Origin of the sequence: Streptomyces sp. NPDC060064, from assembly GCF_042736455.1 — a bacterium.
In the GTDB taxonomy this organism is placed as follows: domain Bacteria; phylum Actinomycetota; class Actinomycetes; order Streptomycetales; family Streptomycetaceae; genus Streptomyces.
Map to the genome: position 1 here is coordinate 1 of NZ_JBHWWF010000016.1, position 56166 is coordinate 56166.

General features: G+C 69.0%; 54 protein-coding genes (1 of these 54 only partly in view). 29 read left to right on the plus strand and 25 right to left on the minus strand.

Translation table 11 applies throughout. The features are described 5' to 3' along the window. The first annotated feature begins 109 nt into the window (after positions 1-109). Positions 110-685: a hypothetical protein gene (locus ACFWDI_RS19890; RefSeq protein WP_385305598.1), complete on the plus strand. Its 576-nt coding sequence runs from the start codon at positions 110-112 to the stop codon at positions 683-685. 126 nt (positions 686-811) lie between these two features. On the opposite strand, the gene trxA is transcribed toward ACFWDI_RS19890, so the two are convergent. The 4 genes from trxA to ACFWDI_RS19910 form a co-directional block, all read right to left on the minus strand. After that, positions 812-1144 (minus strand): thioredoxin, encoded by a 333-nt coding sequence (trxA, locus tag ACFWDI_RS19895; RefSeq protein WP_385305600.1) that lies wholly within the window; start codon positions 1142-1144, stop codon positions 812-814. Then, positions 1141-1560, minus strand: a complete 420-nt coding sequence (locus ACFWDI_RS19900; protein WP_385305602.1) for a MerR family transcriptional regulator — start codon at positions 1558-1560, stop codon at positions 1141-1143. The genes trxA and ACFWDI_RS19900 overlap by 4 nt, the downstream gene beginning before the upstream one ends. A gap of 56 nt (positions 1561-1616) precedes the next feature. After that, positions 1617-2525: an NAD(P)-dependent oxidoreductase gene (locus tag ACFWDI_RS19905; RefSeq protein ID WP_385305604.1), complete on the minus strand. Its 909-nt coding sequence runs from the start codon at positions 2523-2525 to the stop codon at positions 1617-1619. A 147-nt stretch (positions 2526-2672) separates the two neighbouring features. Then, positions 2673-3191 (minus strand): Lrp/AsnC family transcriptional regulator, encoded by a 519-nt coding sequence (locus tag ACFWDI_RS19910; RefSeq protein WP_385305605.1) that lies wholly within the window; start codon positions 3189-3191, stop codon positions 2673-2675. Positions 3192-3255: 64 nt separating this feature from the next. On the opposite strand from ACFWDI_RS19910, the gene ACFWDI_RS19915 reads away from it, so the two are divergent. The 6 genes from ACFWDI_RS19915 to ACFWDI_RS19940 all read left to right on the plus strand — a co-directional run bounded on the left by ACFWDI_RS19915 (position 3256) and on the right by ACFWDI_RS19940 (position 8443). Beyond that, the gene (locus ACFWDI_RS19915) at positions 3256-4164 is read left to right on the plus strand and encodes an NAD-dependent epimerase/dehydratase family protein (protein ID WP_385305607.1); all 909 of its coding nucleotides are present in this window, start codon (positions 3256-3258) and stop codon (positions 4162-4164) included. After that, a complete protein-coding gene (locus tag ACFWDI_RS19920) occupies positions 4164-5120 on the plus strand; it encodes an aldo/keto reductase (RefSeq protein WP_385305609.1) in 957 nt (318 codons plus the stop codon). Before ACFWDI_RS19915 ends, ACFWDI_RS19920 begins: the two co-directional genes overlap by 1 nt. Positions 5121-5308: 188 nt before the next feature. Further along, positions 5309-6736, plus strand: a complete 1428-nt coding sequence (locus ACFWDI_RS19925) for a glycoside hydrolase family 16 protein (RefSeq protein ID WP_385305835.1) — start codon at positions 5309-5311, stop codon at positions 6734-6736. Between the two features lie 34 nt (positions 6737-6770). Continuing rightward, entirely contained in the window at positions 6771-7742 is a 972-nt protein-coding gene (locus ACFWDI_RS19930; protein ID WP_385305611.1) for a DUF1996 domain-containing protein, read from the plus strand. Positions 7743-8004: 262 nt separating this feature from the next. Then, on the plus strand, positions 8005-8127 hold the full coding sequence (locus tag ACFWDI_RS19935) for a hypothetical protein (protein WP_385305613.1): 123 nt from the start codon (positions 8005-8007) through the stop codon (positions 8125-8127). Between the two features lie 10 nt (positions 8128-8137). Then, positions 8138-8443: an ArsR/SmtB family transcription factor gene (locus ACFWDI_RS19940; RefSeq protein ID WP_385305615.1), complete on the plus strand. Its 306-nt coding sequence runs from the start codon at positions 8138-8140 to the stop codon at positions 8441-8443. Between the two features lie 100 nt (positions 8444-8543). On the opposite strand, the gene ACFWDI_RS19945 is transcribed toward ACFWDI_RS19940, so the two are convergent. Continuing rightward, positions 8544-9911 carry a cation:dicarboxylate symporter family transporter gene (locus tag ACFWDI_RS19945; RefSeq protein WP_385305617.1) on the minus strand — a complete coding sequence of 456 codons (1368 nt, stop codon included), beginning with the start codon at positions 9909-9911 and terminating at the stop codon, positions 8544-8546. 123 nt (positions 9912-10034) lie between these two features. On the opposite strand from ACFWDI_RS19945, the gene ACFWDI_RS19950 reads away from it, so the two are divergent. The 6 genes from ACFWDI_RS19950 to ACFWDI_RS19975 all read left to right on the plus strand — a co-directional run bounded on the left by ACFWDI_RS19950 (position 10035) and on the right by ACFWDI_RS19975 (position 16729). Next, positions 10035-11753, plus strand: a complete 1719-nt coding sequence (locus ACFWDI_RS19950) for an ATP-binding protein (RefSeq protein WP_385305619.1) — start codon at positions 10035-10037, stop codon at positions 11751-11753. Positions 11754-11997: 244 nt separating this feature from the next. Then, entirely contained in the window at positions 11998-12699 is a 702-nt protein-coding gene (locus ACFWDI_RS19955) for a response regulator (protein ID WP_385305620.1), read from the plus strand. Between the two features lie 189 nt (positions 12700-12888). Then, a complete protein-coding gene (locus tag ACFWDI_RS19960; RefSeq protein ID WP_385305622.1) occupies positions 12889-14250 on the plus strand; it encodes an extracellular solute-binding protein in 1362 nt (453 codons plus the stop codon). Next, positions 14247-15113 (plus strand): carbohydrate ABC transporter permease, encoded by an 867-nt coding sequence (locus ACFWDI_RS19965; RefSeq protein WP_385305623.1) that lies wholly within the window; start codon positions 14247-14249, stop codon positions 15111-15113. The genes ACFWDI_RS19960 and ACFWDI_RS19965 overlap by 4 nt, the downstream gene beginning before the upstream one ends. After that, entirely contained in the window at positions 15113-15937 is an 825-nt protein-coding gene (locus ACFWDI_RS19970) for a carbohydrate ABC transporter permease (RefSeq protein WP_385305624.1), read from the plus strand. The genes ACFWDI_RS19965 and ACFWDI_RS19970 overlap by 1 nt, the downstream gene beginning before the upstream one ends. A gap of 114 nt (positions 15938-16051) precedes the next feature. Continuing rightward, complete coding sequence (locus ACFWDI_RS19975; protein ID WP_385305626.1) at positions 16052-16729, plus strand: helix-turn-helix domain-containing protein; 678 nt, start codon at positions 16052-16054, stop codon at positions 16727-16729. Here the strand turns inward: ACFWDI_RS19975 and ACFWDI_RS19980 are convergent, their stop codons facing one another. Beyond that, on the minus strand, positions 16730-17701 hold the full coding sequence (locus tag ACFWDI_RS19980; RefSeq protein ID WP_385305628.1) for a helix-turn-helix domain-containing protein: 972 nt from the start codon (positions 17699-17701) through the stop codon (positions 16730-16732). A gap of 240 nt (positions 17702-17941) precedes the next feature. Next, on the minus strand, positions 17942-18967 hold the full coding sequence (locus ACFWDI_RS19985) for an ATP-dependent 6-phosphofructokinase (protein WP_385305629.1): 1026 nt from the start codon (positions 18965-18967) through the stop codon (positions 17942-17944). A 279-nt stretch (positions 18968-19246) separates the two neighbouring features. On the opposite strand from ACFWDI_RS19985, the gene pta reads away from it, so the two are divergent. From pta to pyk, 3 genes are all read left to right on the plus strand, one after another. Further along, on the plus strand, positions 19247-21328 hold the full coding sequence (pta, locus tag ACFWDI_RS19990; RefSeq protein ID WP_385305631.1) for a phosphate acetyltransferase: 2082 nt from the start codon (positions 19247-19249) through the stop codon (positions 21326-21328). Beyond that, positions 21325-22545, plus strand: coding sequence for an acetate kinase (locus tag ACFWDI_RS19995; protein WP_385305633.1), 1221 nt, complete (start codon positions 21325-21327; stop codon positions 22543-22545). Before pta ends, ACFWDI_RS19995 begins: the two co-directional genes overlap by 4 nt. A 108-nt stretch (positions 22546-22653) precedes the next feature. Next, positions 22654-24084, plus strand: a complete 1431-nt coding sequence (pyk, locus tag ACFWDI_RS20000; RefSeq protein ID WP_385305635.1) for a pyruvate kinase — start codon at positions 22654-22656, stop codon at positions 24082-24084. Between the two features lie 181 nt (positions 24085-24265). Here pyk and ACFWDI_RS20005 read toward each other — a convergent pair whose 3' ends face one another. The 3 genes from ACFWDI_RS20005 to ACFWDI_RS20015 form a co-directional block, all read right to left on the minus strand. Continuing rightward, positions 24266-24925: a hypothetical protein gene (locus ACFWDI_RS20005; RefSeq protein ID WP_385305637.1), complete on the minus strand. Its 660-nt coding sequence runs from the start codon at positions 24923-24925 to the stop codon at positions 24266-24268. Between the two features lie 15 nt (positions 24926-24940). After that, on the minus strand, positions 24941-29911 hold the full coding sequence (locus ACFWDI_RS20010; RefSeq protein WP_385305639.1) for an RICIN domain-containing protein: 4971 nt from the start codon (positions 29909-29911) through the stop codon (positions 24941-24943). A 681-nt stretch (positions 29912-30592) separates the two neighbouring features. Beyond that, positions 30593-30976: an ATP-binding protein gene (locus tag ACFWDI_RS20015; protein WP_385305837.1), complete on the minus strand. Its 384-nt coding sequence runs from the start codon at positions 30974-30976 to the stop codon at positions 30593-30595. A 243-nt stretch (positions 30977-31219) separates the two neighbouring features. On the opposite strand from ACFWDI_RS20015, the gene ACFWDI_RS20020 reads away from it, so the two are divergent. Both ACFWDI_RS20020 and ACFWDI_RS20025 read left to right on the plus strand, forming a co-directional pair. After that, entirely contained in the window at positions 31220-32458 is a 1239-nt protein-coding gene (locus tag ACFWDI_RS20020) for a helix-turn-helix domain-containing protein (RefSeq protein ID WP_385305641.1), read from the plus strand. Positions 32459-32462: 4 nt separating this feature from the next. Then, positions 32463-33017, plus strand: a complete 555-nt coding sequence (locus ACFWDI_RS20025; RefSeq protein ID WP_385305643.1) for a GNAT family N-acetyltransferase — start codon at positions 32463-32465, stop codon at positions 33015-33017. A 103-nt stretch (positions 33018-33120) separates the two neighbouring features. Here ACFWDI_RS20025 and ACFWDI_RS20030 read toward each other — a convergent pair whose 3' ends face one another. Beyond that, entirely contained in the window at positions 33121-33615 is a 495-nt protein-coding gene (locus ACFWDI_RS20030; protein WP_385305645.1) for a hypothetical protein, read from the minus strand. A gap of 108 nt (positions 33616-33723) precedes the next feature. Here ACFWDI_RS20030 and ACFWDI_RS20035 point away from each other — a divergent pair, with 108 nt between their 5' ends. Further along, a complete protein-coding gene (locus tag ACFWDI_RS20035) occupies positions 33724-34221 on the plus strand; it encodes a hypothetical protein (protein WP_385305647.1) in 498 nt (165 codons plus the stop codon). 67 nt (positions 34222-34288) lie between these two features. Here the strand turns inward: ACFWDI_RS20035 and ACFWDI_RS20040 are convergent, their stop codons facing one another. The 4 genes from ACFWDI_RS20040 to ACFWDI_RS20055 form a co-directional block, all read right to left on the minus strand. Beyond that, positions 34289-35572, minus strand: a complete 1284-nt coding sequence (locus ACFWDI_RS20040; RefSeq protein ID WP_385305649.1) for a hypothetical protein — start codon at positions 35570-35572, stop codon at positions 34289-34291. Next, positions 35562-36113, minus strand: coding sequence for a DUF6114 domain-containing protein (locus tag ACFWDI_RS20045; protein WP_385305651.1), 552 nt, complete (start codon positions 36111-36113; stop codon positions 35562-35564). Before ACFWDI_RS20045 ends, ACFWDI_RS20040 begins: the two co-directional genes overlap by 11 nt. Positions 36114-36210: 97 nt before the next feature. After that, positions 36211-36870, minus strand: coding sequence for a DUF6230 family protein (locus ACFWDI_RS20050; protein WP_385305653.1), 660 nt, complete (start codon positions 36868-36870; stop codon positions 36211-36213). A 654-nt stretch (positions 36871-37524) separates the two neighbouring features. Next, on the minus strand, positions 37525-38502 hold the full coding sequence (locus ACFWDI_RS20055) for a tetratricopeptide repeat protein (RefSeq protein ID WP_385305655.1): 978 nt from the start codon (positions 38500-38502) through the stop codon (positions 37525-37527). Positions 38503-38731: 229 nt separating this feature from the next. Here ACFWDI_RS20055 and ACFWDI_RS20060 point away from each other — a divergent pair, with 229 nt between their 5' ends. Further along, the gene (locus ACFWDI_RS20060) at positions 38732-39379 is read left to right on the plus strand and encodes a TetR/AcrR family transcriptional regulator (RefSeq protein ID WP_385305839.1); all 648 of its coding nucleotides are present in this window, start codon (positions 38732-38734) and stop codon (positions 39377-39379) included. A gap of 87 nt (positions 39380-39466) precedes the next feature. Here the strand turns inward: ACFWDI_RS20060 and ACFWDI_RS20065 are convergent, their stop codons facing one another. Both ACFWDI_RS20065 and ACFWDI_RS20070 read right to left on the minus strand, forming a co-directional pair. Then, positions 39467-40462 carry a GDP-mannose 4,6-dehydratase gene (locus ACFWDI_RS20065; RefSeq protein ID WP_385305657.1) on the minus strand — a complete coding sequence of 332 codons (996 nt, stop codon included), beginning with the start codon at positions 40460-40462 and terminating at the stop codon, positions 39467-39469. Continuing rightward, positions 40459-41628, minus strand: a complete 1170-nt coding sequence (locus ACFWDI_RS20070) for a glycosyltransferase (RefSeq protein WP_385305658.1) — start codon at positions 41626-41628, stop codon at positions 40459-40461. Before ACFWDI_RS20070 ends, ACFWDI_RS20065 begins: the two co-directional genes overlap by 4 nt. 63 nt (positions 41629-41691) lie before the next feature. On the opposite strand from ACFWDI_RS20070, the gene ACFWDI_RS20075 reads away from it, so the two are divergent. Together ACFWDI_RS20075 and ACFWDI_RS20080 are read left to right on the plus strand one after the other, a co-directional pair. Next, the gene (locus ACFWDI_RS20075; protein ID WP_385305660.1) at positions 41692-42369 is read left to right on the plus strand and encodes a response regulator transcription factor; all 678 of its coding nucleotides are present in this window, start codon (positions 41692-41694) and stop codon (positions 42367-42369) included. Next, on the plus strand, positions 42369-43751 hold the full coding sequence (locus tag ACFWDI_RS20080) for a sensor histidine kinase (protein WP_385305662.1): 1383 nt from the start codon (positions 42369-42371) through the stop codon (positions 43749-43751). The genes ACFWDI_RS20075 and ACFWDI_RS20080 overlap by 1 nt, the downstream gene beginning before the upstream one ends. Before the next feature lie 144 nt (positions 43752-43895). Here ACFWDI_RS20080 and ACFWDI_RS20085 read toward each other — a convergent pair whose 3' ends face one another. The 4 genes from ACFWDI_RS20085 to ACFWDI_RS20100 all read right to left on the minus strand — a co-directional run bounded on the left by ACFWDI_RS20085 (position 43896) and on the right by ACFWDI_RS20100 (position 48054). Further along, positions 43896-45596, minus strand: coding sequence for a methylmalonyl-CoA mutase family protein (locus tag ACFWDI_RS20085; protein ID WP_327326143.1), 1701 nt, complete (start codon positions 45594-45596; stop codon positions 43896-43898). 74 nt (positions 45597-45670) lie between these two features. Further along, positions 45671-45997 (minus strand): DUF3817 domain-containing protein, encoded by a 327-nt coding sequence (locus tag ACFWDI_RS20090; protein WP_362680141.1) that lies wholly within the window; start codon positions 45995-45997, stop codon positions 45671-45673. A gap of 52 nt (positions 45998-46049) precedes the next feature. After that, a complete protein-coding gene (locus tag ACFWDI_RS20095) occupies positions 46050-46559 on the minus strand; it encodes a MarR family winged helix-turn-helix transcriptional regulator (RefSeq protein WP_385305665.1) in 510 nt (169 codons plus the stop codon). Between the two features lie 10 nt (positions 46560-46569). Continuing rightward, positions 46570-48054, minus strand: coding sequence for an MFS transporter (locus ACFWDI_RS20100; protein ID WP_385305667.1), 1485 nt, complete (start codon positions 48052-48054; stop codon positions 46570-46572). A 72-nt stretch (positions 48055-48126) separates the two neighbouring features. Between ACFWDI_RS20100 and ACFWDI_RS20105 the strand changes: the two genes are divergently transcribed. Continuing rightward, positions 48127-49119 (plus strand): DUF5937 family protein, encoded by a 993-nt coding sequence (locus ACFWDI_RS20105; RefSeq protein ID WP_385305840.1) that lies wholly within the window; start codon positions 48127-48129, stop codon positions 49117-49119. A gap of 50 nt (positions 49120-49169) precedes the next feature. On the opposite strand, the gene ACFWDI_RS20110 is transcribed toward ACFWDI_RS20105, so the two are convergent. Then, positions 49170-49463: an MTH1187 family thiamine-binding protein gene (locus ACFWDI_RS20110; protein ID WP_327326139.1), complete on the minus strand. Its 294-nt coding sequence runs from the start codon at positions 49461-49463 to the stop codon at positions 49170-49172. Further along, on the minus strand, positions 49460-49804 hold the full coding sequence (locus tag ACFWDI_RS20115) for a DUF3817 domain-containing protein (RefSeq protein ID WP_327326138.1): 345 nt from the start codon (positions 49802-49804) through the stop codon (positions 49460-49462). The genes ACFWDI_RS20110 and ACFWDI_RS20115 overlap by 4 nt, the downstream gene beginning before the upstream one ends. 248 nt (positions 49805-50052) lie before the next feature. On the opposite strand from ACFWDI_RS20115, the gene ACFWDI_RS20120 reads away from it, so the two are divergent. The 4 genes from ACFWDI_RS20120 (at position 50053) to ACFWDI_RS20135 (ending at position 52751) form a co-directional block, all read left to right on the plus strand. After that, a complete protein-coding gene (locus tag ACFWDI_RS20120) occupies positions 50053-50685 on the plus strand; it encodes an AIM24 family protein (RefSeq protein WP_327328500.1) in 633 nt (210 codons plus the stop codon). After that, the gene (locus ACFWDI_RS20125; protein WP_385305668.1) at positions 50685-51368 is read left to right on the plus strand and encodes an AIM24 family protein; all 684 of its coding nucleotides are present in this window, start codon (positions 50685-50687) and stop codon (positions 51366-51368) included. Before ACFWDI_RS20120 ends, ACFWDI_RS20125 begins: the two co-directional genes overlap by 1 nt. After that, entirely contained in the window at positions 51365-52147 is a 783-nt protein-coding gene (locus ACFWDI_RS20130; protein ID WP_362680123.1) for an AIM24 family protein, read from the plus strand. Before ACFWDI_RS20125 ends, ACFWDI_RS20130 begins: the two co-directional genes overlap by 4 nt. Positions 52148-52274: 127 nt before the next feature. Beyond that, the gene (locus tag ACFWDI_RS20135; RefSeq protein WP_385305670.1) at positions 52275-52751 is read left to right on the plus strand and encodes a MarR family winged helix-turn-helix transcriptional regulator; all 477 of its coding nucleotides are present in this window, start codon (positions 52275-52277) and stop codon (positions 52749-52751) included. Between the two features lie 81 nt (positions 52752-52832). Here the strand turns inward: ACFWDI_RS20135 and meaB are convergent, their stop codons facing one another. Continuing rightward, complete coding sequence (gene meaB, locus ACFWDI_RS20140) at positions 52833-53789, minus strand: methylmalonyl Co-A mutase-associated GTPase MeaB (RefSeq protein ID WP_327326134.1); 957 nt, start codon at positions 53787-53789, stop codon at positions 52833-52835. A 32-nt stretch (positions 53790-53821) separates the two neighbouring features. Next, complete coding sequence (locus ACFWDI_RS20145) at positions 53822-55024, minus strand: acetyl-CoA C-acetyltransferase (protein WP_385305672.1); 1203 nt, start codon at positions 55022-55024, stop codon at positions 53822-53824. A gap of 136 nt (positions 55025-55160) precedes the next feature. Between ACFWDI_RS20145 and mce the strand changes: the two genes are divergently transcribed. Then, complete coding sequence (mce, locus tag ACFWDI_RS20150) at positions 55161-55589, plus strand: methylmalonyl-CoA epimerase (RefSeq protein ID WP_327326132.1); 429 nt, start codon at positions 55161-55163, stop codon at positions 55587-55589. A 166-nt stretch (positions 55590-55755) separates the two neighbouring features. Then, positions 55756-56166, plus strand: the start of a protein-coding gene (gene scy / locus ACFWDI_RS20155) for a polarized growth protein Scy (protein ID WP_385305674.1). 3546 nt of this gene lie beyond the right edge of the window; only the first 411 of its 3957 coding nucleotides appear in the window; the start codon lies at positions 55756-55758; its stop codon lies off the right edge, out of view.

Below are 56166 nucleotides of genomic sequence, written 5' to 3' on the forward strand. Positions count from 1 at the left end.
CCTCCGGGCGGTGAAGATTCGACACCTCCACCACACACGGAGGCCTTCGCCATGATCAAGACCCGTGCGTGTCAACAACGCTCGTGATCAATACAACTAGGACGCCATCGTGGCCACATGCTCGGTACGCAGCATCCCCCGCTCCTGGCTGTGGCAACTCCGCGAAGGTGGCACCATCACCACAACCATCAGCGGATGGATGCTCGCATCCGGCCTGATTCGCCTCACCATGGGCGAAGACGGCACCGCGACCGGCCGGTTCACCGGCGACACCATCGGCTACATGCTCGCCCGCCCCCACGAACGACCACCCAGGCCGTCCCTCATCCAGCACCCCGGCAGCACCCGCACCACCCTCGTCGACCCGGCCCTCATCGAGACCTGGACCGGGCACTTCCTGGCCCAGCTCGCCGCCCCGTCCGCCGAACTCGCCTCCACCAGTGACAGCGTGATCCTCGTGGACGTGGCTACCGGTTCTCAGGCATGGACCGAACCGGCGGACAACGGCTGGACCGTTCACCAACACGGGCCTCTGCCCCTGTGGGACCAGGTGGAAGGCGCACTGACGACATGGAAGGAGGCAGGTGCACCAGATCAATCCGCGTTCGGAATGACCGTCACTGACGACACACAAACCGTCTGGCTCGGCGAGCCGGACGGACCGTCCTGGCAACTCCCCACCTGACGCTGAGAGGGAAGGCACCCATCGCCGGAGCGGTCTCGGGTGCGGAGCTCGGGCCCGACGAGCTGAGCGTGGCCTGACGGCTTCGCCCAGTACCACAACTGCGGTTGATGCAACGGCGTTGGAGGACTAGAGCACGTCCTCCAGCTCCTGGAGCAGCAGTCGCTTGGGCCGCGCACCGACCATCGACTTCACCGGCTCGCCCCCGCGGAACACCATCAGCGTCGGCATCGACAGCACGCCGTACCGCACCATGACCTCCGGATTGGTGTCCACATCGAGCTGTACGACCTTGAGCCGGTCGGCCTCCTCGGCGGCGAGAGCGCTCAGCACCGGCGCAAGCTGGCGGCACGGGCCGCACCAGTCGGCGGTGAACTCCACCAGGACCGGCAGTCCCGCCTTCAGCACCTCGTCGTCGAAGTCGTTGTCCGTCACCGCGGCGACGCCTTCTGCGTGGATCATTCGTCTTCCCCTCCGTACGTCAGTTCACAGCGTGGCTCCGGACCGCCCGGAACATCGGCCTGCGCCTCCAGCTCCGCCCGCGCGAGCTGCGCCCCGACCTGGGCGCGCACCGACTGGAGCTGGCCGATGAGCGTGTCCAGCTCACCGAGCTTGGCGCGGTAGACGGCGAGCGAGGCGGGGCAGGAGTCGCCCGCCGGGTGCCCGGCGCGCAGGCAGTCGACGAAGGGTCTGGTCTGCTCCAGATCGAACCCGAAGTCCTGCAGGGTCCGGATCTGCTGGAGCAGCCGCAGATCGTCCTCGTCGTACGTGCGGTAGCCGTTCACCGCGCGCCGGGCGGGCAGGAGCCCGCGGGACTCGTAGTAGCGCAGAGTGCGGGTGGTCGTCCCGGCCCGCTCCGCCAGCTCGCCGATTCGCATGTCCTCGACGGTAATCCTTGACGTCGGCGTCAAGGCAACAGGCTGATCCCCCCGGCTCAGGACTCCGCGGTGACGGCCTCGTACGTGCTCGCCCAGTCGTCGGCGCCGTGGCCCTTCGCGATCGCCCTGTCGGCGACGGACTTGATGGACTCCAGGTGGGAGACGTCGAGACCGCGGGTCTGCGCCGCGTGCAGGATGTGCTCGACGCCCGCCACCATCATGCCGAGGTTGGCCTGTGTTCCCGGATAGCTGCCCGCGTCGATGTTGGCCGCCGTGTACTCCGCGATGGGCGGCAGAATCTGGACGATGGTGCTCAGATACGGGGCGATGTCGACCGCCTTGACCCCGTCGGCCCTGGCCAGCGCATACGCGTGCACCAGGCCCGAGATGCTGCCGTAGAAGAAGTCGAGCAGCGACAGATCGTAGAGCGCGGCGAGCCCGGGATCCGTGCCGACGAACGCGGCCTTGCCGCCGAGGGCCTTCAGGGCGGACTCGTACCGCTCGAACGCCTCCTGCGAGCCGGAGTAGAAGAGCAGCGCGTCGGGGGAGCCGATGAGCGGGGTCGGCACCATGACGGCGCCGTCCAGGTAGGCGATGGACCGCTCGGCCGCCCAGGCCGCCGCCGCCCGCGAGCGCTCCGGCGTGTCCGAGGTGACATTGACCAGCGCCCGGCCGTGAAGCGCGTCGCCCAGGGGGTCGAGGATCGCCTGGGCGGCGTCGTAGTCGACCACGCAGACGACGGTCAACTCGCTTGCCCGTACGGCCTCTTCCGCACGGGCGGCGCGGACCGCGCCGCGGGCGGTGAGCTCGTCGCCCTTGCCGGGAGAGCGGTTCCAGACGGTGGTGGGGTGGCCCGCGTCGAGGAGGGCGCCGGCGAGGGCCTGGCCCATCGCGCCGAGCCCGAGGACGGTGACGGAGGTACGGACGGTGGCAGAGGCAAGAGGGCCGTTCTTGGTGGTGGACATGTCCGCCATGCTTCGTCGGCGCCCAACTCCCCCACAAGTACCTACAAATGAGTCAGCTACGCACCGCAAGGTAAACATCGAGGTCAGTGCGGTGCCGCCCGGTCAGTGCGTGGCAGGTGGGTACGGGGTAAGTCACCGCGGATCACGTCACCGCGGGGGCAGCAGCGGCTTGCGTTCCACCGGCGAGGTCAGCACAACCGATGTCGTCGTACGACCGAGAGCCGACGTCTGCTCCAGTACGTCCTCGAGATGGACCGTGTCGGTCACCGCGACCTTGATGATCCAGCAGTCCTCGCCGACGACATGGTGAACCTCGATCACCTCGGGGCGGGCGAGCAGCTCCAGAGTCCTGGGGTGCTTGAGGTTGTACCCGCCGTGCGGGTTGACGCGGATGAAGGCCTGAATGCCGTAGCCGAGGCGGGCCGGTGAGACATGCGCCCCGTAGCCGGTGATCGCGCCGCAGGCCTCCAGCCGGCGCACCCGTTCCGTGACCGCCGCCGGGCTCAGCCGCACCCGGCGCCCGAGTTCGCTGAGTTTGATGCGGCCGTCGGTCTGGAGGAGCTCCAGGATCTGGCGGTCGACGGCGTCGAAGGCGGTCGCCGACGTTTCGTTGGCGGCAGCTCGCAGATGCCGTGGTTCTTTCGGTCGTTCGGCCGGATCTCCCATGTCTCCCCCTTCAAGATGTGGCCCGTAAACGTAACACTTGACGTAAGACGAGAGGGAGTTGGAAATGCGCGAGATATGCGTCATCGGCGGCAACCGCTATTTCGGCAAGCGATTGACAGCTCGGCTGCTGGATTCGGGCGACCGGGTCACCGTCATCAATCGCGGGTCCTCCGCCCCGCCCGCCGGAGTCACCCATCTCATAGCGGACCGCGATGACGAGGATTCCCTGCGGGCCGCGATCGGTTCGCGTACATTCGATGTCGTCTTCGACCAGGTCTGCTATACGCCGCGCCAGGCGGAAATCGCCCGTCGGGTGTTCGCGGGCCGCACCGGACGCTATGTGATGACGTCCACCGTCGAGGTGTACGAGTACGAGCACTCCGCCACCCTCGTCCGCGAGGAGGCCGTCGACCCGCTGACGGTGAACGTGGACCTGACCGCTCCGTGGGACGACCCGGACTTCCGCGAGGAGCACTACGGAGAGGGAAAGCGGCAGGCCGAGGCGGTTCTGGCGCAGAATCCGGCCTTCCCGTACGTGTCGGTGCGCGTCGCCCATGTGCTCGGCGGGGACGACGACTTCACCGGCCGAGTGGACCACTACGCGACCCGGATCAGGGCGGGCGAACCCATCGCCGTACCCGCCGAGAACCACCCCGCCACCTATGTGCATGTAGCGGAGATCGCCGAATTCCTGGCGTGGACGGCGGGTCAGGACTTCACCGGTCCGGTGAATGCGAATGCGTACGGCGCGCTCTCCACAACCGATATCTGCGCGGTGATCGAGCACGAGACAGGCGGAAAGGCGGAATTCCTCCCTGTGGAGATCGGTGAGACCTCGCCGTTCTCCTTCGCCCGCTCGTACGGCATGGACAATTCGCGTGCGGCGGAGTTGGGTTACACCTTCAGCCGCGCCGCGGAATGGCTGCCACGGGCCATCGCCGAAACCCTCGGTTCCGGCAAGGAGGTCCGGTAATGCGGTACCGCACGCTGGGCAGCCTCCAGGTGAGCGCGATCGGGTTCGGCGCCATGCCGCTGTCCATCGAGGGCCACCCCGACGAGCGGCAGGCCATCGCCACCGTCCATGCCGCTCTCGACGCCGGCGTGACGCTGATCGACACCGCCGACTCCTACTACCCGCCCGGCGGTGAGCCGGGCGCCGGTGAGTTGCTCGTACGGCGTGCCCTCGCCGCGTACGGCGGCGACAGGGACTCCGTCCTGGTCGCCACCAAGGGTGGCCGGGGCAGGACCGCCGACGGCGGCTGGACGGTCAACGGCGATCCGCACCATCTCAAGCAGGCCGCCAGGAGCTCGCTCGACCGGCTCGGCGTCGCCGCGATCGGGCTCTATCAGCTGCACAAGCCGGACCCGTCCGTCCCCTACGCCGATTCGCTCGGCGCGCTCCAGGAGCTGCTGGCGGAGGGCGCGATCCGGTTCGCCGGGATCTCCAACGCGGATGCGGCGCAGATCCGGCTGGCCAGGCGGATGCTGGGTGAGCGGCTGGTCTCCGTACAGAACCGGTACTCGCCCGCGGTGCGCGACAGCGAGGCGGAGCTGCGGCTCTGCGCGGAGCTGGGCCTCGCCTTCCTTCCGTGGAGTCCGCTGGGCGGGATCTCGCGGAGTTCGCTGGACGGGCCGTCGGGACTGAACGGCGCAACAGGAGCGGAGGGAGCGGGCCCGGAAGTGACAGGTCCGTACGCCGCCTTCCACCAGGTGGCGCGAGAGCGCGGCGTGAGCCCCCAACAGACCGCTCTGGCCTGGCTTTTGGCGAAGTCTCCGGCCGTGATCCCGATCCCGGGCGCGAGCCGGCCGCAGACCATCCGGAACTCCGCGGCGGCCGCCGGACTCACGTTGAGCGCGTCGGAGCTGGCGGCGCTCGACGCCTCGTCGGCCAACGGGAGCGACGGGAGCGACGCGGCCGTCCGCTCCTGACCAGCGGTTCAGTCCAAACCGGCGACGCGTTCAGGAAGTTAACGGGGTGCAGCCATTGACGGCTGGACTGTCTACATCTACAAAACTGTTTGAGAGCGCTCTCAACTCCCTCGGCACCACCCTCCCGGAGGTGTTCCTTGAGCACGAGCCGCATCAAACGCACCCCCTTGCTCACTGTGATCGTCGCCATGACCGTGGCCCTCGCCGGTTTCATCGCTGTGACCGGCGCGGGGTCGGCTCGCGGTGACGTACCGCCCACGCCCGGCTGGAATCTCCAGTGGAGTGACGATTTCAACGGCGCCAACCGCACCCTGCCCTCGTCGGCCAACTGGCAGATCGACCTCGGCCACGCCTACCCGAACGGGCCCGGCAACTGGGGCACCGGCGAAATCCAGAACTACACCAACAACCCCGACAACCTCAGCCTCGACGGCACCGGCAATCTGCGCATCACCCCCCTCCGGGACGGCGGGGGCAACTGGACCTCCGGCCGTGTCGAGACCAAGCGCACCGACTTCAAGGCCCCGGCCGGGGGAACGCTGCGCATCGAGGGCCGGATCCAGATGCCGAATGTGACCGGCCAGGCCGCGCTCGGCTACTGGCCCGCCTTCTGGGCCCTCGGCGCGCCCTACCGCGGCAACTACTGGAACTGGCCGTCCATCGGCGAGTTCGACATCATGGAGAACGTCAACGGCATCAACTCCGTCTGGGGTGTGCTGCACTGCGGGGTCAACCCCGGCGGCCCCTGCAACGAGACCAGCGGCATCGCCAACAACCGCGCCTGCCCCGGCGCGAGTTGCCAGTCCGCGTTCCACACGTACCGCTTCGAGTGGGACCGCTCCACCTCTCCCAATGAACTGCGCTGGTACGTGGACGGCCAGCTGTTCCACAGCGTCGCCGAGAACCGCGTGGACGCCGGGACCTGGGCGAACATGACCAACCACGCGGGCTACTTCATCCTGCTCAATGTCGCGATCGGCGGCGCGTTCCCCGACGCGCTGGCCGGCAAGACCCCGACGCCCGCGACCGTCCCCGGCCGCCCCATGCTCGTCGACTACATCGCCGTCTGGACCAAGGGCGGCGGCTCGACCACCCCGCCCACGACACCGCCCACGACCGACCCGCCCACCACTCCCCCGCCCTCCGGCTCCTCCCAGCTGTATCTGCGTACGGGAGGAGGCGCGGGCGACGCGGCGGCATCGGCCTCGACGGTGAGCCTCGCCTCGGCGGGCGGCGCCAACCACGACGGCACCCCGCACAACCCGCAGGTCTTCACCTCGGCCGGGTTCACCAGGAAGTACAACGGCGGCGCGACGCAGTTCGACCTGTTCCTCGACGCGGGCTCCACGGTGGCTAACGGCCAGCAGGTCAGGGTGAGTTACGACCGTACGGGCGACGGGAGCTGGGACCGGACGGAGACGTACAACTACTTCGCCACCGACCCCGTCGCGGGCTGGGAGCACTACACCCAGGCGAGAGGCCTCAAGTCGTCCACCGGGGCGCTCGGCGATCTGACGAACGGCAAGGTGCAGATCGAGGTCTGGAACGCCATCGGCGGCGGTGCCAGCACGGTCGGCGTCGGCAACCAGTCCGTCGTACGCATCCCCTTCGACTGAATCCAGTGAACCCAGTGAACCCAGGAGGACCGCAATGTTCCGCCGACTGCTCGCGAGCCTTGCCGCCGTGATCTTCCTGATCACGGCGGGATGGATCACCGCGAGGACCGAACGGGCCGCTCCCGACACCGTTTCGGGCCACACCGCATCCCACCGTGCCATGTCGGGCCACAACGGCCACGCCTACACCTTCACCGCCGCCCAGACGGCCGCGATCGTCGCACAGGCCGCGGCCCCGGTACGCGGCAGCGAATTCCGCGCGGACTGCTTCTCCAGCCACCGCAAGGGCGACGACCCGATCGTCTTCCCGGGGCAGGTGGGCCGTTCGCACATCCATGAGTTCTACGGGAACAGGACCGCGAACGCGGCCTCGACGCTCCAGTCGCTGGCCGCCGGCGCCACCAACTGCACGCCCACGGTGGACCTTTCCTCGTACTGGACCCCCACCCTCTACAAGAACGGAGTCCCGGTGGCCCCCGAGCGGGTCACCGTCTACTACCGGGGCATCACCGACCACACCCGGGCCGTGGCCCATCCGCGCGGTCTGCGCTACGTCGTCGGCAACGCCCTGGCCACCTCGCCCGACCAGAACCCGGCAGCGCGCTGGTCGTGCGTGGGGCGGCCCGAGTCCAGCCGGGAGTTCGTCAACTGCCCGCCCGGCACCAAGCTGGAGAACTATCTGGACTTCCCGACCTGCTGGGACGGGAAGAACCTGGACAGCGCCAACCACCGGGACCACATGGCGTACGCGGCCGGTCAGACCTGCCCCGCTTCGCACCCCGTGGTCGTGCCGCGGCTGGAGCTGCTGATCACCTGGCCGGTCAACGGCGGCGGGCTGACGCTCGCGGGCACCAGAAACGGCGTCAATGTGACCGACCAGCCCGGCTACACCTTCCACGGCGACTTCTTCAACGCCTGGGACGACGGTGAGCTGAAGCGCCGGGTGGCCAACTGCATCGTCGCGGGGTACATCTGCGGGACGGACGGCAATCCGATCCAGCAGTGAGCCCCATTCGTGCGAATCCGGGTCCGGGACGCCCAGCAACCTGCGGGTCAGGGCGTCCCGGTCCGGTCCGTCCAGTCCGTCCGGTCCATCCGGTCCGGTTCGTCCGGCGCGGTCCGTACCGCAGGCTCCCGGCGCACCGGCCCGTGAGCCCGCGCTCTTCCTCGACCGCGACCTGCGGCTCGGCGGCCCCGCCGCGGCGCGGCAGCAGCACCGCGACGAGCACCGTGCCGACGCCGAGGATCACCGCGGCGACCAGGCTGGTGTGCGCGACGGCGTCCGAGAAGGCGCCGTTCACCGCGTCCACCAGGGCCTGTGCCTGCCGAGGACCCGCCTGGACGCCGACCTGCTGGGCGACGGCGAGGCCCGCGCCTTGCGGCTCGACTAAAATCAGGAGTGTGGACCTGGTACAGGCGATCGCTCAGCCCAGACGGCGCGAGATCCTCAGGCTGATCTGGAACGACGAGCTGCCCGCAGGCGAGATCGCGGCCCGCTTCGAGGTCACCTTCGGCGCGGTGTCCCAGCATCTGAAGGTGCTGCGGGACGCGGGCCTGGTGACGCTGCGCAAGGACGGCACCAAGCGGTTCTACCGGGCCGACCGGGAAGCCCTCGGACCGCTCTTCGGCTTCCTCCAGTCCGTGTGGGGCCCCAAGTTCGACGCCCTGGGCCGCCTCGCGGAAGAGGCCGGACCGAAGGAAGCGTGAGGAGTGCCCGCCCTCCGCCACGGGGGGAGGCGGAGGGCGGAGCGGATGAGACCGTCCTCAACGGCCTGACGAGCACCAGCAGTTCGGTGCCGGCGGCGGATCAGACCTTCAGGACCGCTTCGTCCCCCTCCCGCGGCTCGGGCACGTCCGCCTCCGGCGCCGCGTCGGCGTGACCGTCGTCGAGCAGCGTCTTCTCGTCGAACGGGATCCTCCCGGCCAGCACCTCGTCGACCCGCGCCTTGTCGATCTCCTTCGTCCACGTCCCGATCAGCACCGTCGCGACCGCGTTGCCCGCGAAGTTGGTCAGTGCACGCGCCTCGCTCATGAAGCGGTCGATACCGACGATCAGGCCGACGCCGTCGACCAGCTCCGGCCGGTGCGACTGCAGACCGCCCGCCAGCGTGGCCAGCCCGGCCCCGGTGACGCCCGCCGCGCCCTTCGACGCCACGAAGAGGAAGAGAAGGAGCGGGATCTGCTCTCCGATCGACATCGGCCGGCCCATCGCGTCGGCGATGAAGAGCGAGGCCATCGTCATGTAGATCATGGTGCCGTCGAGGTTGAAGGAGTAGCCGGTCGGAACGGTGATGCCGACCACCGGCTTGCTCACACCCAGGTGCTCCATCTTCGCGATGAGCCGCGGGAGCGCGGACTCGGAGGAGGAGGTGGACAGGATCAGCAGGAACTCACGGCCCAGGTACTTGAAGAGCGTCAGGATGTTGAGGCCCGCGACGAGGCGCAGCAGCGTGCCGAGCACGATGACGACGAAGAGGAAGCAGGTCACGTAGAACCCGAGCATCAGCACGGCGAGGCTCTTGAGCGCGTCCAGACCGGCCGACCCGGTGACGGCGGCGATCGCGCCGAAGGCGCCGATCGGCGCGGCCCACATCACCATGGCAAGAACGCGGAAGACGAGCCGCTGGATGTGCTCGACACCGCGCAGCACCGGCTCGCCGACCGAGCCCATCGCCTGCAGCGCGAAGCCGACGAGCAGCGCGACGAGCAGGGTCTGCAGAACCTCGCCGGTGGTGAAGGCGGAGACAATCGTGGTCGGGATGATCCCGAGCACGAACTCGACCGGGGGCTTGGCCTCGGCCGACACCTGGCCCTGGCCCGCCTCCTTGACCGCGTCGGTCAGCGCGAGGCCGTCACCGGGCTGCAGGATGTTGCCGACGACCAGGCCGATGGCGAGGGCGACCATCGACATCACCAGGAAGTAGCCGAGCGCTATGCCGCCGACCGCGCCGACCTTGGCGGCCTTTCGTACCGAGCCGATGCCCAGCACGATCGTGCAGAAGATGATCGGCGAGATCATCATCTTGATCAGATTCACAAAGCCGGTGCCCAGCGGCTTGAGCTCAACGGCGAACTCGGGGGCAGCCAGGCCCACCGTGATGCCCAGCGCGACCGCGATGATGACCGCGATATAGAGATAGTGGGTACGGTCCCGCCTGACGGCTCCAGTAGCCACGGGGTCCTCCTCATTCCGATTCGTCCATGTCCCTATGGATGCCGTGACTATCCACCAGGCTGTGACGCCGGTCACCCTTGCGTTCGTTTCGTTCACACAAAATCGGCCAGGCAGACTGATTGCATGCGCATACCTCGCCCCCGCAGCCTCGCCGGGCAGCTCTTCGCGATGCAGGTCGTGCTGGTCGCCGCGATCGTGGCGGGCTGCGCCCTCTTCGCGTATGTCACCGACCGCTCCCAGGCCGAGGAGACGGCGCGGCTGCAGTCCACCGCCACCGCCACCGCCGTCGCGCGGTCGCCCTCGGTGATCGCGGCGGCGCGTTCCGCGCATCCCAGCGAGCCGCTTCAGCCGTATACGGAGCGGCTGCGCCGGGACGCGGGCGTCACCTTCGTCGTGATCATGGCCCCGGACGGAACTCGGTGGACGCATCCGGAGCCGGGCGAGATCGGCAAGAAATATCTGGGGCACATCGACGAGGCACTGAAGGGCAAGATCTACAGCGAGAAGCACCTGGGCGTGCTCGGCCCCTCGGTGCGGACGGTGGCGCCCATCTACGACAACGGGAAGATCACCGGGCTCGTCAGCGCGGGCATCACCATCCAGAAGATCAGCGAGAAGGTGAGTCAGCAGGTCGCCGCGCTGCTCGGTGTCGCGGGCGCGGCGCTCACGCTGGGCGGCCTCGGCACGTACGTGATCAACGCGCGGCTGCGGCGGCATACGCACGGTATGAACGCGGCCGAGCTGAGCCGGATACACGACTACCACGAGGCCGCGCTGCATGCCGTGCGCGAGGGGCTGTTGATGCTCGACGGCCGGCGGCGGATCGCCCTGGTCAACGACGCGGCCCGGGAGTTGCTGGGCCTTGACGACGACGCGGTCGGCCGGCCGGTGGCCGAACTCGGCCTGCCGGCACCGCTCACGGGCGCGCTGCTGGCGGCCGAGCCACGCGTCGACGAGGTCCATCTGACGGCCGACCGGGTGATCGTCGTGAACACCAGCCCGGTCGTCGGCGGCGAGCAGCGCGGCACGGTGGTGACCCTGCGGGACCACACCGAACTGCAGGCGCTCTCGGGCGAGTTGGACTCCGAGCGCGGCTTCACGCAGGCGTTGCGCTCCCAGGCGCACGAAGCGGCCAATCGCCTGCATACGGTCGTCTCGCTGATCGAGCTCGGCCGGGCGGACGAGGCGGTCGACTTCGCGACCGCGGAGCTGGAGCTGGCTCAGGTGCTGACCGACCGCGTCGTCGGCGCGGTCGGCGAACCGGTGCTGGCCGCGCTGCTGCTGGGCAAGGCGGCGCAGGCCAACGAGCGCGGCGTGGAGCTGGTCCTCGCGGAGGACAGCCGCATCGACGACGGCGTTCTGCCGCCGTCGCTGCCGGCGCGCGACCTGGTGACGATCCTGGGCAACCTGATCGACAACGCGGTCGACGCGGCGTCGGAGGCGGCGGCGGGCGGGCGGGGCGCCGGAGCCCTTGACGGGATGGACGGCCAGGATCGGGTCATCGTCACCGCCGCGGCCGGCCCGGACCGCGACACCGTCACCGCCGCGGACGGCCGGGCCGTACAGCCGCTCCGTGCCCGGGTCACCGTCACCGCGCGTGCCGACCGCGGCGAGCTGCTGCTGCGGGTCGCCGACACCGGCGCGGGCGTCGACCCCGCCGACGCCGAGGAGGTCTTCCGGCGCGGCTGGTCCACGCACGGCGCGGGGCGCGGGCTGGGGCTCGCGCTGGTCCGGCAGGCGGCGCACCGCAGCCGGGGCACGGTGCTGCTGGCCGAGGGCCCGGACGGCGGCGCGGAGTTCACCGTACGGCTGCCGCTGCACACGGCGGAGGTGCGGACATGAGCGCGGCCCCCGGCCGGACGCCGCCGCCCCCTGCGGGCGGAGGCGCCCCCGCCCGACGCACAGCCGGACCGGGCACCCACGGATCCCGTACCCCCGGGCCACACACCCGGCGACCGCAGCCCGCGCCGGGCGCGCCCGGGCTGCATACTGCGAGGCGCGTCGTCCGCCGTCCGCACGCCGATTCGCCGGGCACCCGGCGCCCCCACGCCCCCGCGCGCCCACCGCGCCCCATCGAGGTGTCCCCATGAGCAGCACCAGCGACCCCATCAGAGTTCTCGTCGTCGAGGACGACCCCGTCGCCGCCGACGCGCACGCCCTCTACGTCGGCCGTGTCGCCGGGTTCACCGTCGCCGGGGTCGCTCACTCGCGGGCCGAGGCCGTACGCGTCCTCGAGCGGACCGATGTCGGTCTTCTCCTCCTCGACCTCTACCTCCCCGACGGGCACGGGCTCCAGCTCGTCCGTTCCCTGCGCGCCGCCGGGCACTCCGCCGACGTCATCGCCGTCACCTCCGCCCGCGACCTCGCGATGGTCCGCGAAGGCGTGTCCCTCGGAGTCGTCCAGTACGTCCTGAAGCCCTTCACCTTCGCCACCCTCCGGGACAGGCTCACCCGGTACGCCGAGTTCCGCGCCACGGCCGGTGAGGCCAGCGGTCAGGACGAGGTGGACCGGGCGCTCGCCTCCCTCCGTGCGCCCCAGGGCGCCGGGAGCGCCGGTCTGCCCAAGGGGCTCAGCGCCCCGACGCTGGAGGCCGTCACCCGTACCCTGCGCAAGTCCACGACCGGGCTCACCGCCGCCGAGGCCGGCACCGCCGTCGGGATCTCGCGGATCACCGCGCGCCGCTACCTCGAGCACCTGGTCGCCGAAGGGCGAGCGGTGCGCAGTCCGCAGTACGGGCAGATCGGGCGTCCCGAGCTCCAGTACCGGTGGAGACCCTCCACCCGCTGAACGAGCCCGCCACCCACTGAACAAGAGCGCCGAACCCGCCGGCCGAGCCGGCGACCCAACTGATTGCGCCACTCAACGACCTTGCCCTGAAGGGGGATTGACCTTGTGAAGGGGCCGGTCCTACGGTCACGGCAGCCCCCGTGGCCCGGGCCCCGGCCCGGAGCCCCCGGCTCAGAGGAGGTCGTGCCCGTGCGCCCCACCGCCCCACTGATCCTCATCACTGCCGTCACCGCGCTTGCCGCAGGAACACTCACCGCCTGCGGCGGCGGCTCCGGCGGCGACCCCGACACCGTCAAGGTCGCCTACAACCGGTCCACCGACAACAAGATCCGCTTCAAGGACGCCCATCTCGAGGCCGCGAAGAAGCAGTTCGAGAAGGACCACCCGGGCAAGAAGATCAAGCTCATCCCGATCCAGGCCCCGGACAACGACTACGCCACCAAGGCGCAGCAGATGATGCGCTCCCCGAAGACCGCGCCCGATCTGCTCTACGAGGACACCTTCCGCATCAACTCCGACATCAAGGCCGGGTACTTGAAGCCGCTGGACACCTATCTGCCCACGTGGGACCAGTGGGGCCAGTTCGTCGACACGGCGAAGGCGGCGGCCAAGGCGGAGGACGGCAAGACGTACGGCATCCCGGACGGCACCGACACCCGCGGACTGTGGTTCAACAAGGCGATCTTCGCCAAGGCCGGTCTGCCCGCCGACTGGCAGCCGAAGAACTGGGCGGAGATCCTGGACGCGGCCCGCACCGTCAGGAAGAAGGTCCCGGGCGCCATCCCGCTCAATGTCTACACCGGCAAGGGCCCCGGCGAGGCGGCCGTGATGCAGGGCTTCGAGATGCTGCTGTACGGCACCGGTGAGGACCCGCTCTACGATCCCTCCGCCAAGAAGTGGGTGGCCGCGGGCAAGGGATTCCAGGACTCGCTCGACTTCGTACACACGGTGTACTCGGAGAAGCTCGGCCCGGACGTCTCCGACGCGCTCGACCCCAATGTCGGCACGCGGGTCGCCACCGAGTGGTTCCCCGAAGGCAGGCTCGCGATCTCCCTGGACGGCTCCTGGATGGGTCAGAACTGGGTGAACAAGGGGCCCAAGGAGTGGCCGGACTGGGGCAAGGAGCTGGCCCAGACCCCGATGCCCACCCAGAACGGCCAGGCGCCCGGCAAGGTGTCCATGTCCGGCGGCTGGGCCTGGTCGATCCCGCAGAAGTCGAAGAATCCCGATCTCGCCTTCGACTTCATCAAGACGCTGCAGACCAAGGAGAACGCGACCCAGTGGTGCGTGGTCGCCGCGCAGATCGCCGTACGCAAGGACGTGGCCGCGGAACCGAAGTATCTGAAGTCCATGCCGGGCATCGACTTCTTCACCGGGCTCGTCCAGTACACCCACTACCGGCCCGCGCTGCCCGTCTATCCGCAGGTGTCGACGGCGATCGGGGAGGCGATGGAGAAGGTGACGACGGGTGATGCCTCGGCAGCGGAAGCGGCGAGGGCGTACAACGACCAGCTGAAGACGATCGTCGACGGCGCGGTCCTCACCAAGTGAGCACCCGGGGAACGGGGTTGTGGCGGTGGGTGCCGATCGCCCCCGCCACCGCCCTGCTGCTGCTGTTCCTCGCGGGACCCATCGGCTACTGCGTCTGGATCGCCTTCACCAACACCCAGCTGACCGGCGCGTCGGGATCCGACTTCGTCGGCCTGGACAACTTCCGCCGGGCGTTCGCGGACGACGACTTCCGTAACGCCGTGCGGCTCACGCTCGTCTTCACCTTCGTCTCGGCGGTCCTCGGCCAGAACACGCTGGGCCTGGCGCTGGCGGGACTGATGCGGGCCGCCTCCCGTCCCGTACGCACCGTCACCGGGACTCTGGTGATCACCGCCTGGGTGCTGCCGGAGATCGTCGCGGCGTTTCTGCTGTACACCTTCTTCCGCCGGGAGGGGACGCTGAACGCCGTGCTGGACTGGCTGCATCTGCCGTCCCAGAACTGGCTCTTCACACTGCCGATCCTGGCGGTGTCCTTCGCCAATGTCTGGCGCGGTACGGCCTTCTCGATGCTGATCTACTCCGCCGCGCTCGCCGAGATCCCGCGCGACATCACGGAGGCGGCGGAGGTCGACGGGGCGAGCGGGCCGCGCCGGGTCTGGCACATCACGCTGCCGATGATCCGCCGTTCCATCGGCACGAATCTGATGCTGAACACGCTCTCCACGCTCTCGGTCTTCGGTCTGATCTGGGCGATGACGCGCGGCGGCCCGGGCAACCGCAGCCAGACGCTGCCGGTGTTCATGTACGACCAGGCGTTCCTCAAGAGCCTGATCGGCTACGGCACGGCGGTGGCACTGCTGCTCCTGCTGGTGGGCTCGCTGTTCTCGATCGTCTATCTGCGCCTGATGAAGGTGGAGGTGTGATGCGCCGGACCACCCGCGCCCGGCTCGCCGCCAATGCCGCCCTGCTGGTCACCGCCGCGGCCTTCGCGCTGCCGCTGCTGTGGCTGCTGCTGGCGTCGGTGAACGCGGAGGCCGACCTGCGGGTACGGGCGCCGTCGTCGTTCACTGCGGACAATTTCGACGCGGTGCTCACCGACGAGATCACCTTCACGCCGATGCTCAACAGCCTGCTGCTGTGCGGCGGCGCGACCCTGCTGACGGTGGTGTGCGCGGCGCTCGCCGCATATCCGCTCTCCCGGCACCACTCGCGCTTCAACCGGCCGTATCTGCTGACGATCCTGTTCACGACGTGTCTGCCGATCACCGCGGTCATGGTCCCGGTGTACGGACTGTTCGTGCAGGTCAATCTGATCGACACGATGTACGGTACGGGGCTCTTCCTCGCCACCTCCCAACTGCCGTTCTCCATCTGGCTGATGAAGAACTTCATGGACGGCGTCCCGGTGGTGCTGGAGGAGGCGGCCTGGACGGACGGCGCGTCGAATCTGCAGACGCTCACCAGGGTCGTACTGCCGCTGATGGGCCCGGGGCTGACAGTGGTGACGATCTACACCTTCATCCAGCTCTGGGGGAACTTCTTCGTACCGTTCATGCTGATCCTGTCCCCGGAGCGGATGCCTGCGTCGGTCTCGATCTTCACCTTCTTCGGCAACTACGGCTCGGTGATCTACGGGCAGCTCGCGGCGTTCTCGATTCTGTACTCGGCGCCCGTGCTGGTGCTGTACGTGCTGATCGCGCGGAGGCTGGGCGGCGGCTTCGCCCTGGGCGGCGCGGTCAAGGGCTGACGAATCACCCAGCGTGTTACCAATGGGTACGATCAGCTCGGATGTTCCTACGACAAGTGGCGTTGGGTGAACGCACCGTAGTCGCCGCCCCCTCCCGCCGCCTAGCGTGTGCGCGTGCACCCCACCCCCGCTCCACGCTTCAACGCCCTCGCCGCGCGCCGACTGCGCGAGGCCCTGGGTATGGCGCCAGGCCATGTCGCGTACGGTCTCCGCGCCCAGTACGGGCTCCAGATCACACCGGACACGGTGGTCGCCTGGGAGCGCGGTGTCGCCGCGCCCGGTTCACGCGAACTCACCGCGCTCGCCGGCGTGTTGTGGTGCGCGCAGAGTGAGCTGCTCGCCGCCGCGACGACCCTGCGCGAGCACCGGATGGCGCAAGGCCTCGCCCCCGACGAGCTGGCGCTGCGGGTCGGCGTGGACGCCGCCGCGTATCTGCGGATGGAGGAGTCGGGGCGCTGGCGCGGCAATGAACGGCAGACCGCGGCGCTCGCCGAGGTGCTGGACCTGACACCACGCGAGCTGCTGACGGCGACCGGCCAGGACGAGGAGCTGGCGGAGTTGCTGCGGGACGCGGTGAAGGCGCGCTGGCAGGCGTACGTACGCCCGGTGGTGAAGATGCTGCCGATGGACCGGGGCCATCTCGAGGACGTACTGCAGGAGCTGCACGCCGACTACCAGTCCCGTATGGTCGCGACGCTCAGCTGGGGCTCCGCCTCACAGGACACCGGGGAGCCGGGCCGGGAGTTCCTGGAGCGGATCGTCGACCACTTCTGGCAACTGACCCACGCCTAGCTAGTTGCCGTCGGCGGTTGCATCGCGGTCGAACGAGAACAGCTGCCCCTGCGCGTCCTTGGTGCAGACCTGCTGCACAATCCGCGCCCCGCGCTCCTTCGAGGCGTCCTGCACCCCGGCGCAGAGGTCGCTGTGCAGCGGCCTCAGCCGGTAGCCGCGCACCGGCTTGCCGACCGCCTCCAGCCGGAAGGCCTCGGCCGGTCCGCGCTTGCCGCACTCCTGGTCCGCGAGCGGGGCGCCGGCCTTTGTCGACTTGTCCCCCACACCGGTGCAGCCCGGACCGAAGTCGCGGTGATCCGTCTCTATCCGCCAGGCGGGCTCGACCGGCTTCAGTGCGAAGCGCGGGATGGTGTCCGACGCGCACGGCACCTGGTAGAGCTGCCCACTCCGCTGCCCGGCGCGCTCGGCCAGACAGAGCCCGGAGTGGACGGCCCTGATCTCCACGGGTCCTCGCGCCGGTGCGACCGCAGCCGTGTGACGCTCCGCCGTTGGCTTGTCGTCCTCGTGGAGCAGAAAGGCGATGGTGACCGCCACCGCGGCCGCACCCAGCGCGACGACGGCCGGCCACTTCGCACGGGAGCGCCAGGACCGGCGCGGCGGCTCAGGCGGTGTCGACTCCTCCAGCCCGGGGCCGGCCTCCTGTTCGCCGACGCCGTAGTCGGGGACCTCGACGGCCTGCCGCTCACGCCGGGTGAGCTCCTTTCGGACCCGCAGCCAGCTCTCGGTCGCTCCGGGGCCGCAACCGCAGGCGCGTACGAACGCCGCCACCAGCTCCTCGCGCGGCACCGTGTTGCGGCTGAGCATATTGGCGACGGTGGAGCGCGGCAGTACGTCGCCGACCGCTTCCGCCCGGGCGGTCAACTCCCGGTAGGTCAGGCCGGACCAGTCCTTCAGCTGCTGCATCCGGGCCACGAACTCGGCGGAGTTGTGCGCCTGTTCGGGATCAGGAGCACCGTGCCCGGCTGGGTCCATCCGTCCCTCCATCTTCCACTCCACCTGCTGGGACAGGGCTGGGACATGTCCCGGACAGGGAACAGCCTTGCCATTCGCGCCGTTCAACTCAAGAGTGATCTGCGCCAACCACTGCGGAAACCGGCGGGGATACACGTGCGGCCTTGATCGCACACGGGGGGTGCGATCAAGGCCGTTCGGCAGCCGGAGCCAGAAACAGACGTCGGAACAGAAGTCAGGACCTACGTCCCAAAGGGCAGGTCAGAAGACCGATTCCGCCTCACGCATCCGGCTGGCAGGCACGGTCTTCAGCCGCGTGACCGCCTCCGCCAGCGGCACCATCGTGACGTCCGTGCCGCGCAGCGCCGTCATCATGCCGAACTCACCGCGGTGCGCCGCCTCCACGGCATGCCAGCCGAAGCGCGTGGCGAGCACCCGGTCGTACGGGGTGGGCGTACCGCCGCGCTGCACATGCCCGAGGATGACCGGCTTGGCCTCCTTGCCGAGCCGGTGCTCCAGCTCCGCGGCGAGACGGTTGCCGATGCCCTTGAAGCGCTCATGACCGTACTGGTCGATCTCGCCCTTCTCGTACGCCATCGAGCCCTCGGCCGGATGCGCGCCCTCGGCGACGCAGATGACCGCGAACTTCTTGCCTCGCGAGAAGCGCTCCTCGATCATCTTCATCAGGTCCTCGACCTGGAATTGCCGCTCCGGCAGACAGATGCCGTGCGCGCCGCCCGCCATGCCGGACTCCAGCGCGATCCAGCCGGAGTGCCGGCCCATGACCTCGACGACCATGACGCGCTGGTGGGACTCGGCGGTGGTCTTCAGGCGGTCGATGGCCTCGGTCGCGACCATGACGGCGGTGTCGAAGCCAAAGGTGCGGTCGGTGGAGGAGATGTCGTTGTCGATGGTCTTCGGTACGCCGACGACGGGCATCCCGGCTTCCGACAGCAGCCGGGACGCGGTGAGCGTGCCCTCGCCGCCGATCGGGATGAGCACGTCGATGCCGTACTGGCGCGCCAACTCCGGGGCGTTCTCGGCGGCTTCACTCAGTCGGCCGCGCTCCAGGCGCGTGGAGCCCAGGATCGTACCGCCGCGGGCGAGAATGCCACTGACCGCGTTGAGGTCGAGCGGACGGTAGTGGCCGTCGAGGAGACCCCTGAACCCGTCCTCGAAACCGATGACTTCATCGCCGTGCCCGGTCAGGGCGCGATGCACGACCGACCGGATCACTGCGTTCAGGCCGGGACAGTCGCCGCCTGCGGTGAGAACTCCGATGCGCATCGTGCTGTGTCTCCTGCTCGTCAGTGATACATGTGAGCCCAGGTTCGATTGTTCCACGGACTTGCGGGGACCCGCGCTCTCAGCTACTCCGCCGGATGGCACGTGGACCGTGCTCGGGGACCTTTGGACCAGCCCCCGCCCGGCGGGCGCTCTACCTACCCACAGAGGTATTGTCAAGAGGGCAATGCCGCCCCTGAGCGGTTTTTTTGCACGCCCGGGGTCGCGGATTCAGCTGGATCCACAGGATGTGTACGCCACAGCATGGACGGGAGAGCACGCGTGACGCGCAGCGTGTACGTGACCGGGATCGACCGCGGGGACGGCCGCCAGGTCGTCGAGCTGGGAGTCATGGAGCTCCTGACCCGCCAGGTGGACCGGGTGGGTGTCTTCCGGCCGCTGGTGCACGACGGACCCGACCGGCTCTTCGACCTGCTGCGAGTGCGCTACCGGCTGTCTCAGGACGAGGCGACGGTGTACGGCATGGACTACCACGAGGCCGCGGCACTGCAGGCCGAGAAGGGTACCGACGAGCTGGTTTCCCGGCTCGTCGAGCGCTTTCTCCAGGTGGCGCGGGAGTACGAGGTCGTGCTCGTCCTCGGCACGGACTTCTCCGCCACCCAGCTCCCCGACGAGCTGGCGCTCAACGCCCGCCTGGCCAATGAGTTCGGTTCCTCGGTGATCCCGGTGGTGGGCGGCAAGGGCCAGACCGCGGAGTCGGTGCGGGCCGAGACCCGTAACGCCCATCGCGCGTACGAGGTGCTGGGCTGCGACATCCTCGCCATGGCTGTCAACCGGGTCGCCCCCGAGGAGCGCGAAATCATAGCCGAGCGGCTTGCGGCCCGCCTCCCGGTGCCCTGCTACGTACTCCCCGACGAGCCGGCACTCGCGGCCCCCACGGTCGCCCAGATCACCCATGCACTGGCCGGCACGGTGCTGCTCGGCGACGACGCGGGACTGGCCAGGGACGCGATGGACTTCGTCTTCGGCGGTGCGATGCTGCCGAACCTGCTGAACGCCCTGACCCCAGGCTGCATGGTGGTCACCCCCGGCGACCGCGCCGACATCGTGGTGGGCGCGCTCGCCGCGCACTCCGCGGGCACCCCGCCCATCGCCGGCGTCCTGCTGACGCTGAACGAGCGGCCGAGCAAGGAGATCCTCACGCTGGCCGCCCGGCTCGCGCCCGGCACCCCGGTGATCTCGGTCTCCGGGAACAGCTTCCCCACGGCGGCCGAACTCTTCTCGCTGGAAGGCAAGTTGAACGCCGCCACGCCGCGCAAGGCGGAGACCGCGCTCGGCCTCTTCGAGCGCCATGTCGACACCGCCGACCTGCTGGACCGGATCTCGGTGGCCCGCAGCGGCCGGGTCACGCCCATGATGTTCGAGCACGATCTCCTTGAGCAGGCCCGCGCCCACCGCCGCCGTGTCGTGCTGCCCGAGGGCACGGTGGAGCGGGTGCTGCGCGCCGCCGACGTACTGCTGCGCCGTGACGTCTGCGATCTGACCCTCCTCGGCGACACCGAGGTCATCCGCAAGAAGGCCGCGGACCTCGGCGTCGACCTCGCGTCCGCCCAGCTGATCGACCCGCAGACCTCCGAGCTGCGCCAGGGCTTCGCCGAGCGGTACGCGCAGCTGCGCGCCCACAAGGGTGTGACGGTGGAGCTGGCGTACGACGTGGTGGCGGATGTGAACTACTTCGGCACGCTGATGGTCCAGGAGGGCCTGGCCGACGGCATGGTGTCGGGCTCGGTGCACTCCACGGCCGCGACGATCCGCCCGGCCTTCGAGATCATCAAGACGAAGCCGGACGCATCGATCGTCTCCTCGGTCTTCTTCATGTGCCTGGCCGACAAGGTGCTGGTGTACGGCGACTGCGCGGTCAATCCGGACCCGAACGCCGAGCAGCTCGCGGACATCGCGGTCCAGTCGGCGGCGACCGCTGCCCGCTTCGGCGTGGACCCGCGGATCGCGATGCTCTCGTACTCCACGGGTACCTCGGGCTCGGGCGCGGACGTCGACAAGGTGCGCGAGGCGACCAAGCTGGTGCGGGAGTCCCGTCCGGATCTGCGGGTCGAGGGCCCGATCCAGTACGACGCGGCCGTGGCGCCGTCCGTCGCGGCGACGAAGCTGCCGGACTCGGAGGTGGCGGGCCGGGCGACGGTGCTGATCTTCCCTGACCTCAACACCGGCAACAACACCTACAAGGCCGTGCAGCGCTCGGCCGGCGCCGTGGCCGTCGGGCCGGTGCTGCAGGGTCTGCGTAAGCCGGTGAACGACCTCTCGCGCGGCGCGCTCGTCAGCGACATCGTGAATACGGTCGCCATCACCGCGATCCAGTCCCAGGGTCAGGAGATCCCCGCATGACCGCCGCCCGCGTTCTCGTCCTCAACTCCGGCTCCTCGTCGCTCAAGTACCAGCTCCTCGACATGCGCGACGGCGAGCGGCTGGCTGTCGGCCTGGTCGAGCGGATCGGCGAGGTGACGTCCCGTCTGGTGCACACGCCGCTGACCGGCGGCAGTGCCGGGAAGCGCGAGCGCACCAGCCCGGTCGCCGACCACAGCGCGGCGTTGAAGGCGGTCGCCGAGGAACTGGCGCTCGACGGGCTCGGCCTGGACTCTCCCGAACTGGCGGCGGTCGGCCACCGGGTGGTGCACGGCGGTCTGAAGTTCACCGAACCGACCCTGATCACCGACGAGGTGCTCGCCGAGGTGGAGCGCCTGATCCCGGTGGCCCCGCTGCATAATCCGGCGAACATCACCGGTATCCGTACCGCTCAGGCGCTGCGCCCGGACCTTCCGCAGGTCGCGGTCTTCGACACCGCCTTCCACTCGACGATGCCGGAGTCGGCGGCGCGGTACGCGATCGACGTCGAGACGGCGGACGCCCACCGGATCCGCCGCTACGGCTTCCACGGCACCTCGCACGCGTATGTCTCCCGCAAGACGGCGGCCCTGCTCGACAAGGACCCGTCCGAGGTGAACGTCATCGTCCTGCACCTCGGCAATGGAGCCTCCGCCTCGGCGGTCGCGGGCGGCCGGTGCGTGGACACCTCGATGGGGCTGACGCCGCTGGAGGGTCTGGTGATGGGGACGCGCTCCGGTGACATCGACCCCGCGGTCACCTTCCACCTCAAGCGGGTCGCCGGGATGTCGGCGGACGAGATCGACGAACTGCTCAACAGGAAGAGCGGCCTGGTGGGTCTGTGCGGCGACAACGACATGCGGGAGATCCGCCGCCGGATCGACGAGGGCGACGAGCGTGCGCAGCTCGCCTTCGACATCTACATCCACCGGCTGAAGAAGTACATCGGCGCGTACTACGCGATCCTCGGCCGGGTGGACGCGATCGCGTTCACCGCCGGAGTCGGTGAGAACGCGGCGCCGGTGCGCGAGGCCGCCGTCGCGGGTCTGGAGGAGCTGGGTCTGACGCTGGACCTCGAGCTCAATGCCGTACGTTCCGAAGAGGCGCGGATCGTCTCGGCGGCGGACGCCCGGGTCGCGGTGGCCGTGGTCCCGACGGACGAGGAATTGGAGATCGCCCAGCAGACGTTCGCTCTGGTCGCCCCTGAGGGCGTCGTATGAGGGCGTATGGGGGCGTATGAGGGCCCACGTCTGAGCGACAGACCGCCCATTTGTACTTTCCACCAGACGGAATATTCCGCAGCGAAACAAACCGATAGGATCCGCCTTATGCGCCGTTCCAAAATCGTCTGCACACTGGGCCCCGCCGTCGACTCCTACGAGCAGCTGAAAGCGCTCATCGAGGCCGGCATGAACGTGGCCCGACTCAACATGAGCCATGGGACCCACGCTGAGCACGAGGAGCGGTACCACCGCGTGCGCAAGGCGTCCGAGGACACCGGCCGCGCGGTCGGCGTCCTCGTCGACCTGCAGGGTCCCAAGATCCGTCTGGAAACGTTCGCCGAGGGCCCGGTCGAACTGGTCCGAGGCGACGAATTCACCATCACCACCGAGGATGTCCCAGGCGACAAGTCGATCTGCGGCACCACGTACAAGGGTCTGCCCGGGGATGTCTCCAAGGGCGACCAGATCCTGATCAATGACGGCAACGTCGAGCTGCGCGTCATCGAGGTCACGGGCACACAGGTCAAGTCGATCGTCGTCGAGGGCGGAGTGATCTCCGACCACAAGGGCATCAACCTGCCCGGCGCGGCGGTCAATGTCCCGGCCCTCTCCGAGAAGGACGTCGAGGACCTCCGATTCGCCCTCCGGCTGGGCTGCGACCTGGTCGCGCTCTCCTTCGTACGGGACGCGAGTGACGTCAAGGACGTCCACAAGGTGATGGACGAGGAGGGCCGCCGGGTCCCCGTCATCGCCAAGGTGGAGAAGCCGCAGGCCGTCGCCAACATGCAGGACGTCGTCATGGCGTTCGACAGCGTGATGGTGGCGCGCGGCGACCTGGCCGTCGAGTACCCGCTCGAGAAGGTCCCGATGGTCCAGAAGCGCCTCATCGAGCTGTGCCGCCGCAACGCCAAGCCGGTGATCGTGGCGACCCAGATGATGGAGTCGATGATCACCAACTCCCGCCCGACGCGCGCCGAGGCGTCCGACGTGGCCAACGCCATCCTCGACGGCGCGGACGCGGTCATGCTGTCGGCCGAGTCCTCGGTCGGCGCGTACCCGATCGAGACGGTCAAGACGATGTCGAAGATCGTCGTCGCCGCGGAGGAGGAGCTGCTCTCCAAGGGCCTCCAGCCGCTGGTCCCGGGCAAGAAGCCGCGTACGCAGGGCGGTTCGGTGGCCCGTGCGGCGTGCGAGATCGCGGACTTCCTGGACGCCAAGTCCCTGATCGCCTTCACCCAGTCCGGCGACACGGCCCGCCGGCTCTCCCGCTACCGCGCCAAGCAGCCGATCCTGGCCTTCACCACGGACGAGTCCACCCGTAACCAGCTGACTCTGAGCTGGGGCGTGGAGTCCTTCCTCGCACCGTTCGTGGAGACGACGGACGCGATGGTCGACCTGGTCGACGCGGCGCTGCTCAAGCTGCAGCGCTACAACGAGGGCGACACCATGATCATCACGGCGGGCTCGCCTCCGGGCGTCCCGGGCACGACGAACATGGTGCGGGTGCACCACTTGGGCGGCGGGACGCCCGCCTGACGCGGCCTGTACGCCCTTCGTCACGGCCGCCGCGGAATGCGACCCGCACCCTTGGCAGTAGGGTGCGGGCCGCAAAGCCGGGCGTAGCTCCGTCACCCGTTCCGCTCGACCGTGAGGCGGTAGGACCCGGAAGTCAGGCGTACGCGTGTCCCGTTCAGGACGCTCGTCAACCTGCGCGCCATCAGTCCACCAGGTCCGACCAGATGTTGAAGTCACCGTCGTCGACGACGTCCTCACCGAGGCCGAGCTCGTCCCCGAGTGCGAGGTAGCGCTCGTAACGGGCCTCGCTGATCGGCACGAAGTACCCCTTCACGGCCCGGAGCAACAGCCGGAACCCGAGGTCCGTATCGACGTCCACCGCCTGTTCCAGGGCCGGGACGACACCGTCAAGCGCGTTGTAGGAGTGGTGGGCCGTGGCCTGCTCCAGGACAGGCCCGACCGACCTGATCTCGGCACGGACCGCCTCCTTCATCGCCTCGTCCACCACCGGTCCGGCAACGGCGGGCATGAAGGAGGGGTCCTCGCGTCGGATCCTGCCGGTGCAGATGTCCGCGATCCGGCGCAGCCACACCCGGCCGTCGATCCCGAGGCGTTCCAGGTCGAATTCCCGGAACGTCCCCGCCAGCCACAGGATCTCGACGTCCCGACTGGACAGAGGTGAGTCCAGGAGCACGAGACAGTCCCGCAGAAGCTGGTGGGCGAACGCCCCTTCGAACCGGTCGGCGACGCTCCCGACGACCTCCAGGCCCGCGGCCTCACTGTTGACCAAGGGGTAGCGGATCCATTTGATCAGCCCGCTGAGCCCGATGTCGACACCGAGGTGGCGGTGTGGCTGCGCCATGCTTGCTTCTCTTTCCTACTTCGGGTAGCTGGTGAAGATAACGAAGTTGTCCGGGACGCCCGTAGCCCCGTCCCCTGGGTGCGTGTTGCCCTTTCCTCGCACCGCCTTGATCCTGATGATCACCTCGCTACCCGCATCGGTCGGCGCTGCGGCCCCCGAACGGTAGACCTTGCCGAGCGAACCCTCGCCCCGCAGCGTCCAGTCGATGGGGAAGAGGTCGAAGCGGGGGTCGAAGATCTCTCCCTTTGGCTTCTTCCGCTGTGCGGTGATCCACTTCGCAAGCTTCTCCCCGTTCTTCGGGCTGCGCTTCAGCCACTGCTGGAAGGCCTCGTTGGTGGCGCGCATTGCGGTGGCCTGGTCGTTCCAGACCGACACAAGGCCATCCCTGGCGATCTTGTCCTGCAGCCTCTGCCCGCTGATGTTCACATGGTCCGTGATGGTGTGTGCGCCTTCCCTGCCTTCATCGCCCACGATGTTCAGGCAGTTGTGGACGAGCACATCGTCAGGCCGCTGACCCGACGTGCGCACGAAGAACGTGCGCAGGTCGTCGACCGTGAGGTCGTAGACGGTGCGCGGGACCAGGCCCGAGCGGTCACGGAGGGCGGTCAGCGCGCGGACGGAGCCGTCCGGGGTGCGCAGGCGGTCGCCGACGCGCAGGTCGGAGACCAGCGTCCAGCCTCGGTCCACGACGTAGAACTTGTGGCCCGCGGTGCTGGTCAGCGTGCCGCCACCGGTGACGGTGAGGTCCACCAAGCGCTCGGTGTCGTGCTGGAAGGTGTCGGTGACCTTTCGGGCCAGCAGCTTGCCGGAATCCGGATCCGTGGCCTTGACGAGGTCGCCCACGCCCACCTGGCTGATGGGCCGGTGCGAACCGTCCGCCATCAGCACCGGCGTCGCGGCGGGGAAGCTGTTGCGCGCACAGGCCGTGAACGCGTCCTCGTAGAGGTTCACCTGCTGCGAGATTTTGGCGAGGGTCGCGGGGTCCAGGTCCAGGACCTTGAGGGCCTTGAACGCGTCTGCGACACCGACACCGGTCTTCATCGCGGCGTCCAGAGCCCGGATCCCATCGAAGACCTTCTCGAACGCCTTGCCGGGGATGAAGTTACTCAGGGCCCAGGCGCAGCCGCTGGCGCTGCCGTGCCAGCAGTCGACGAAGTCCTGGACCAGGACTGCCTTGATGAGCTTGTAGGTGAGGGTCTGCTGGATGAGTTCCAGCTTGCTGAAGTACCGGGTGACGTCCTTCTTCAGACCCGGGATGCGCTTGCTCTCGATGAGCAGCGTGTCCTCGGACGGACAGCTGATGCCCTCCGGGATGTCCGGGTTGGTGCAGAGGAAGAAGTCGACCATCGCGCTGAAGGTGACGGTGAACGTGGTGGTGCAGCCCTCGAACCCGACCGTGATCACGCAAGGCTCGTGCTGCTTGGCGTCGGTGATCTCGATGCTGTCCTCGTCGACGACGTACCACGTGCCGCCGACTCCGGTTCCCGCACCGGTCGAGACCTGCTTGTTCGCGGCGTTGCGTGCCGCTTCCTCGGCTGCCTTCTGCGCCTCCTGGGCGTACTTGAGCGCGTCCTTGGCGGCCTGTTCGGCTTCGGTCGCGGCGGCGTCGGCGCGAGTGGCCGCGGCCCGTGCGTCCTTGGCCGACTGCTCCGCCGCGGCTGCGGCGTCACGGGCGGCCTGGGCGTCGAGGGCGGCCTGGTCGGCGGAGTCACGAGCTTGCTTGGCGTAGCCTTCGGCGCGGCCTGCGGCCTTGTCGGCGGCGTCGGCGTCTTCGGTGGCCTTGCGGTCGTATTCGATGGTGCGGGCCAGTGACGCCGAGGCCTTCGAGGCGGCTGCGGCGGCGTCGGCAGCGTAGCCGAGAGCCTCCTTGGAGTAGCCGCGGGCGGCGGCCGCATGGCCGGCGGCGTTGGCCGCGTACTGGTAGGCGATCTTCGCGTCGCCCTGTGCCTGGTCGGCGAGGTTCTTGGCCGCTGCGGCCTCGGCCTGCGCGTTCTTGGCGTGGGCGTCGGCGACGGCCTTCTGCTGGTCGGCGATGGACTTGGACGCCTGCCCGGTCAGCACGACCAGGCTCGCGGCCGAGTCGGTGGTGACATACGGGGAGCCGAGCTGGATCGCGTCGTTGGCGGGCTTGGCGACCTGCGCGGCGGAGTTGCCCGCGTCCACCGCGGCCTGCGCGGTGACGTAGGCGAAGCCCGCGGCCTTCGCCGAGGCGACCAGCGCCTTGCCGGCCTCCTTGTTCGCCTCGTCCGCCTGGGACTTGGCGGTCTTGGCCAGCTTCTCCGCCTCGTCCGCCAGCTTGACCGCCGCGTTCGCTTCCGATGCGGCATGCTGCGAGGCCTGGATGGCCTCAGCCGCGGCGCTCGTCGCGGTCTTCACCGCGGCGTCGGCCTTCAGCTTGGCGGCCTGGGCGGCGTCCGCGTTGGCACGGGACCGCTTGGCGGCCGCCTCGGCACGGGTGGCCGCGGCGTCCGCCTCGGCGGCTGCCTGGGTGGCGGCATCTGCCTCGCCCCGGGCCCGGCCGGCGGCTGCTTCGGCGTCGTCCGCGTGCGCGGACGCCGCGTCCGCGGCCGCCCTGGACTCCTGGGCGTTGCTGTCGGACTCATGGGCCTGGGCGAACGCCTCCTTGGCGTCCGCCTTGGCGCGGGCCGCGTCCGCCTTCTGCGCCGCGTCCCACGCGTCGGCGTTGAGATCACGGGCGTTGTCGCGCGCCTTGACCGCGCCGTTCTTCTTCTCGACCGCGGTGGCTTCGGCGGCCTCCGCCTTCTCCTTGGCGTCCTGTGCGTTCACCGCCTCGGCCTGGGCGTTCTGCTTGTGCTGGGCCGCCTCGGCCTGCTTGGCGGCGGCGGTTTCCTTCTCCGCCTTGGCCGTGGCCTCTTCGGCCTCGGCCGCGAGCCGCTTGGCGTGCGCGTCGGCGGCAGCCGCCTTGGCGTCCGCCTCGGCCTTCAGGGCGACTGCGAGCTTGGCCTCCGCGGTCTCCTTGTCCTTCTTGGCGTTGTCCCGGTGCACCTTGGCCGCATCCGCCGCGGCCTTCGCCTGCAACTCGGCGGTGTGCGCGGCTTCCTTGCGGAACTCGGCGTTGACCTGCGCGGCCTGGGCCAGGGCACGCTGCGCGATCGTCTCGCTGTCGCCGGCGGAGGCCCGGGTGGCGGCCTCGGCCGTCTCACCCGCCTTCACCATCGCCTCAAGCGCGGCCACGGCACCCTTGGTGACCTGCGACTTCTGCTGACCGACCAGCAGGCCACGGCCCCGCGGCGCGCCGGCCGCATCGGCGACCGCGTACGCGGCCTTCTCAGCCGTGTCCGTGGCGGTAGCGGCCGTCTTCGCCGCCGCAGCCTGCGCCTTGAGCGCGGCCAGCTGCTTCTTCGCCGCCGCCTGGGCGTCGGTGACGCCCTTCTTCGCCTTGTCGAACTCGGCCTTGTCCGGGTAGGACAGGCTGTCCGTGCCCTTGTGGCCGGACGGCTTGATGACGAACTTCTGCGAGTTGCCGCTGTTGCAGTCCCACAGCCGCGCGTCAGTGCTCTTGGTGAAGTTACTCAGGTCCAGGCACTTGCCCGTGGTGTTGCTCTTCAGGCTCCCGGCGGCACGGACATCGCCCTTCCACGACTGCCCCGGAGACTTGTAGCAGTCCGAGATCTGGATCTTCGTACCGTTCGCCGACGCGTTCCCCGCCACATCCAGGCACTTGGACGAGTTGACGTTACGAAGGTGGAGGTCGTCCTCGCTGCCCTCGACCATCCACTGTTGCGCCGCGCCGCCGTTGCAGGTGTACACCTGGACCGGCGTGCCGTTGGTCTTTCCGCCGCCCGCGACGTCCAGGCACATGCCCTTCGCGCCCGGCACCTCGATCGTCGCGTAGCTCTCACCGATCCAGCCCACCCCGCCGGCGGACCAGTAGTCCTGCCAGCGGGCGAGGTGGTCGGCGACCCAGGAGTGACCCAGCAGGTCTCCCAGTGCCTTCGCACCCGTGGCGAGGGACTTGGTGGCGTCCTTGTTGGCGTTCAGGATCTGGTTGCGCTGCGCCTGCTGGGAGACGACCTCCTCCTGCCACTCCTTCGCGGCCACGGTGGAGATATCGCCCAGGACCTTGTTCGGGTCGATCGGGTCACGCCACGCGCACGAGGCGAACCTGGTCTTCAGGTCCTCGACCGCGATCCGGTACTCCGCCGTCCCCGGCTGCGGAGCGGTACGGGGGAAGCCGCCGGAGGCCAGGAAGATACGAGCGTTGTCCGCACCTGCGGGCTCCAGCGCGAACCCGTGCAGCCACTTGAACGCGCTCTGCTCGGCCAGCTGACGGTCCCACTCAGGCTGCTGCGGATCAGGTTCCTTGCCGTAGAGGGGGGTGCCCAGGTCGTCAACGGCCTTGAGCGTCGCCTCGTCGGCCTTGGGGGTGGAGTCCTCGTAGAAGTCGCTGTCGTTCTTCCAGAACCGGTCGGCGGTCCACTGGGTCAGGCCGGTCTGGCCGTAGAAGTCCTCCGTCTTGTCACCGGGGTACCCCGGAGGCCAGTGGAAGCCGACTTCGCTGAAGCCGCCAGGAGTCTCCAGCCCGTCAAGCGGCTTCTGCCATCCGCCCCGGAGCGCGTGGAGGGCGTCCAGTTCCTTGGACGCCGCGTCCCTGTCCTTCTGGTACGCCTGGGCGAGCGGCGTGTCCTCCCAGTGCTGCCGGTTGGCCAGCGCGTGGAGCTTGTCCTGCGGCTGGTTGAGGCCGTCCTGCGCGGTGGTGGCCATGGTCGGCCCACCCAGGCGCAGTACGTCGGACATGAGGCACTGGTCCTGCCGCAACTGTTCGACGGCGGTGTCCTCGAACCAGTCGTAGGAGTCGCTTGCCGGGGCCATGCGCTGTCCGGCGACCTGGTTGAGTACGCCGGGCTGGACAGCCAGGCCACCGAGGACGGCCAAGGCGGCGACGGACGTGACGACAGAGGTGAAAGTTGCGGATGTTCGTGATCTGGGTCTGAACAACCCTGGTCTGGGGCGCAAGAGGGGCATCCTTCGTAGCGAACGAGGGCAGGCGGGGGTGACCGTCCCAAGAGGCGGTGGTGATACGCGCGGGTCAGCCCGCTGTCCCGGCGCGGAAACAGGGGCAGCGGACGGCGCCGGCCGAGACGGCATTCGCAATGAGCCGGAATCGCGGCATGACGGTCGTCCCTCCCCCGTGGCGGCACAGTCCCCCCGGCCGCCGACTGATGTGCGCGCGTCATGGCGAAGCGGTCAAGGTCCACATACGCGCGCGGCGATCACCATACGCACAGGTAACCCTCCGGAAAAGGGGTGACTTCAGCGTCCCGGGTCCAACTCGCGAAGGCATTTGCAGGAGTCCGCCCGATGCGCTGTGCGCAAATCTCGTGCTCATGACAGGGGTTACCTGTGTGGCTGCCGTGAAGCCAGAGTGAAGGCGACGATCTTTCTCGGCCAAAAGTTGGCTGAGAATCACTCTCTTCGACCGAGGTGTGTGCGGTGCAGACAGCACGCCGGTGCACTGCGTGGCACGGCGGATACCACCATCGCCTGCACCCTGGCGACGGCCCGAACCCCGCCCTACAGCGGCCAGGGCGTGCGGCGGCCCGGCCTACCCCGAGCCGCCGCACGCCACCTTGCGCGCACTGGCCCTGACCGCCGGACCCAAGGACCGTCAGCCGGCGCCAGGGGCAGTAAGGGCCAAGCACCACGTCACACGTGGAGCTCGGCCCAGACCGTCTTTCCCGGGCCTGATGGGCGTGGCATGACAGCCCAGCGGGTGGCCAACTGAGAGACGAGGAAGAGTCCGCGGCCGCCTTCAGCGTCGAGTTCTGCCGCACAGACAGCCGTCGGTTGTTTCTCGGCTCGTGTATCGGTGACTTCGAGTCGGATCACGGATGTCGTCACGGCCAGTCGCATGTGGAAGTCACGCCCCGGAACATTCCCGTGCCGAACAGCATTGCCTGTCAGTTCAGCCGCGATGAGGCTGACCGTCTCGTTGACGTCCGATGCATATGGATGGCCCCAGCCGTTGAGCCGGTGGGACACCAAACGCCGCGCGAGGCGGGCACCACGCGGGCTGGACGTGAATCGCATTGCTAACTCTCGTGCTGGGGGTACGAGTTCAATCTCAGTTTCGATACGGGGGGTTTCGCTCTCCACGGGCGCGCCTTTCACGCTCGAAGCCGTCCAGCCGGTGATCTGAAATCAGTCAACGGCCACGGGGCTCCGAAGGGACAGGAAGAGCCGTTGGCATCTCACGGCTGACAACCGGAAAACTTTGCCGCTCCTTGACGCGCCACCTGGCACGAACCTGGCCGCAGGGCTACTTTCGATCACATGGGAGTCAACGTCGCGCTCAAGAGGCGGATGATCGAACTCGGTCTGACTCAAGAAGAGTTGGCACGCCGCATGAATGACACACTGGAAGAGATCACAGGCAGGCTGGGCAACATTTCCGACCGTACAGTCCGCAACCTGCTGAGCGGAAAGACGCGGCGTCCCATCGCGCGTACCTGTGTTGCACTGGAGAGGGTCTTCGGCTGCCCGGCCAAGGACCTTGGGTTCAGCCCGCCTCGCACCGCAGCCCCTCCGGAGGACCCCGTGCGGCGACGTACTTTCATTACCTCGGCCACCGGAACCGCAGCCGCGGCGTTGGCACCTTCGTCGCGTCGAGTTGGAGGTACGGACCTTGAGCGGCTTCAGGACGGACTCGATCAACTCACCATCTTGGACAACCGGCGTGGCGGGCACTCCGCACTGGAAGCAGCAGCCGTGGCCGGTGCCCACCAGGCTCTCGAGCTGCAAAAGTGCGGTGTGAGCGAGCGCGTTCGACAGCGACTGTTCGGCCTCGCCGCCGACTTCACCACCAAGGCCGCGTGGTCCTGTACCGACGACCGCAGGCTTGATCAGGCACAGCAGCACCTCGACCGCTCCATGGTCTTCGCAGGGATGGCGCAAGACAGCGCGGCGCAGTTCAGTGCGTGGAATCAAGTCGCCATGCTCTCCCGGCAACGACGACGGCCACATGACGCGGTAGCTGCGGCTCAAGCCGCTCAGGCTTTGCCGATCACTCGCCGTGATCCGCTCTTCGCCTCTCTGGCACATGCACGGCTGGCGATCGGCCACTCCAACAGGAACGACTTGCAGAACGCTCTCCGAAGCCTCGGATACGCCGAGGAAGCTCTCGCCAAGGCAGGCCCGGCACCCAGGCCGAGCTGGATCGGCTTCTACGGCCCCGCTGAGCTGCTCGCCATCACGGCGATCGTTCAGCAGAGACTGGGACTGTCGGCGGAAGCTGAAGCGTCCTCCCACAGGGCCCTGGCGATCACGCCGGAGCGCTATCGCCGTAATCGAGCGCTCTCCACCGTCCGCCTGGCACTCGCACAGCTTCATCAGGGCGATCTCGACCTTGCGTGCACAACCGCGACCGACGTATTCGACATCATGGAGGGCACAGAGATCCCAGGGCGCATTCGAACCGAACTCGGAACCTTTCACCGGGCCGTTCTCGACCAGGCACCGAGGTCTCAGCAGGAAGCGGCCTGGGCCGGTCAACTCCGCGAGAACTGGGGCTGATCGCATGATCGCGCTGCGTCACTTTCGACACGAAGACTTTCCAGCCATACGCCAGACGCTTCTGGACGTACACGCCCGCATCCCCGAGTATTCGCCGGCCGACCCTTTCAATCAGCGATTTCCATGGTTCGTGGATCACTGGGGTTCCCATACCGATTTCACGTGCGTCATCGGTTACGAGGGCGAGCAGGCGATCGGCTTCGCCTACGGAGCTCCGCTCACCGCAGGGCGCGAGTGGTGGCGAGGCCACTTTGAACCAGCGCCGGAGAGGTCGCGCACGTACGCCGTGTCAGAGCTGATGGTGTGTGCTGAATGGCGCAAGAAAGGGGTGGCCGACCACCTTCACGACGCATTGCTGGCGGAGCTGAACGAAGACATCGCCGTGCTGCTCGTCGACTCGACTCACGCCAAGGTGCAGGCACGTTACGAGAGTTGGGGGTACCAGAAGGTCGGCGAGCGGCAGCCATTCGCTGACTCGCCAATATTCTCTGTGATGGTCAAGCCGCTCAACTCTGCGGGTTCCTGGCCGTATGGTCGCTCCATGAAGCCGTCATCGTGAGTTGGCGCAAGCTCGATGTCGGACGCGCCCAACGAGAATCTCAAGCCCGGAAAGCCGGCCGGAGGGGCCCAGTCCGTCACCGCGCGGCCGGCTTCCTTCCCGCTCATGCGCCTGAACCGCACACGTGCCCAAAACTGCGCGAGATCGCGGTGTGCAGGGTGGCGCCGCCCTGGTCCGTCGCGCCGGTATCCGGGACGTGGAAGGTGAACCGGACACCGACCGGATCCAGTTCCACGAGCGCGGCGAACTGACTCCTCACCGCCGGGAATTCATTCAACTCCCAGCGGGCCCCCGCCGAGGCGAAGACCTCCTTCACATCCGCGAACGTGATGGTCGGCACGACGGCTGACACAGCGCCGTCCGCGGCCGGAATCTCCACGGACTCCGTCCAGGTGCTGAGCGCGACAACCTCGATCACGCGGCATCGGCAAACCTCCAGGCGTAGCTCGCCATACCGGAAGGTGCGCGGCCATGACTTCCTGGCGTTCGGAAAGCAGTCCGCCGCGACCGGTGGCCCGAGGATGCCGGACACATCGTCAAGCAAGGCTCCCGGCTTGAGAACACCCACTCCGCCCGTCCTCGCGAAATCCGCCAGCACATCCCTGATGTTCATGCTCTGATGATCTCAAAGGGCATCATTCACCGATGCAGTGAATGGGCGACACGCCTGCGGGCCGCACCCCAACCCGAGGCAGGTACAAGGCAAATGGCGAATGCTGAACCGACAGCTCCGCGGCTGAAGTTGCTCCGGCAGCTGGAAGCGATCCTCGGCAGAACGGCAGTGGACGACTTCACGGACGATCATGTCCGCTGGGACCTCTACCGGGCTGCGACGCGGGTCGGGGAAGCCCGGCCGATCCTGTTCCACGCCGTCTTCCAGGAACGGGACGGGGCCCTTGCCTCCGCGGTCGTCGTCGAAGTGCTCGAGCAGCTCGCCCCGCAGGAGCGAGCTGCCTGGGTGCAGGCGCTCGACCCGGCGGTACGCGATTTCTCGGCCCGCAGGGTGCAGGAACTCGAGGTGCTTGGGGCGGTCGACTCCGGCGACTTCACCACCGCCGAAATACAACGCGCGATCGACAGCTGGTCCGACTGGCTCCAGCTCCGCGTCATCGCTGCTTCAGATGACAGGAAGGTTCTGCGGCTGTTCTCCGAACTGGGCAGAACCAAGCGCATCAGGAATACGGCGCTCAGCTCGCTGCAGTGACAACGACTGTGGGCCGCACCCCCGAAAAGGGGTGCGGCCCACAGCCTTGTGCGGCTCCCGGAAGGTCTTAGTTCTTACCGCCGGTGAAGTAGTTGTGCAGGCCGGGCACTGTCAGCGTCCCGCCGAACTGGCCCGCCTGCGTCACCTTCACGTTGGTGAAAAAGGCGAACGGCACATTCAGCGGCGGAGGCGTCTGCGGGCTGAAGGTGATCGGGATGAGGCCGAAGAGGTTGCCCTTCAGCTCCTCCGTGTACATCGTCACCGTGCCGTTGTTGATCGTCGACGTGGAGCCCTTGGCCGCCTCGGCGTGCGCGGTGGTGCCGTTCGGGCCGACCACCAGCTGGTGGAGGTCCTTGATGTCGACGCCCGAAGCCGTGAACTTCAGCACCTTCTTGACCTTGCCGCTGCCCGTCTTCACCTCGACGATGCCCTTGTAGTCCAGGCCCTTCAGGGTGAGCATCGAGCTCTCCAGGATCCACGGGTCGTCCGGGAGCAGCGGGATGCCCTGCTCCAGGTCCGCGGCGGCGAGCGCCTTCGGGTCCGACGTCGGACAGGGGAAGCGCGGCTTGGCGCCGTCGGGGATGTCCTCGTCCTTCTTGGGGTCGAGGCCCTTGACCGCGTCGTCCAGCTCCTCGGTCGTCGCCCCGGCCTTGTCGGCCGCGTCCTTGATCGCGTCCTTGGCCTTGTCCGTCGTCTCCCCCACCTTCACGGCGGGGTTCGTGGACGGCTTCTCGGAAGGCTCGCTGGACGGCGTCGTCGAAGGCGCCGGCTTGTCGGCGGGCTCGGTGCTCGCGGACGCGCTCGGCGTCGCGGTGGCCGTGGGCTCCTTGTCGGGGCCGTCGAACAGATCCTTGAGCGCGTCGCCCACACCCAGCGGGTCGAGCGGGTTCTTGGTCGCCGTCTCGCTGGGCGCCGGAGTCGTCGGGTTCGTCAACGGCGCAGGCGCGTCCGCAGGCTTCGACTCGGAGGCCGACGGGGTCGTGCTCGGCTTCGGCTCGTCCTTGTCGCCCGCCGAACTGCTGGCGGACGGGTCGGGCTTCTCCGACGGCGTCTCGGACGGCTTCGCCGAGTCCGACGGCTTGGGCGACTCGGAGGCCGACGGCTCGTCCGAGCGGGTCACGCACGGGCCGGGGGCGAACGGGATGTCCTTGTCCTCGGCGAGTGCCAGCTTGGGGGTGAGACCCATGCCCAGGAAGACGGCGGTGGGCATCGCTGCCAGGGCTATCGCCTTGCCGGCCGGCATCTGGAGCTTGTTCAGCAGGGGCTTGCGGGGGGCCGCGTGCCGCGGCCCCTTTCTGGCCTGCGTCCCATCGCCTCCCACCGTGGTCAGCGGTGTGACATCACCCGGCACTGTTCCTCCCGCCGTTGGCTTCGATGGTTGTGTCGTGCGCGTGCGTGCCGTAGCCGTCCCACTGCTCCCCTACCGGTGCCTCTGCGGGACCGGGCTCGGGCGCCGTCTCCTTGGCGGGAGCCGATTCCACGACGGGCTTTCCCGGGACCCAGGAGAGCGAGAGCGCACCGCCGATGAGGGAGAGCAGGAAGCCGATGACGAAGCCACCCATGTTGGCGATCGGGATGGAGACCAGTGCCAGCAGAATCGTTGCGACACCGGCGAAGACCCGGACGATGCTGTGAAACCACATCGTGAGGCCCAGCGTGATCAGCAGTACGCCGATGATCAGTGCGCCGGCGCCCGCGGTGGTCTGCATCGCGAGTGTCATGTGACCGAGCTTGAAGGTCGCGTACGGGAAGTAGGCGATGGGGATTCCGCCGAGCAGGGTGAACAGACCCGCCCAGAAGGGCCGCTGGCCCCGCCAGGTACGAAAACCCCGCCGAATGGCGCGGACGTGGTGCTCGTCCCGCCCCGGTGACACTGCAGACTCGGCGCTCATGGAAAACAGCTCCCTGGAACTGGCATTGCTGTGTGAAGAGTTGGGCGGGCGGGCGAAGCTGTGAAGGCTTTCCCCGCCCGCCCGGACGGGATGACCGTCAGTAGCACTCGACTCCGGCGCCGGAGCCCCTCTGCAGACCCATGTGCAGACCACTCAGCTCGAACGTGCCGGCAGTGGTCGCCCAGGCCGTCTGCTTGACGTCGGTCAGCTCGGCCCGTTCGGCCTGCTGGGCGAAGCCGTTCGGCAGGACGGTCTTGTCCTTGACTGCAGGGCCCTTGCCACCACGGCCCTCGTCGGTGTCCTTGGCCGCAACGCCAATGTCGATGTTGCTGAACTTGGCCTTGCCCGCCCCCAGATCGGACACATCCAGGTAGAGCTTGTCGGCCTGGACCGCCGTGCCCTTGTCGCCCGCCGTGAGCTTCATCGTGATCTTGCCGAGGAACGGCACGTCGGTGACGACCGACTGGCACATGTCGGTGATCGAAGCGTTCTTGAAGGACGAGATCGCGACGGGGTGCGCGACCTTCTCGTCGCCCTTGAGGTCCTTGTACCCCATGTCAACGCCGCCGTACTGGGCGAATCCATGGCCGTCAAGGTATCCCGCGGTGACCTTGAACTCCTGGCCGGACACAGCGAACGACGCGGCGAGCGCGCCCTGTGCCAGGCTGACGCCTATCGCGGCCGTTGCGGCCACGCTGGGCACCATGACGAGGGCGAACCGCTTCCATCTGGTTCCGCCCCGAGTCATTGACTCCATGACTTTCCTCCTTCTCGGACGTACATCTCCGGTCCGGACTCTCGTGTCCGTCCTGGGATGGGAGAAGTGCTACGTCCTCGGTAAGGAGAGCGCCTGTACTTTCAGGCGCGAGCTGCGTCCGAAACACCGGCGATCACCCCCGAGCGACAACCACTGGTCGCGCCTGACTGATCACGCACAACCTGTCGGACAGGCCCTGCCGTTCGGCAGGAACCCCCCTGTCCGCGACCGGCGCCACTGCCGCCGGCCCACTCGGTGGGGACCCAAGATCCCGCGGCACGGCTGGAGGCCGAGCTGGTGCGGTATTGGACCGAGCGTGGCCGATCGTGGTCCATTCCCGGCCGCGACACAAGGGGGTTCGTTACTCACTAGTAACGGCCTGATAACCACGCAACGACCGCTTGATATCGCCCGGCAACGCAGGGTGCCACGAAGGGGTCAGCCAGAAGGGTTGATTGCCGCCAATAAGCGGACATAACAAGCGGGTTCATTTACTGCGAGTAACAACGCGTCCGTTTACCAAGTTTTGGTAAAGCGCGACCGCGTTCTGTCACCTTGTCGCCAAAGCGGCGGCGGCGCCTGATCGGCGCCACCGCCGTAAAACCCTCAGACCTGGCGGAACGGAACGTTCCGTACAGGCCTTTCAAACACGACTCAGAACAGCACCCGCGCCAGCGCCGAACGCGCCGCGGTCACCCGCGGATCGTCCGGGCCGACGACCTCGAAGAGCTCGAGCAGCCGCACCCGCGCCGCGTCCCGGTCCTCGCCCGCCGTGCGGCGCACCGTCTCGACGAGCCGGCCGAACGCGTCCTCGACATGACCGCCGACCAGGTCGAGGTCGGCCGCGGCGATCTGCGCCTGCACATCGGTCGGGTTCTCGGCCGCTTCCTGGCGGATCTTCTGCGGGTCCATGTCCTTCACACGGGCGAGGAGTTCGGCCTGGGCGAGGCCCAGCTTCGCTTCCGTATTGCCCGGATCGTCGGAGAGGACGTTTTTGTACGCCTGGACCGCACCGCCGAAGTCGCCCGCGTCCAGCGCCTGTACGGCGGCTTCCAGCAGAGCGTCGTACGGACCCTCGGGGACCTCGGCGGGGGCCGCCTCCGCCTCCGCGCCGGACGCGTCCTGATCAACGGCGATACCGGTCAGCCCGAAACGCTCCTCGGCCACCTGGATCAGCTGGTCGAGGGTGGCGCGGATCTGGGCCTCGGGCGCCGCGCCCTGGAAGAGCGGCAGCGCCTGGCCGGCCACCACCGCGAAGACCGCCGGGATGCCCTGGATCCCGAACTGCTGCATCAGCATCTGATTGGCGTCGACGTCGATCTTGGCGAGGACGAACCGGCCGCTGTACTCCTGCGCCAGTCGCTCCAGCACCGGGCTGAGCTGCTTGCACGGCTCGCACCACTCGGCCCAGAAGTCGATGACGACCGGGACCTCGGTGGAGCGCTGGAGGACATCGCTCTCGAAGCCCGCCTCATCGACGTCGATCACCAGGCTGGAAGGAGCTACGGCACCGCCGCCGCCCTGGCGGGCGGCCTCGGCGCGCGCCTGTTCCGCCTTCGCCTTGGCCTCACCGGCCGCCTTCACCGCGGCGAGGTCGACGACGCCGCTCATGGACATGTTCCTAGGCTGCATGAGTACATCCTCCCCCTTCCACGCGCGCATGTGAAAAATACGGCCAAGAGACCGCTGTACTGGCCAAAATGTTCGACACCGGGTCCCCACCCGGTGTCAGTGGTTGTCGCTGGAGCCGGTCAAGGCTTTCGCTACGAGTCGTAGCGTAACTGCACCGACTCTCCCGCGTCTGCCCGCATGTGAGAAACCTCCGGTGAACTGCCTCACAGCAGATCGCCTACCCGCCGGTATGGTCGCCGTCATGTGCAGCCACACCCGCCCCAAAGCCGTACGTACGGGTCGTACGGGACGCCCCCGCAGTGCCGAGGCCGACGCCGCGATCCTCGACGCGACCCGGGCGGCGCTCGTCGAGCTGGGCTGGTCGAAGCTGACGATGGGGGACGTGGCCACCCGCGCGGGGGTCGCCAAGACCACCCTCTATCGCCGCTGGGCGAACAAGAACGAGCTCGTCGTCGACGCCGTCGCCGTCCTCTTCGACGAGCTCGAACTCCCCGACCGCGGCAGCCTGACGGCCGATGTGCAGGGCGTGGTGCTCCAGTTCGCGGCGCTGCTGAACCGGCCCGAGACGAAGACCGCGCTGATGGCCGTGGTCGCCGAGTCGACGAGCGACGACGCCCTGCGCGTACGGATCCGCTCGGCGATCGTCGACCGGCAGAAGCGCCTGGTCGTGGAGGGCCGGGAGCGCGCTCAGGCCCGTGGCGAGCTGCCGTACGAGGAGGACTCGGAGGCGGCAGCCCGCAACACGGACCTGATCTTCGATGTGGTGGCGGGCGCCGTGGTGCACCGGGCGCTGGTGAGCGCGGAGCCGGTGGACGAGGAGTGGGCGCGTCGCTTCACCCTGATGCTGGTGTCGGGGATCGGGTCCCTGCAGAGCTGAGCAGACCAGCTGAGATGAGCTGAGCAGACCTCGCGCAGATCAAGTCCTCGCGCAGGGCGGACCTCACGCAGAGTCGAAGGGGCTGATTCAGACCTGGTAGCGGTCCGTCGCGAACAGGTGCAGGTTCTCCGCGATCCACTCCGAGGTGTGCTTCAGGCCCTCCTCCAGCGAGACCTCGGGCTGCCAGCCCGCCCACTCCCCCGCCCGCGTGTTGTCGGACAGCAGCTGCTCCACCTCACTGCCGGTCGGCCGCAGCCGCGCCGGGTCGACGACCACCTGCGCCGACCGCCCCGACGCGGCGATCAGGGCCTGCGCCAGTTCCCCGATCGCGATCTCACGGCCCGTCCCGAGGTTGACCACCTCGCCCACCGCACGGTCGCACTCCGCCATCGCCAGGAAGCCGCGCGCCGTGTCCGTGACATAGGTGAAGTCGCGGGTCGGGGTGAGCGAGCCGAGCTTGATCTCCCGTGCCCCGGCGTGGAGTTGGGCCAGGATCGCCGGGATCACGGCACGCGCGGACTGCCTCGGCCCGTAGGTGTTGAAGGGGCGTACGACCGTCACCGGCAGCTCGAAGGCGTGCCAGTGCGAGAGCGCCATCATGTCCGCGCCGATCTTCGATGCGGAGTACGGGGATTGCGGCTGCAGCGGGTGGTCCTCGCCGATGGGGGCGGTGAGGGCGGTTCCGTACACCTCGCTCGTCGAGGTGTGGACGAGACGGCGTACGGAATGGCGGCGGCAGGCCTCCGCGATGTTCTCGGTGCCGACGACATTCGTCTGGACGTACGCGCCGGGTGAGTCGTAGCTGTACGGAATGCCGATCAGCGCGGCGAGATGGAAGACCGTGTCGCAGTCGGCGACGGCGTCCATGACCCGGCCCGCGTCGCGTACATCGCCCGCGATCATCTCGACCCGGGAGTCGCCGATGTGATGGGCGAGGAATCCCTTCTCGGCGTACGGCTTGTAGTGGACGAAGGCGCGGACCTTCGCCCCGCGCTCGACGAGCAGGTCGACGAGCGTCGAGCCGATGAAGCCCTCGGCGCCGGTGACCAGGACAGTTCGGTTCTGCCAGTTCATGCTGCTCATGCTGCGTACTCCTTTGTGTGCGAGGCGAGTTGAAGGACCCGGGCCGCCAGCAGGTCGGCGGCTTGGGCGTGCGGGCCCGGGTCGGCGGCGCCGCTCATCGCGGCGAGCCGGGCCGGGTCGGCGAGCAGTGGCTCGACGAGGGCGGCGAGCCGGTCGGCGGTGGTCTCCGCGTCGGGGAGCAGGAGACCGGCGCCCGCGTCGGAGAGGACCCGGGCGTTATGGGTCTGGTGGTCGCCAGGAGCGTGCGGATACGGGACGAGTACGGCGGGCACGCCGACCGTGGCCAGTTCCGCGACGGTCGCGGAACCGGCTCGGCAGACGACCAGGTCGGCGGCCGCGTACGCGAGGTCCATCCGGTCCAGGTAGGGGACGGCGCGCGCGACCGGTGAGTCGCCGAGCCGACGGCGGGTCTCGTCCAGCGCCGCGGGCCCGGTCTTGATCAGCAGCTGTACGCCGGGCCGCTCCCGCCAGCGTTCCGCGAGCCCGATCGCCGCCTCGGTGAGCCGGGCCGCGCCCAGGCTGCCGCCGTTGACCAGGACGAGCCTGGCGTCCTGGGGTACCGAGAGGGCTCTGCGGGCCTCTGCGCGCACCCCGGGCCGGTCCAGACGGGCGATCGGCGCGGCGATCGGCATTCCGGTGGTGAGGGCGTTCTCGCCGCCCGCGAGATGGGCGCGGCTGCGGTCGAAGGCGACGGCCATGTGCGGCGTGAGGCGGGCGGCGAACTGGTTGGCCCGGCCCGGTACGGCGTTGGACTCGTGGATCACGCTCGGCAGCCCGGCCATCCGCGCGCCGAGTATGACGGGCGCGCTCGGGTAGCCGCCCATGCCCACGGCGATCTGCGCCCGCTGCTCGCGCAGGATCGCCCGGCACTGGGCACCGGACCGCAGCAGTGCCGCGGGCAGCAGATAGCGCCTGGCGCCGAGGGCGGGGTCGAAGGGGATCATGTCGACGGTGTGGAGGCGGTGGCCGGCGGCCGGGATCAGTTCGGTCTCCAGGCCGCGCGTCGTACCGACGAAGGAGATCACCGCGTCGGGCACGGCCCGGCGCAGTGCGTCGGCGAGCGCGAGCCCGGGGTAGATGTGGCCGCCGGTGCCGCCCGCACCGATCACGACGGAGAGTGGTGTGCCCAGTGATGTGCCCAGTGATGTACCTAGTGGAGTGCGCATGACGGCCACGCTCGCGAAACCCCTTAAGAGGGTTCTAAGACCATGGTTTGGCAGTCTTTGCCCATGAAGAAGATCCTGGTTGTCGACGACGAGCCGGAAGTGCGCGCCGCGGTGGAGGACGGGCTGACGGTCGAGGGCTACGAGGTGCGCGGCGCGGGCGACGGTCTCGCGGCGCTCTCCGCCGTGGCGTCGTGGCAGCCGGACGCGATCGTGCTCGATGTGATGATGCCGGTGCTCGACGGGCTCGCCTTCTGCCGTCGGCTGCGGGCGATGGAGGACCGTACGCCGGTGCTCGTACTGACCGCGCTGGACTCGGTCAGCGAGCGTGTCGACGGCCTGGACGCGGGTGCCGACGACTATCTGGTGAAGCCTTTCGCGCTGGACGAACTGACTGCACGCGTACGGGCGTTGCTGCGTCGCGCCGCTCCCCTGCCCGAGGAGTCCGGCGCGCTGTCCTTCGCCGATCTGACCGTGGATCCCGACACCCGCACGGGCAGCCGGGGCGGCCGGTCACTGGAGTTCAGCCGTACCGAGTTCACCCTGCTCGAACTGCTGCTGCGCCATCCCGGGCAGGTGCTGCCCCGTGAGCTGATCCTGGAGCTGGTGTGGGGACAGGACTTCGGTCCCGACTCCAACTCCCTTGCCGTGTACGTCGGTTACCTGCGCCGCAAGCTGGAGGCGGGCGGTGAGCCGCGTCTGGTCCATACGGTCCACAGCATCGGCTACCGGCTGGATGTGTGATGAGCGCGCGGCGCAGGCTGGGCGCTCGCTGGCGCAGGCACCGGCCGCTGCGTACGCGGCTGGCGCTCGCCGCGTCCGCGGCCGTCGCGCTGGTCGCGGTGGGCATCTGCGCGGCCGCGTTCTTCGTGATCCGTTACGAGCTGTACCACCAGCTCGATCTGAGTCTGACGCAGTCGGCGACGCTGGTCACCCAGCAGAACCGCGACGAGGGCCCCGGGACGGTGGCGGGCGAGTGCCGCTTTCTGTCGGCACCGGCCTGCGCGCAGATCGTCCCCGCGGCTCCGGCGAAAGACCCCGCGAAGCCCTATCTCCTCCCGGTCAGCACGCCCGTGCGGGAGGTCGCCGCCGGGGAACGCGACCCGTACTTCACCAACGTCACCCTCTTCGGGCATCCGATGCGGATGCTGACGACCAACTTCGGCCGGGGCGAGGCACTTCAGGTCGCGCTCCGCGCGGACACGGTCGAGAGGGGCGTACGCCAGGCTGCCTGGCTGCTCGCGGGCGCGGGCGCCGCGGGCGTGCTGCTCGCGGGCCTGCTGGGGTACTGGGTGTCGCGTACCGGCCTTGCCCCCGTGGCCCGGCTCACCGCCACCGCCGAGCGCATCGCGGCGACCCGCGATCCGCGTCACCGCATCGAACTCCCTGCGGGTCCCCCGGACCGGGAGGACGAGGTGACCCGGCTGGCCGGCTCGTTCAACACGATGCTCGGCGAGCTGGAGCAGTCGGTCACCGCGCAGCGCCGGCTGGTCGCCGACGCCTCACATGAGCTCCGTACGCCGCTGACGGCGCTGCGCACCAACGCGGAACTGCTCGCCCGCGCCGACCGCCTCACCGAGGCGCAGCGCACCCGCGCGTCCACCGCCCTCACGCGCCAACTGCGCGAAGTCACCGGCCTGGTCAACGACTTGATCGAACTCGCCAGGGACGAGGAGCCTCAGCCGCTCCTCGAAACGGTCCGCGTCGCCGCCCTCACCGAGCACGCGGTCGAGATGGCCCGCGCCCACTGGCCGCGGATCGTCTTCACGCTGTACGTCGACGACGCGGCGGCGGGTTTTGCGCTGCCCGGCGTGCCCTCGCGGCTGTCGCGCCTGCTGACGAATCTGCTGGACAACGCGGCCAAGTTCAGCCCGCCGGGCGACCCCGTCGAAGTCGCCCTCACCTCAAGGGAGTTGACGGTGCGGGATCACGGCCCCGGGATCGCGCCCGAGGACCTTCCGTACGTCTTCGACCGGTTCTACCGCGCGGAGACCGCCCGCGCGCTGCCCGGCTCGGGACTGGGCCTGGCGATGGCTCGCCAGATCGCGCGTGCGCACGGCGCGGAGCTGACGGCGGAGGCGGCGCAGGGGGGCGGGGCGCGGTTCCGGCTGACCTTCCCCGGGTAACTGCGGCTCCGCCCCGGGCCCCGCGCCTCAATCGCCGGCGAGGCTCCAGTTGGGGCTCCGCCCCAAGCCCCGCTCCTCAAACGCCGGAGGGGCTGCATTACAGCCCGTCCGGCGATTGAGGACAGGCCCGAAGGGCCTACCGGGTCAGAAGCCCGGCGGCTCCGTGTACGTGCCCCACTCGTCCCGCAGCGCATCGCAGATCTCGCCCAGCGTCGCCTCCGCACGGACCGCGTCCAGCATCGGCGCGATCATGTTGGAGCCGTCCCGCGCGGCGGTCAGCATCGCGTCCAGCGAGGACCGTACGCGGGCGTCGTCGCGGCCGGCCTTACGGTCCGCCAGGACCCGTACCTGCTCGCGCTCGACCTCATGGCTGACCCGCAGGATCTCCAAGTCGCCGGTGACCGAGCCGTGGTGGACGTTGACGCCCACGACCCGCTTGTCGCCCTTCTCCAGGGACTGCTGGTAGCGGAAGGCGGACTCGGCGATCTCGCCGGTGAACCAGCCGTCCTCGATACCGCGCAGAATGCCGGAGGTGATCGGGCCGATGGGGTGCTTGCCGTCCGCGTGTGCGCGCCGGCCGCGTTCCTTGATCTGGTCGAAGATCTTCTCGGCGTCGGCCTCGATACGGTCGGTGAGCTGCTCGACGTACCAGGAGCCGCCGAGCGGGTCGGCGACATTGGCGACGCCGGTCTCCTCCATCAGCACCTGCTGGGTACGCAGCGCGATCTCCGCGGCCTGCGCGCTCGGCAGGGCGAGGGTCTCGTCCAGGGCGTTGGTGTGCAGGGAGTTGGTGCCGCCGAGGACGGCGGAGAGCGCCTCGACCGCGGTGCGTACGACGTTGTTGTACGGCTGCTGCGCGGTGAGCGAGACACCCGCGGTCTGGGTGTGGAAGCGGAGCCACTGCGCCTTGTCGGTCTGTGCGCCGTACTCCTCCTTCATCCAGCGCGCCCAGATCCTGCGAGCTGCCCGGAACTTGGCGATCTCCTCGAAGAAGTCGAGGTGCGCGTCGAAGAAGAAGGAGAGGCCGGGCGCGAAGGTGTCCACGTCCAGGCCGCGGCTCAGGCCCAGCTCGACATAGCCGAAGCCGTCGGCGAGCGTGTACGCGAGCTCCTGCGCGGCCGTCGCTCCGGCCTCGCGGATGTGGTAACCGGAGACCGACAGCGGCTTGTACGCGGGGATGCCCTGCGCGCAGTGCTCCATCAGGTCGCCGATCAGGCGCAGATGCGGCTCGGGCTGGAAGAGCCACTCCTTCTGCGCGATGTACTCCTTGAAGATGTCGGTCTGCAGTGTGCCGTTGAGCACCGCCGGGTCGATGCCCTGGCGCTCGGCGGCGACGAGATACATGCAGAAGACCGGGACGGCCGGCCCGCTGATGGTCATCGAGGTCGTCACATCACCGAGCGGGATGTCCTGGAAGAGGACCTCCATGTCGGCGGCGGAGTCGATGGCGACGCCGCAGTGACCGACCTCGCCGAGCGAGCGCGGGTCGTCGGAGTCGCGGCCCATGAGCGTCGGCATGTCGAAGGCGACGGAGAGCCCGCCGCCGCCGTTGGCCAGGATCATTTTGTAGCGCTCGTTGGTCTGCTCGGCATTGCCGAAGCCGGCGAACTGGCGAATGGTCCAGGTACGGCCGCGGTAGCCGGTCGGGTAGAGCCCGCGGGTGAAAGGGTACTCCCCGGGCCAGCCGATCCGCTCGAAGCCGTCGTAGGTGTCCCCGGGCCGGGGCCCGTAGACGGGCTCGACCGGGTCACCGGAGAGCGTGGTGAAGTCCGCGTCCCGCTTGCGGGCCTTGTCGTAACGGGCCTGCCAGCGTCGGCGGCCTTCCTCGATGGCGTCAGCGTCCATACTCTGAATTTACTAGGACGTCCTAGTAAATGTCGATGGCAGACGGCCACGAGCCTTGCTCGCGGCCGTATCTGTTACGCCTTGGCGGTCGCCGCGCTGCCGTCCACGGTCAGCGGCCGGATCTCGCGGGTGATCTTCGGCTCGACGAAGAAGGAGGCCACGGGGATGCAGCCGGCGGCCAGCACCCAGAGCAGCTTGCCGAACGGCCACTTCGCCTTGGAGCCGAGATCGAAGGCGAAGATCACGTAGATGATGAACAGCACACCGTGGATCTGCGAGATCAGCATGGTGTCGCCGACCTCGAACCCGTACTTCGCGATGATCGCCGCGGTGAAGACCAGCAGCCATACGGCGGTGACGTACGCCATCACCCGGTAACGGGACAGCACGCTTTGTTTCATGGCTACGAGCGTAACCGGGCGCAAAGGCCGATCTTCGCCCGGGTCGTGTGGGTTACTTCTCGTCGAAATCCCGCGCCGCCACCCGCAAGGGCCTGAGCATCGCGAAGATCTCCCCGCACTCCTCCGCGTCGTACGCGCCGAGCCCGAAGTCCATCTCCATCAGCTCGCGAGTGGCCGCCTCCACGACCTCCCGGCCCTTCTCGGTGATGGAGGCGAGCGTGCCGCGCCCGTCGTTCGGATTGGGCCGCTTGTCGACGAGACCGGACCTCACCAGCCGGTCCACGGTGTTCGTCACCGAGGTCGGGTGGACCATCAGCCGCTCGCCGATCTTGGACATCGGCAGCTCACCGGCCTTGGAGAAGGTGAGCAGCACCAGCGCCTCGTACCGCGCGAAGGTCAGTCCGTACGGCTTGACGACGGCGTCGACCTCGGCGAGCAGGATCTGGTGCGCGCGCATGATCGAGGTGATCGCGCCCATCGAGGGCACGGGACCCCATCGCTGCTGCCAGAGCTCGTCGGCTCGGGCGATGGGATCGAAGGGGAGACTGAGCGGCTTGGGCACGGCACCGACCCTACCGACTGGTCATATGGCGGTCAGCCCCGTCTCGCACTTCGGTCCTCTTGGCCTCGGCGACCAGCAGCAGACAGCTGAGGGTTCCGACGGCCCCGGCCCCGGCGACCACCGCACTCACGGAGAAGAACTCCGCCGCGAACCCGGCAAGCGCCATGCCGACGCCCTGGATCGTCATCAGTCCGGCGGTGAGCAGGGTCATGGCCCGGCCGCGCAGTTCCTCGGGGACAGCCTCGATGAACCATCGGTCGACTCCCAGGGTGTAGGCGGAGCCGGCGCCGGCGGCCACGAGCACGAGCAGCGCCCAGCCGAGACCGGGTGTGAGGACGTAGGCGAGGAATGGCAGCAGGGTGGCGGCGGCGAGCGGCAGGGCGATACGGGCGCGGGTGGCGGGGCCGAGCACGGAGCCGGCGTACAGCTCACCGGCGATCGTGCCGACCGGCAGCGCGCACATGAGCAGCCCGAGGCCGGCCGGGCCGATGCCGATCTCGTCCGCGTACGGGGTGGCGAGAACCTCCGGCGCGACGCTGAACATCGGCGGCACCCAGAAGAGCAGCATCAGCACACGGAGCCGGCGGTCGGCGAAGATCTGCCGCGCGCCGGAGAGCGAGGACCGCAGCAGGGCGCCGCTGTCGCCACCTCTGGCCGGGCGCCTCGTCGTACCGAAGCGGAGGAGCAGCGCCGAGCCCAGGAACGTGCACACGGTGACGGTGAGAGCGCCGCGCGGGGGCACCACTGCCAACAGCAGCCCGCCGAGCCCGAACCCGGTGAGCACGGCGCTCTGCGACACGATGCGCAGCAACGAGCGGCCCAGAACGAAGAGGTCTCCGTCGCCGAGGATGTCGGCGAGGGTCGCCGTGCGGGTGCCGTTGAAGACGGGTGAGATCGCAGCGATGAAGCAGCGCAGTACGAGCAGCGCGGCGACGGGCGTCACGGGCAGCACCATGGCGGCGGCGCACGCGGCACAGAGGAGATCGCACACGACGAGCACCCGCCGGGCCGGGTACTTGTCGGCGACCCCGGCGAGCAGAGTCCCGCCGACGAGGTAGGGCAGAAACCCGAGCGCGAAGGTGAGGGAGCTGAGCAGGGGCGACGCGGTGAGCCGGTAGACGAGGACGGTGAGCGCGATCTCGCTGACGACGACGCCGAGGAGCGACATGAGGTGTGCGACGAATACGGCGCGGAACTCGCGCACCTGGAACACGGCCCGATAGCCGGGGCCGGCGTCGGCGCTCGGGTGCCGCGAACTCCCGTCGCGGGCGGGGCGCTCGGCCTTCGCGGGACTGGTGCGGGGCGCGACCGCTTCCGGCAGGGCGAAGCCCTCGCCATCCGGCGCGGCAGCGCCACCCGGTCCGGGTACCCCCGGCTCGGGCGGGGCGGAGACGACTGCGCCGGGCACGCCGGCCTCCGGCCCGGCGGCTCCGGTGCGGGGGCCGCCCTCGGGGGGCGGCAGCGGCGGGTCCTCCGTGAGGTTCTCTTTCGGCATGGCCGACAGCCTGCCGACGCCCTCCCGGCCGGGCCTAGACTTTCGGCAGCAGCCGAATCTTCCGGGGTGATCATGCCGTCCTCCATGCACTTCGGCGAAGCCGATCTGCTGCGGATCCGGTTCGCCGTCTCGCCCCTCTGGGAGACTCAGAGCGCCGTACGCATCCTCAAGCGCCCCGACCGGCACGGCTATCACCTGCCCTGGCTGCGCCGGATACGCCAGGCCGCCGACAGGCTCGATCTCACCGCCCTGTGGCTGCTGATGCCGCAGCGCGGGCACAGCCCGGACTTTCTCGGGCCGCCGCCCATCGGGCCCGCCGCCTCCTTCGAGGAGGAGATCGCCGCCGTACGCCGCGCGAATCCCGAGGCCGCGCGGCACGACATGGCGTGGGCGCTCTCCTGCACCCGGGGGGCATCGGACTCACCGCAGGGGCGGGCCCTCGTCGCCGATCCCGAGCGGGCCGTCCAGCAGCTCGCCGACGCCATGGAGTGCGCCTGGCACGCACTCGTCGAGCCGGACTGGCCGCGGCTGCGCGCTCTTCTCGAGGCCGATGTGGCGTTCCATTCGCGGCGGTTGGCGGAGACCGGCCTCGAGGGGCTGTTCGCCGATCTCCACCCCAGGCTGCGCTGGGCCGACAGCACTCTGACCCTGGCCACGCCCGGTGACCATGTACGCGACCTCGGCGGCCAGGGCCTCATGCTGCTGCCCAGCGTCTTCTGCTGGCCCGACGTCGTGACCGGATTCGAACCGCCCTGGCAGCCGACCGTCGCCTACCCCGCACGCGGTATCGGCGCGCTGTGGGCACAGCCCGCGGGATCTGCGCCCCAGGCGCTGGCCCGCCTGCTCGGCGCCAAGCGCGCCGCCGTGTTCCTCGCGCTCGACGAACCCGCCGGGACGACCGCGCTCGCGCATCTCCTCGGCCTCGCGCCGTCCTCCGTATCGGCGCATCTGTCGGTGCTGCGCGACGCGGGGCTGCTGACCGCCCACCGCTACGGCCACCAGGTGCTGTACGAGCGAACGCCGTTGGGCATCGCGCTCGCGGTGTCACACCCCGGGGCGCCATGAAGGCGTCCGGGCGGGCGGTACCGGGGAGCGGTTCCTGGATCCGAGCGGTTTCAGACGGAGAGGTGCCGTTCGACGGTCTCGACCTTGGAGTGGAGACCGTCGGTGACGCCGGGTCGGATATCGGCCTTGAGGACGACGGAGACGCGCGGCGCGCGGGCCTCGACCGCGGCGACGGCACGCTTGACGACGTCCATCACCTCGTCCCAGTCACCCTCGATCGACGTGAACATCGCGTCGGTGCGGTTGGGCAGGCCGGATTCGCGGACGACCCGGACGGCGTCGGCGACATACTCACCGACATCCTCGCCTACGCCCAATGGGGTGACGGAGAAGGCGACGATCATGCCTCCACCGCACTCTCGCGGCGGGCGCGGGAGGCGATGACCTCGTCCTCGGCCGCGCGCTTGAGCTTGCGCTCGGCGAAGAAGCCGCCGAAGGGGAGTACGGAGAGCACGAAGTAGAAGGCCGCGGTCTTCGCGTGCCACTTGGTGCGGTTCCAGGCGTCCAGCCAGAAGATCACGTACAGGATGAAGAGCACGCCGTGGATCGCGCCCATCACCGGAACCGCGTTGAACTCCGTTGTGCGCTTGAGCACCGAGCAGACCAGCAGCAGGAGGAAGGAGACGGCCTCCGGCGCGGAGACCAGACGGAGGCGGTGGAGGGACGAGGCGGTCTTGATGTCCACGGAGGCACCTTCTGGGAGGGGGTCGTTGATCTTGTGAACGCGCTCACAAGCGCTTCCCCATTGTGGCAGCCATCTTCGCCAACCCGGGGTCCGGGGTGCCCCCCTGCGGGCGGTGCCCCGGGTAAAACACAGCGTCGGGGTCCGGGGTGCCCCCGGGAAAACACGGCATCCGGGTCCATATCAGGGTCCGGATCCTCCCAAAGGACCTGTTCGCGCAGCGCACCGGCGGCTAACGTCGCTCCGTGGCAATGTTCCGACTCCAAGGCAGCAAGGTGCTCGCCGTCGATATGACCGGCGACGCCGTCAAAGCGAAGAACGGCTCGATGGTCGCCTACGACGGCCAGATGGCGTTCAAAAAGATGTCCGGCGGCGGTGAGGGCATCCGTGGGATGGTCACCCGCCGCCTGACCGGCGAGCAGATGACCATGATGGAGGTGAAGGGGCAGGGCACCTGCTACTTCGCCGACCGGGCGTCCGAGATCAACCTGGTGAACCTGCACGGCGACAAGCTCTATGTCGAGGCGAGCAATCTGCTCTGCACCGACGCCGGGCTGCGCACCGGGACGACCTTCACCGGACTGCGCGGCGGGGCGAGCGGCAACGGCCTGTTCACCACGACCGTCGAGGGCACCGGCCAGGCGGCGATCATGTCCGACGGTTCGGCCGTGGTGCTGCGGGTGACACCCCAGTACCCGCTCTCCGTCGACCCCGGCGCCTACATCGCGCACCAGGGCAATCTGCGGCAGGACTTCCAGTCCGGCGTGACCTTCCGGACCGTCCTGGGCGAAGGCGGCGGCGAGGCCTTCCAGATCCGCTTCGAGGGCGACGGACTCGTCTACGTACAGCCCAGCGAGCGCAACACCATCGGGGGCGACGTCTGATGCCGTTCCGCGAGATCAACTCCAAGATGGTCGAGGCGACGATCGCCCCCGGCCAGAAGATGTTCAGTCAGCGCGGCGCGATGCTCGCGTACAAGGGCGAGGTTTCGTTCACGCCCAACATCCAGGGCGGCCAGGGCGGCCTGGCGTCGATGCTCGGGCGGCGGGTGGCCAATGAGGCGACGCCGCTGATGACGGTCGAAGTTCCCCTCGGGCCTGGCGGCCCTGGGGAGACCCCATCCGGCACGGTGATGTTCGGCCACGGCGGCCATCACATCCAGGTGATCCAGCTGACCGGCGACACCCTGTACGTCGAGGCGGACCGGCTGCTCGCCTTCGACGGGACGCTGCAGCAGGGCACGATGTTCATGGGCTCGCAGGGCGGGGTCATGGGGATGGTGCGCGGCCAGGTGACGGGCCAGGGCCTGTTCACCACGACACTCAAGGGCCACGGCGCGGTCGCGGTGATGGCACACGGCGGGGTGATCGAGCTGCCGATCGCTCCGGGGCGGGCGGTCCATGTGGACCCGCAGGCGTATGTCGCGCACCACGGCGACGTACGCAACAAGCTCTCCACCGCGCTGGGCTGGCGCGACATGGTGGGGCGCGGCTCGGGCGAGGCCTTCCAGCTGGAGCTCAGCGGCAGCGGTGCGGTGTACGTCCAGGCGTCGGAGGAGAAACTGTGAGCACGCCCGTGATCTTCGACCCGATGACGCTGCCGAGCGACGACAACGTCAATGCGTACACCTTCTGCGTGGAGCTCAAATCCAGCCAGTGGTTCCTGCAGAAGGGGAAGATGATCGCCTACTACGGGCGCATCGACTTCAACGGCATCGGCCACGGCCGGCTCGACCGGCTGCTGCGGACCTCCTTCCACTCGCCGCTGCACGCGAGCGACTGGGTGGTGGCGGAAGGCAGCGGCAAGATGCTGCTCGCCGACCGCTCCTTCGACGTCAACTCCTACGATCTGGACGACGGCAATCTCACGATCCGCTCCGGCAATCTGCTGGCGTATCAGCCGACGCTGGCGCTGAAGCAGTCGATCGTGCCGGGCTTTCTGACGCTGATCGGTACGGGGAAGTTCGTGGCCGCGTCCAACGGCCCCGTGGTCTTCATGGAGCCGCCGATCAGGGTGGACCCGCAGGCGCTGGTGGGCTGGGCCGACTGTCCGTCGCCCTGCCACCACTACGACCACGGCTATATGACGGGCGTGATGGGCGGGATGCGGGCACTGACCGGGATCGGTGGAGCCTCGGGCGAGGAGCACCAGTTCGAGTTCGTCGGAGCCGGCACGGTGCTTCTGCAGTCGACGGAGGCACTGATGGCCGAACAGGCGACCGGCGCGGTCCCGCCGGAGGCCGGGGTTCCGGGGGGCCACGGCGCGGCCGGAGCCCCTGGCCAACACGGGGCTGCACCGCGCCTTCCCGGCCAGCTGGGGGACCTCCAGCGTCGCTTCGGCCTGTGAACGGTAGTCTGCGGAGTGTGACGTCGAACGCCTGCACCCTTGTTCGCGACTCTTGTCGCGCGCCGGGTGCCGTGCGTCACACTCCCCGTTTTCGTCCGTCTTTCAACTTCTTAGGTAGAATCCATATATGGAGACCGAGACGGCCACCCGCTGGCTTACCGACGACGAGCAGTGCGCCTGGCGCACCTATCTGGACGTCAACCGACTGCTGACGTACCAGATGGAGAAGGACCTCCAGCCGTTCGGCCTGACCAACAACGACTACGAGATCCTGGTCAACCTCTCCGAGTCGGCGGACCGGCGGATGAGAATGAGCGACCTCGCCGCGGCCACGCTCCAGTCCAAGAGCCGCCTCTCGCACCAGATCACCCGCATGGAGAACGCGGGGCTGGTCCGCCGGGAGAACTGCGAGTCGGACCGGCGCGGACTGTACGCGGTCCTGACCGACCAGGGCACGGAAACGATGCAGAAGGTCGCGCCGCACCATGTCGCGTCCGTACGCAAGCACTTCATCGACATGCTCTCGTCGGAGGCGCTCGCGGATCTACGCGAGTCACTCTCGCCGGTCGCCGAGAATCTGCGCGGCCGACGCGGCAAGCCGTAGGTCCTTAGGACCCGGGCCTGTCCTGTGCGGCGGGTGGCAAGCTCGAAAAACAGCCCACCGCCCGCCGCCGCTCGATGGCCGTCAGCCCTCCGTGATGCCCGCCACCAGTTCGTCCGCCGCGCGGTACGGGTCCAGCTCGCCCGCCACGATCCGTTCCGCCAGCGCGCCGAGGCGACGGTCGCCGTGCAGGTCTTGGATCCGTTCCCGCAGCGCCGTCACCGCGATGGTCTCCACTTCGCCGGCCGCACGGCGGGCGCGGCGTTCGGCGAGGACGCCGTGCTCCTCCATCCACGCGCGGTGCTTCTCCAGCGCCTCGACGACCTCGTCGATGCCCTCGCCCCGCGCGGCGACCGTCTTCACGATCGGCGGCCGCCAGTCGCCGGGGCCGCGCGCCTCGCCCAGTCCGAGCATGTGGTTCAGCTCGCGCGCCGTCGCGTCCGCGCCGTCCCGGTCCGCCTTGTTGACGACGTACACATCGCCGATCTCGAGGATGCCCGCCTTCGCCGCCTGGATACCGTCGCCCATACCGGGCGCCAACAGCACCACCGACGTGTCCGCCTGCGAGGCGATCTCCACCTCGGACTGCCCCACGCCCACGGTCTCGACCAGGATCACGTCGCAGCCGGCCGCGTCCAGTACCCGGATCGCCTGCGGGGCGGCCCAGGCCAGACCGCCGAGGTGCCCGCGCGTGGCCATCGAGCGGATGTAGACGCCCGGGTCGGATGCGTGTTCCGACATCCGGACCCGGTCGCCGAGCAGTGCCCCGCCCGAGAAGGGCGAGGACGGGTCGACGGCGAGGACGCCGACCCGCTTCCCGGCCCGCCGGTACGCGGACACCAGCGCCGACGTGGACGTCGACTTGCCGACACCCGGCGAACCGGTCAGACCGACGACGTATGCCCCGCCCGCCAGTGGAGCGAGCGCCGCCATCACCTCGCGCAGCTGCGGTGACGCCCCCTCCACCAGCGAGATCAGCCGGGCGACAGCCCTCGGCCGGCCTTCCCGTGCCTGGGCCACCAGCTCGGGGACGTCCACCATTGCCGCTCCGTTCGATCGGTTACGTACGAGGGTTACTTGCCCGGGACGCGCACGATCAGCGCGTCGCCCTGCCCGCCACCTCCGCACAGCGCGGCCGCACCGACACCGCCGCCACGGCGCTTGAGCTCCAGCGCCAGGTGCAGGACCACCCGCGCGCCGGACATGCCGATCGGGTGGCCAAGGGCGATCGCGCCGCCGTTGACGTTCACCTTTTCCGGGGACACCCCGAGGTCCTTCATTGACTGCACGGCAACTGCGGCGAAGGCCTCGTTGATCTCGATGAGGTCGAGGTCCTCGACGCCGAGGCCCTCCTTGGTCAGCGCGTGCTGGATGGCGTTGGACGGCTGCGACTGGAGGGAGTTGTCGGGGCCGGCCACGTTCCCGTGCGCGCCGATCTCCGCGATCCACTCCAGGCCCAGCTCCTCGGCCTTGGCCTTGCTCATCACCACGACCGCCGCGGCGCCGTCGGAGATCTGCGAGGACGTACCCGCGGTGATCGTGCCGTCCTTGGCGAACGCGGGGCGCAGCTTGCCGAGCGACTCCACCGTCGTCTCCGCGCGGATGCCCTCGTCCTTGGCGAAGACCACCGGCTCGCCCTTGCGCTGCGGGATCTCGACGGGCGTGATCTCCGCCTCGAAGATGCCGTTCTTCTGCGCGGCCGCGGCCCGCTGGTGCGACAGCGCCGCGATCTCGTCCTGCGGCCGGCGGGCGATGCCGAGCCGGGTGTTGTGCTTCTCCGTCGACTCGCCCATCGCGACGTTCTCGAAGGAGTCGGTCAGACCGTCGTACGCCATCGAGTCGAGCATCTCGATCGCGCCGTACTTGTAGCCCTCGCGCGACTTCGGCAGCAGGTGCGGCGCGTTGGTCATGGACTCCTGGCCGCCGGCGACGATCACGTCGAACTCACCGGCGCGGATCAGCTGGTCGGCCAGTGCGATGGCGTCGAGCCCGGAGAGACAGACCTTGTTGACGGTGAGCGCGGGGACGCTCATCGGGATGCCGCCCTTGACCGCGGCCTGGCGGGCCGGGATCTGACCCGCGCCGGCCTGCAGCACCTGGCCCATGATCACGTACTGCACCTGATCACCGCCGATACCGGCCCGGTCCAGCGCCGCCTTGATGGCGAAGCCGCCGAGATCGGCGCCGGAGAAGGACTTGAGCGAGCCGAGCAGCCGACCCATGGGCGTACGGGCGCCCGCGACAATCACTGAAGTGGTACCGGACGTTCCAGACATGAGGCACGGCCCCTTGGATGAGGAGTGAACGAGGGTTTACTTCAATGTACTGAGCGGTACGGTCCCCGGTCACCGGGCAGCCGGTGTGATCGCGCGCACGTTGCGTAACCACCGTCCGGGGCGCTGCACTGGACCCATGCTGACGCGAATCGACCACATCGGGATCGCCTGTTTCGACCTCGACAAGACTGTGGAGTTCTACAGGGCCACGTACGGCTTCGAGGTCTTCCACTCCGAGGTCAACGAGGAGCAGGGCGTACGGGAAGCCATGCTCAAGATCAATGAGACGTCCGACGGCGGCGCCTCGTACCTCCAGCTCCTGGAGCCGACCCGCGAGGACTCGGCCGTCGGAAAGTGGCTGGCCAAGAATGGTGAGGGCGTCCACCACATCGCCTTCGGCACCGCCGATGTGGACGCGGACGCGCAGTCCATCCGGGACAAGGGCGTACGCGTTCTCTACGACGAGCCGCGTATCGGCTCCATGGGCTCCCGTATTACTTTTCTCCACCCCAAGGACTGCCACGGCGTTCTCACCGAACTCGTCACCTCTGCAACGGAGCACTGACCTCCGGATTCCCGGCCCGGTAGAGTGGGCGGTTCCGGGCCGGGGCCGGGTCGGGGCCGCGCCGCGTCCCCTCCGTTGATCTGTCACCATTCCCCGGGGGGCCGTTCGCCGGCGAACGGTGCTCGTACGGAGACAGTTGCGACCAGGGGACGGATGGGACCGCGCAGTGCGGGGCTACGAACGCCAGGAGAGCCACCGAGCTGACGACGACCACCTCTCGCGGTTCGAAGCCGAGATGGACCGGCTGAAGACCGAGCGGGAGAAGGCCGTCCAGCACGCCGAGGACCTCGGCTACCAGGTCGAGGTATTGCGCGCCAAGCTCCATGAGGCGCGCCGCAACCTCGCGTCTCGTCCTGCCTATGACAGCGCCGACATCGGCTATCAGGCCGAGCAATTGCTCCGTAATGCCCAGATTCAGGCCGACCAGCTGCGCTCGGACGCCGAGCGCGAATTGCGGGACGCCCGCGCGCAGACGCAGCGCATCCTCCAGGAGCACGCCGAGCACCAGGCACGTCTCCAGGCCGAACTGCACTCCGAGGCGAACCAGCGCCGCCAGCGCCTGGACCAGGAGCTGGCC

Bases quoted from the DNA above. Each gene is read 5' to 3' on its own strand.
- trxA (WP_385305600.1), bottom strand. From the start codon at position 1,144: ATGATCCACGCAGAAGGCGTCGCCGCGGTGACGGACAACGACTTCGAC.
- ACFWDI_RS19900 (WP_385305602.1), bottom strand. From the start codon at position 1,560: ATGCGAATCGGCGAGCTGGCGGAGCGGGCCGGGACGACCACCCGCACT.
- ACFWDI_RS19905 (WP_385305604.1), bottom strand. From the start codon at position 2,525: ATGTCCACCACCAAGAACGGCCCTCTTGCCTCTGCCACCGTCCGTACC.
- ACFWDI_RS19910 (WP_385305605.1), bottom strand. From the start codon at position 3,191: ATGGGAGATCCGGCCGAACGACCGAAAGAACCACGGCATCTGCGAGCT.
- ACFWDI_RS19915 (WP_385305607.1), top strand. From the start codon at position 3,256: ATGCGCGAGATATGCGTCATCGGCGGCAACCGCTATTTCGGCAAGCGA.
- ACFWDI_RS19920 (WP_385305609.1), top strand. From the start codon at position 4,164: ATGCGGTACCGCACGCTGGGCAGCCTCCAGGTGAGCGCGATCGGGTTC.
- ACFWDI_RS19925 (WP_385305835.1), top strand. From the start codon at position 5,309: ATGACCGTGGCCCTCGCCGGTTTCATCGCTGTGACCGGCGCGGGGTCG.
- ACFWDI_RS19930 (WP_385305611.1), top strand. From the start codon at position 6,771: ATGTTCCGCCGACTGCTCGCGAGCCTTGCCGCCGTGATCTTCCTGATC.
- ACFWDI_RS19950 (WP_385305619.1), top strand. From the start codon at position 10,035: ATGCGCATACCTCGCCCCCGCAGCCTCGCCGGGCAGCTCTTCGCGATG.
- ACFWDI_RS19955 (WP_385305620.1), top strand. From the start codon at position 11,998: ATGAGCAGCACCAGCGACCCCATCAGAGTTCTCGTCGTCGAGGACGAC.
- ACFWDI_RS19970 (WP_385305624.1), top strand. From the start codon at position 15,113: ATGCGCCGGACCACCCGCGCCCGGCTCGCCGCCAATGCCGCCCTGCTG.
- ACFWDI_RS19980 (WP_385305628.1), bottom strand. From the start codon at position 17,701: ATGGACCCAGCCGGGCACGGTGCTCCTGATCCCGAACAGGCGCACAAC.
- ACFWDI_RS19985 (WP_385305629.1), bottom strand. From the start codon at position 18,967: ATGCGCATCGGAGTTCTCACCGCAGGCGGCGACTGTCCCGGCCTGAAC.
- ACFWDI_RS19995 (WP_385305633.1), top strand. From the start codon at position 21,325: ATGACCGCCGCCCGCGTTCTCGTCCTCAACTCCGGCTCCTCGTCGCTC.
- pyk (WP_385305635.1), top strand. From the start codon at position 22,654: ATGCGCCGTTCCAAAATCGTCTGCACACTGGGCCCCGCCGTCGACTCC.
- ACFWDI_RS20005 (WP_385305637.1), bottom strand. From the start codon at position 24,925: ATGGCGCAGCCACACCGCCACCTCGGTGTCGACATCGGGCTCAGCGGG.
- ACFWDI_RS20010 (WP_385305639.1), bottom strand. From the start codon at position 29,911: ATGCCCCTCTTGCGCCCCAGACCAGGGTTGTTCAGACCCAGATCACGA.
- ACFWDI_RS20015 (WP_385305837.1), bottom strand. From the start codon at position 30,976: ATGCGATTCACGTCCAGCCCGCGTGGTGCCCGCCTCGCGCGGCGTTTG.
- ACFWDI_RS20020 (WP_385305641.1), top strand. From the start codon at position 31,220: ATGGGAGTCAACGTCGCGCTCAAGAGGCGGATGATCGAACTCGGTCTG.
- ACFWDI_RS20025 (WP_385305643.1), top strand. From the start codon at position 32,463: ATGATCGCGCTGCGTCACTTTCGACACGAAGACTTTCCAGCCATACGC.
- ACFWDI_RS20035 (WP_385305647.1), top strand. From the start codon at position 33,724: ATGGCGAATGCTGAACCGACAGCTCCGCGGCTGAAGTTGCTCCGGCAG.
- ACFWDI_RS20045 (WP_385305651.1), bottom strand. From the start codon at position 36,113: ATGAGCGCCGAGTCTGCAGTGTCACCGGGGCGGGACGAGCACCACGTC.
- ACFWDI_RS20050 (WP_385305653.1), bottom strand. From the start codon at position 36,870: ATGGAGTCAATGACTCGGGGCGGAACCAGATGGAAGCGGTTCGCCCTC.
- ACFWDI_RS20055 (WP_385305655.1), bottom strand. From the start codon at position 38,502: ATGCAGCCTAGGAACATGTCCATGAGCGGCGTCGTCGACCTCGCCGCG.
- ACFWDI_RS20060 (WP_385305839.1), top strand. From the start codon at position 38,732: ATGGTCGCCGTCATGTGCAGCCACACCCGCCCCAAAGCCGTACGTACG.
- ACFWDI_RS20065 (WP_385305657.1), bottom strand. From the start codon at position 40,462: ATGAGCAGCATGAACTGGCAGAACCGAACTGTCCTGGTCACCGGCGCC.
- ACFWDI_RS20070 (WP_385305658.1), bottom strand. From the start codon at position 41,628: ATGCGCACTCCACTAGGTACATCACTGGGCACATCACTGGGCACACCA.
- ACFWDI_RS20075 (WP_385305660.1), top strand. From the start codon at position 41,692: ATGAAGAAGATCCTGGTTGTCGACGACGAGCCGGAAGTGCGCGCCGCG.
- ACFWDI_RS20080 (WP_385305662.1), top strand. From the start codon at position 42,369: ATGAGCGCGCGGCGCAGGCTGGGCGCTCGCTGGCGCAGGCACCGGCCG.
- ACFWDI_RS20085 (WP_327326143.1), bottom strand. From the start codon at position 45,596: ATGGACGCTGACGCCATCGAGGAAGGCCGCCGACGCTGGCAGGCCCGT.
- ACFWDI_RS20090 (WP_362680141.1), bottom strand. From the start codon at position 45,997: ATGAAACAAAGCGTGCTGTCCCGTTACCGGGTGATGGCGTACGTCACC.
- ACFWDI_RS20100 (WP_385305667.1), bottom strand. From the start codon at position 48,054: ATGCCGAAAGAGAACCTCACGGAGGACCCGCCGCTGCCGCCCCCCGAG.
- ACFWDI_RS20105 (WP_385305840.1), top strand. From the start codon at position 48,127: ATGCCGTCCTCCATGCACTTCGGCGAAGCCGATCTGCTGCGGATCCGG.
- ACFWDI_RS20110 (WP_327326139.1), bottom strand. From the start codon at position 49,463: ATGATCGTCGCCTTCTCCGTCACCCCATTGGGCGTAGGCGAGGATGTC.
- ACFWDI_RS20120 (WP_327328500.1), top strand. From the start codon at position 50,053: ATGTTCCGACTCCAAGGCAGCAAGGTGCTCGCCGTCGATATGACCGGC.
- ACFWDI_RS20125 (WP_385305668.1), top strand. From the start codon at position 50,685: ATGCCGTTCCGCGAGATCAACTCCAAGATGGTCGAGGCGACGATCGCC.
- ACFWDI_RS20135 (WP_385305670.1), top strand. From the start codon at position 52,275: ATGGAGACCGAGACGGCCACCCGCTGGCTTACCGACGACGAGCAGTGC.
- meaB (WP_327326134.1), bottom strand. From the start codon at position 53,789: ATGGTGGACGTCCCCGAGCTGGTGGCCCAGGCACGGGAAGGCCGGCCG.
- ACFWDI_RS20145 (WP_385305672.1), bottom strand. From the start codon at position 55,024: ATGTCTGGAACGTCCGGTACCACTTCAGTGATTGTCGCGGGCGCCCGT.
- mce (WP_327326132.1), top strand. From the start codon at position 55,161: ATGCTGACGCGAATCGACCACATCGGGATCGCCTGTTTCGACCTCGAC.